The organism is Oribacterium sp. Sow4_G1_1, from assembly GCF_052116105.1.
Taxonomy (GTDB): domain Bacteria; phylum Bacillota; class Clostridia; order Lachnospirales; family Lachnospiraceae; genus Oribacterium.
The window spans coordinates 1-47,132 of sequence record NZ_JBQKLS010000018.1 but is presented as its reverse complement, the minus strand read 5'-3'; the positions used below and the strand labels follow the sequence as shown (position 1 = coordinate 47,132).

General features: G+C 49.6%; 54 protein-coding genes and 3 pseudogenes. 54 read left to right on the top strand and 3 right to left on the bottom strand.

Annotation, left to right across the window (positions count from 1 at the left end):
- From ACTQ52_RS10575 to ACTQ52_RS10565, 3 genes and pseudogenes are all read left to right on the top strand, one after another.
- Nucleotides 1-202, top strand: a pseudogene (locus tag ACTQ52_RS10575) (hypothetical protein); the annotation flags it as partial.
- Nucleotides 203-205: 3 nt separating this feature from the next.
- Complete coding sequence (locus tag ACTQ52_RS10570; RefSeq protein ID WP_441982612.1) at nt 206-475, top strand: phage holin family protein; 270 nt, start codon at nt 206-208, stop codon at nt 473-475.
- 107 nt (nt 476-582) lie between these two features.
- Nucleotides 583-1,539: a GH25 family lysozyme gene (locus tag ACTQ52_RS10565; RefSeq protein ID WP_441982611.1), complete on the top strand. Its 957-nt coding sequence runs from the start codon at nt 583-585 to the stop codon at nt 1,537-1,539.
- Nucleotides 1,540-1,663: 124 nt separating this feature from the next.
- Here ACTQ52_RS10565 and ACTQ52_RS10560 read toward each other — a convergent pair whose 3' ends face one another.
- Nucleotides 1,664-2,089, bottom strand: coding sequence for a TIGR04076 family protein (locus tag ACTQ52_RS10560; RefSeq protein WP_441982610.1), 426 nt, complete (start codon nt 2,087-2,089; stop codon nt 1,664-1,666).
- A 279-nt stretch (nt 2,090-2,368) separates the two neighbouring features.
- Nucleotides 2,369-3,409 (bottom strand): GGDEF domain-containing protein, encoded by a 1,041-nt coding sequence (locus ACTQ52_RS10555; RefSeq protein WP_441982609.1) that lies wholly within the window; start codon nt 3,407-3,409, stop codon nt 2,369-2,371.
- A 510-nt stretch (nt 3,410-3,919) separates the two neighbouring features.
- Here ACTQ52_RS10555 and ACTQ52_RS10550 point away from each other — a divergent pair.
- The 38 genes and pseudogenes from ACTQ52_RS10550 (at nt 3,920) to ACTQ52_RS10365 (ending at nt 36,329) form a co-directional block, all read left to right on the top strand.
- The gene (locus ACTQ52_RS10550; RefSeq protein WP_441982608.1) at nt 3,920-4,372 is read left to right on the top strand and encodes an RNA polymerase subunit sigma-70; all 453 of its coding nucleotides are present in this window, start codon (nt 3,920-3,922) and stop codon (nt 4,370-4,372) included.
- Nucleotides 4,373-4,426: 54 nt separating this feature from the next.
- Nucleotides 4,427-4,876 carry an RNA polymerase subunit sigma-70 gene (locus ACTQ52_RS10545; RefSeq protein WP_441982607.1) on the top strand — a complete coding sequence of 150 codons (450 nt, stop codon included), beginning with the start codon at nt 4,427-4,429 and terminating at the stop codon, nt 4,874-4,876.
- Nucleotides 4,877-4,892: 16 nt separating this feature from the next.
- The gene (locus ACTQ52_RS10540; protein WP_441982606.1) at nt 4,893-5,705 is read left to right on the top strand and encodes a hypothetical protein; all 813 of its coding nucleotides are present in this window, start codon (nt 4,893-4,895) and stop codon (nt 5,703-5,705) included.
- Nucleotides 5,665-7,188, top strand: coding sequence for a recombinase family protein (locus ACTQ52_RS10535; RefSeq protein ID WP_441982605.1), 1,524 nt, complete (start codon nt 5,665-5,667; stop codon nt 7,186-7,188). Before ACTQ52_RS10540 ends, ACTQ52_RS10535 begins: the two co-directional genes overlap by 41 nt.
- A complete protein-coding gene (locus tag ACTQ52_RS10530) occupies nt 7,136-8,515 on the top strand; it encodes a recombinase family protein (protein WP_441982604.1) in 1,380 nt (459 codons plus the stop codon). The genes ACTQ52_RS10535 and ACTQ52_RS10530 overlap by 53 nt, the downstream gene beginning before the upstream one ends.
- A 265-nt stretch (nt 8,516-8,780) precedes the next feature.
- Nucleotides 8,781-9,170 (top strand): hypothetical protein, encoded by a 390-nt coding sequence (locus ACTQ52_RS10525; protein ID WP_441956883.1) that lies wholly within the window; start codon nt 8,781-8,783, stop codon nt 9,168-9,170.
- 775 nt (nt 9,171-9,945) lie between these two features.
- Nucleotides 9,946-10,491, top strand: coding sequence for a hypothetical protein (locus ACTQ52_RS10520; protein ID WP_441956882.1), 546 nt, complete (start codon nt 9,946-9,948; stop codon nt 10,489-10,491).
- Nucleotides 10,492-10,698: 207 nt separating this feature from the next.
- Nucleotides 10,699-11,211 carry a type IV pilin protein gene (locus ACTQ52_RS10515; RefSeq protein ID WP_441956881.1) on the top strand — a complete coding sequence of 171 codons (513 nt, stop codon included), beginning with the start codon at nt 10,699-10,701 and terminating at the stop codon, nt 11,209-11,211.
- 67 nt (nt 11,212-11,278) lie between these two features.
- Nucleotides 11,279-11,590, top strand: coding sequence for a hypothetical protein (locus tag ACTQ52_RS10510; RefSeq protein WP_441956880.1), 312 nt, complete (start codon nt 11,279-11,281; stop codon nt 11,588-11,590).
- Nucleotides 11,591-11,615: 25 nt separating this feature from the next.
- A complete protein-coding gene (locus ACTQ52_RS10505; protein ID WP_441956885.1) occupies nt 11,616-12,095 on the top strand; it encodes a GNAT family N-acetyltransferase in 480 nt (159 codons plus the stop codon).
- Nucleotides 12,096-12,372: 277 nt separating this feature from the next.
- On the top strand, nt 12,373-13,269 hold the full coding sequence (locus ACTQ52_RS10500) for a type IV pilin protein (RefSeq protein WP_441956879.1): 897 nt from the start codon (nt 12,373-12,375) through the stop codon (nt 13,267-13,269).
- 171 nt (nt 13,270-13,440) lie between these two features.
- Complete coding sequence (locus ACTQ52_RS10495) at nt 13,441-13,599, top strand: hypothetical protein (RefSeq protein WP_441956886.1); 159 nt, start codon at nt 13,441-13,443, stop codon at nt 13,597-13,599.
- A pseudogene (tnpA, locus tag ACTQ52_RS10490) lies at nt 13,562-14,011 on the top strand (IS200/IS605 family transposase). The gene ACTQ52_RS10495 and the pseudogene tnpA overlap by 38 nt, the downstream one beginning before the upstream one ends.
- A gap of 176 nt (nt 14,012-14,187) precedes the next feature.
- Nucleotides 14,188-15,447: a GGDEF domain-containing protein gene (locus tag ACTQ52_RS10485; protein ID WP_441956878.1), complete on the top strand. Its 1,260-nt coding sequence runs from the start codon at nt 14,188-14,190 to the stop codon at nt 15,445-15,447.
- A gap of 162 nt (nt 15,448-15,609) precedes the next feature.
- Complete coding sequence (locus tag ACTQ52_RS10480) at nt 15,610-19,032, top strand: EAL domain-containing protein (RefSeq protein ID WP_441982603.1); 3,423 nt, start codon at nt 15,610-15,612, stop codon at nt 19,030-19,032.
- A gap of 269 nt (nt 19,033-19,301) precedes the next feature.
- Nucleotides 19,302-19,808, top strand: coding sequence for a restriction endonuclease (locus ACTQ52_RS10475; protein ID WP_441982602.1), 507 nt, complete (start codon nt 19,302-19,304; stop codon nt 19,806-19,808).
- 172 nt (nt 19,809-19,980) lie between these two features.
- Nucleotides 19,981-20,292 carry a hypothetical protein gene (locus ACTQ52_RS10470; RefSeq protein ID WP_441982601.1) on the top strand — a complete coding sequence of 104 codons (312 nt, stop codon included), beginning with the start codon at nt 19,981-19,983 and terminating at the stop codon, nt 20,290-20,292.
- Nucleotides 20,293-20,693: 401 nt separating this feature from the next.
- Nucleotides 20,694-21,062: a helix-turn-helix domain-containing protein gene (locus ACTQ52_RS10465; RefSeq protein WP_441982600.1), complete on the top strand. Its 369-nt coding sequence runs from the start codon at nt 20,694-20,696 to the stop codon at nt 21,060-21,062.
- Between the two features lie 10 nt (nt 21,063-21,072).
- Nucleotides 21,073-21,879, top strand: a complete 807-nt coding sequence (locus ACTQ52_RS10460) for an ImmA/IrrE family metallo-endopeptidase (protein ID WP_441982599.1) — start codon at nt 21,073-21,075, stop codon at nt 21,877-21,879.
- A 157-nt stretch (nt 21,880-22,036) separates the two neighbouring features.
- Complete coding sequence (locus tag ACTQ52_RS10455) at nt 22,037-22,996, top strand: helix-turn-helix domain-containing protein (protein WP_441982598.1); 960 nt, start codon at nt 22,037-22,039, stop codon at nt 22,994-22,996.
- Nucleotides 22,997-23,009: 13 nt separating this feature from the next.
- Nucleotides 23,010-23,225 (top strand): hypothetical protein, encoded by a 216-nt coding sequence (locus ACTQ52_RS10450; RefSeq protein WP_441982597.1) that lies wholly within the window; start codon nt 23,010-23,012, stop codon nt 23,223-23,225.
- 735 nt (nt 23,226-23,960) lie between these two features.
- On the top strand, nt 23,961-24,443 hold the full coding sequence (locus ACTQ52_RS10445) for an RNA polymerase sigma factor (protein ID WP_441982596.1): 483 nt from the start codon (nt 23,961-23,963) through the stop codon (nt 24,441-24,443).
- Nucleotides 24,444-24,639: 196 nt separating this feature from the next.
- A complete protein-coding gene (locus ACTQ52_RS10440) occupies nt 24,640-24,972 on the top strand; it encodes a hypothetical protein (RefSeq protein ID WP_441982595.1) in 333 nt (110 codons plus the stop codon).
- Nucleotides 24,965-26,086: a DUF2800 domain-containing protein gene (locus ACTQ52_RS10435; protein ID WP_441982594.1), complete on the top strand. Its 1,122-nt coding sequence runs from the start codon at nt 24,965-24,967 to the stop codon at nt 26,084-26,086. Before ACTQ52_RS10440 ends, ACTQ52_RS10435 begins: the two co-directional genes overlap by 8 nt.
- 40 nt (nt 26,087-26,126) lie before the next feature.
- Complete coding sequence (locus ACTQ52_RS10430; RefSeq protein ID WP_441982593.1) at nt 26,127-26,702, top strand: DUF2815 family protein; 576 nt, start codon at nt 26,127-26,129, stop codon at nt 26,700-26,702.
- A 75-nt stretch (nt 26,703-26,777) separates the two neighbouring features.
- On the top strand, nt 26,778-26,930 hold the full coding sequence (locus ACTQ52_RS10425) for a hypothetical protein (RefSeq protein ID WP_441982592.1): 153 nt from the start codon (nt 26,778-26,780) through the stop codon (nt 26,928-26,930).
- A 57-nt stretch (nt 26,931-26,987) separates the two neighbouring features.
- Nucleotides 26,988-28,970, top strand: a complete 1,983-nt coding sequence (locus tag ACTQ52_RS10420; protein WP_441982591.1) for a DNA polymerase — start codon at nt 26,988-26,990, stop codon at nt 28,968-28,970.
- A 144-nt stretch (nt 28,971-29,114) separates the two neighbouring features.
- Nucleotides 29,115-29,453 carry a DUF7768 domain-containing protein gene (locus ACTQ52_RS10415; protein WP_441981726.1) on the top strand — a complete coding sequence of 113 codons (339 nt, stop codon included), beginning with the start codon at nt 29,115-29,117 and terminating at the stop codon, nt 29,451-29,453.
- Nucleotides 29,441-29,773, top strand: a complete 333-nt coding sequence (locus ACTQ52_RS10410; protein WP_441982590.1) for a hypothetical protein — start codon at nt 29,441-29,443, stop codon at nt 29,771-29,773. The genes ACTQ52_RS10415 and ACTQ52_RS10410 overlap by 13 nt, the downstream gene beginning before the upstream one ends.
- An 18-nt stretch (nt 29,774-29,791) precedes the next feature.
- The gene (locus ACTQ52_RS10405; RefSeq protein WP_441982589.1) at nt 29,792-32,230 is read left to right on the top strand and encodes a VapE domain-containing protein; all 2,439 of its coding nucleotides are present in this window, start codon (nt 29,792-29,794) and stop codon (nt 32,228-32,230) included.
- A gap of 268 nt (nt 32,231-32,498) precedes the next feature.
- Nucleotides 32,499-32,831 (top strand): hypothetical protein, encoded by a 333-nt coding sequence (locus ACTQ52_RS10400; RefSeq protein ID WP_441982588.1) that lies wholly within the window; start codon nt 32,499-32,501, stop codon nt 32,829-32,831.
- A gap of 17 nt (nt 32,832-32,848) precedes the next feature.
- Nucleotides 32,849-33,070, top strand: coding sequence for a hypothetical protein (locus tag ACTQ52_RS10395; protein WP_441982587.1), 222 nt, complete (start codon nt 32,849-32,851; stop codon nt 33,068-33,070).
- A gap of 10 nt (nt 33,071-33,080) precedes the next feature.
- Nucleotides 33,081-33,371, top strand: a complete 291-nt coding sequence (locus tag ACTQ52_RS10390; RefSeq protein ID WP_441982613.1) for a VRR-NUC domain-containing protein — start codon at nt 33,081-33,083, stop codon at nt 33,369-33,371.
- The gene (locus ACTQ52_RS10385; RefSeq protein WP_441982586.1) at nt 33,368-33,718 is read left to right on the top strand and encodes a hypothetical protein; all 351 of its coding nucleotides are present in this window, start codon (nt 33,368-33,370) and stop codon (nt 33,716-33,718) included. The genes ACTQ52_RS10390 and ACTQ52_RS10385 overlap by 4 nt, the downstream gene beginning before the upstream one ends.
- Nucleotides 33,712-35,094, top strand: a complete 1,383-nt coding sequence (locus ACTQ52_RS10380) for an SNF2-related protein (RefSeq protein ID WP_441982585.1) — start codon at nt 33,712-33,714, stop codon at nt 35,092-35,094. The genes ACTQ52_RS10385 and ACTQ52_RS10380 overlap by 7 nt, the downstream gene beginning before the upstream one ends.
- A gap of 77 nt (nt 35,095-35,171) precedes the next feature.
- Nucleotides 35,172-35,408 (top strand): hypothetical protein, encoded by a 237-nt coding sequence (locus tag ACTQ52_RS10375; RefSeq protein WP_441982584.1) that lies wholly within the window; start codon nt 35,172-35,174, stop codon nt 35,406-35,408.
- The gene (locus tag ACTQ52_RS10370; RefSeq protein WP_441982583.1) at nt 35,405-35,830 is read left to right on the top strand and encodes a sigma factor-like helix-turn-helix DNA-binding protein; all 426 of its coding nucleotides are present in this window, start codon (nt 35,405-35,407) and stop codon (nt 35,828-35,830) included. The genes ACTQ52_RS10375 and ACTQ52_RS10370 overlap by 4 nt, the downstream gene beginning before the upstream one ends.
- A 145-nt stretch (nt 35,831-35,975) precedes the next feature.
- Nucleotides 35,976-36,329, top strand: a complete 354-nt coding sequence (locus tag ACTQ52_RS10365) for an HNH endonuclease (RefSeq protein WP_441982582.1) — start codon at nt 35,976-35,978, stop codon at nt 36,327-36,329.
- Here the strand turns inward: ACTQ52_RS10365 and ACTQ52_RS10360 are convergent.
- Entirely contained in the window at nt 36,320-36,646 is a 327-nt protein-coding gene (locus ACTQ52_RS10360) for a hypothetical protein (protein WP_441982581.1), read from the bottom strand. The two genes, ACTQ52_RS10365 and ACTQ52_RS10360, sit on opposite strands and share 10 nt — an antisense overlap.
- A 667-nt stretch (nt 36,647-37,313) precedes the next feature.
- Between ACTQ52_RS10360 and ACTQ52_RS10355 the strand changes: the two genes are divergently transcribed.
- The 13 genes and pseudogenes from ACTQ52_RS10355 to ACTQ52_RS10295 all read left to right on the top strand — a co-directional run.
- A complete protein-coding gene (locus ACTQ52_RS10355) occupies nt 37,314-38,573 on the top strand; it encodes a site-specific DNA-methyltransferase (protein ID WP_441982580.1) in 1,260 nt (419 codons plus the stop codon).
- The gene (locus tag ACTQ52_RS10350) at nt 38,570-38,857 is read left to right on the top strand and encodes a hypothetical protein (RefSeq protein WP_441982579.1); all 288 of its coding nucleotides are present in this window, start codon (nt 38,570-38,572) and stop codon (nt 38,855-38,857) included. The genes ACTQ52_RS10355 and ACTQ52_RS10350 overlap by 4 nt, the downstream gene beginning before the upstream one ends.
- Nucleotides 38,858-38,914: 57 nt before the next feature.
- On the top strand, nt 38,915-39,643 hold the full coding sequence (locus ACTQ52_RS10345) for a virulence protein (RefSeq protein WP_441982578.1): 729 nt from the start codon (nt 38,915-38,917) through the stop codon (nt 39,641-39,643).
- 126 nt (nt 39,644-39,769) lie between these two features.
- On the top strand, nt 39,770-40,717 hold the full coding sequence (locus ACTQ52_RS10340; protein WP_441982577.1) for an amidoligase family protein: 948 nt from the start codon (nt 39,770-39,772) through the stop codon (nt 40,715-40,717).
- Between the two features lie 89 nt (nt 40,718-40,806).
- Nucleotides 40,807-41,208 carry a DUF4314 domain-containing protein gene (locus ACTQ52_RS10335; protein ID WP_441476011.1) on the top strand — a complete coding sequence of 134 codons (402 nt, stop codon included), beginning with the start codon at nt 40,807-40,809 and terminating at the stop codon, nt 41,206-41,208.
- Between the two features lie 131 nt (nt 41,209-41,339).
- The gene (locus ACTQ52_RS10330; protein WP_441476010.1) at nt 41,340-41,774 is read left to right on the top strand and encodes a DUF7698 family protein; all 435 of its coding nucleotides are present in this window, start codon (nt 41,340-41,342) and stop codon (nt 41,772-41,774) included.
- A gap of 15 nt (nt 41,775-41,789) precedes the next feature.
- On the top strand, nt 41,790-42,032 hold the full coding sequence (locus ACTQ52_RS10325; protein ID WP_441982576.1) for a DUF7678 domain-containing protein: 243 nt from the start codon (nt 41,790-41,792) through the stop codon (nt 42,030-42,032).
- Nucleotides 42,033-42,193: 161 nt separating this feature from the next.
- Complete coding sequence (locus ACTQ52_RS10320; RefSeq protein WP_441982575.1) at nt 42,194-42,667, top strand: phage terminase small subunit P27 family; 474 nt, start codon at nt 42,194-42,196, stop codon at nt 42,665-42,667.
- Nucleotides 42,667-44,289, top strand: a complete 1,623-nt coding sequence (locus ACTQ52_RS10315; protein ID WP_441982574.1) for a terminase large subunit — start codon at nt 42,667-42,669, stop codon at nt 44,287-44,289. The genes ACTQ52_RS10320 and ACTQ52_RS10315 overlap by 1 nt, the downstream gene beginning before the upstream one ends.
- A gap of 132 nt (nt 44,290-44,421) precedes the next feature.
- Nucleotides 44,422-44,598 carry a hypothetical protein gene (locus tag ACTQ52_RS10310; protein ID WP_441982573.1) on the top strand — a complete coding sequence of 59 codons (177 nt, stop codon included), beginning with the start codon at nt 44,422-44,424 and terminating at the stop codon, nt 44,596-44,598.
- A gap of 102 nt (nt 44,599-44,700) precedes the next feature.
- A complete protein-coding gene (locus ACTQ52_RS10305) occupies nt 44,701-46,041 on the top strand; it encodes a phage portal protein (RefSeq protein WP_441956853.1) in 1,341 nt (446 codons plus the stop codon).
- On the top strand, nt 46,038-46,907 hold the full coding sequence (locus ACTQ52_RS10300) for a head maturation protease, ClpP-related (RefSeq protein ID WP_441982572.1): 870 nt from the start codon (nt 46,038-46,040) through the stop codon (nt 46,905-46,907). Before ACTQ52_RS10305 ends, ACTQ52_RS10300 begins: the two co-directional genes overlap by 4 nt.
- A 13-nt stretch (nt 46,908-46,920) precedes the next feature.
- A pseudogene (locus ACTQ52_RS10295) lies at nt 46,921-47,132 on the top strand (phage major capsid protein); the annotation flags it as partial.

Here is a 47,132-nt window from a genome sequence, read left to right as displayed (position 1 = left end):
GGCACTGCTGCATGACCGTATTTATCAGGCCTGCAGCTTTTTTATTGCCCGGGGATGGTGTTCTCCGGAGGATCGGAGCAACCTTGAGTACCTGTACAAGCCATACAAGGCCCTTGGCGGGAATGGTACCGGAGAGTCCCTGTACAAGAAGTGTCTGGAACTGCCGCTTACGGCAGACAGAAATAAAAAGAAGGAGGAATGACTTATGGACTTTGGAATTGCAAGTGTGGCGGCAATCACCGTGATTGCGTACCTCGTCGGCATTGGATGTAAGGCGTCCGGCTCTGTGAAGGATGAGCTGATCCCCGTGATTTGCGGAGGTGTCGGTGCAGTGCTCGGAATCGCCGGGTTGTATCTGATGCCTGACTTCCCGGCGACAGATGCGATCAACGCACTGGCTGTCGGTATCGTGTCGGGTCTTGCAGCGACTGGTGTAAACCAGATCTACAAGCAGCTCACAAAGACAGGTGAGTGAGAGGAGGTGATCCTCAGATCTCGGCCGTCCCTTCCGTCAATGGGACTTGACTGGCTCTTCGGGTGTCACAGCCCGGAGGGCTTTTTTATTCATAGGAGGGAAAGATCATGAATGAATACAAAGGAATTGATGTCAGTCACTGGCAGGGAGCCATTGACTGGGCAAAGGTAAAGGCAGCCGGCATTCAGTTTGCCATCATTAAATCGGGTGGATCCGATGCCGGTTTTTATGCGGATCCCCGGTGGGAGGAAAACTACAAAGGAGCGAAGGCTAACGGCATCGCGGTCGGAGCCTATTACTTCGTTGGTCCGGGCTGCACTTCTGCGGAAGCTGGAAAGGCCGAAGCTCAGCGTTTCCTTGCACAGCTCAAAGGGAAGCAGTTCGAGTATCCGGTCTTCATGGATGTCGAGGCAACACCTGCATCTGCAAAGGCTGGTGCTACGGAGGCAGCGATCGCTTTCTGCAGGGCACTGGAAGCCGCAGGCTACTACACAGGCATTTACAGCTCCACCTATTCCGGATTTCGGGACAGACTGGACGATTCGAAGCTCACGCCATTCACTCATTGGGTAGCACAGTATGCTTCGAAATGTTCCTATGGCGGTGCTTTCGGAATCTGGCAGTATTCGTCTACCGGGAGAGTGGACGGAATTAGCGGCAACGTGGATATGGATATCTCGTATCAGGACTATCCGAGCATCATCAAGAACGGCGGATTCAACGGATACGCCAAGCAGGGCAGTACGCAGGAGACTACTCCGGTTCAACCGCACAAGACGGTTGATGAACTGGCGTGGGAGGTGCTCTCCGGGAAGTGGGGCAACGGTGATGATCGGAAAAAACGCATCACGACTGCTGGTTACGATTACGCTGCCGTGCAGGCAAAGGTGAATGAGCTGCTCGGTGCATCAGCGGCAGCCTATTATACTGTTCGGAGCGGCGACACGCTGTCTGCGATCGCCCGGAAGTACGGAACGACGGTATCCGCAATCCAGAAGCTCAATCTTGCTCTGATCCGGAATGTGAATCAGATCCAGGTGGGATGGAAGATCAGAGTGAAGTAAGAAATACGGCCACTGGGTAACTCTTGTGAGCTGACCTGCTGGCCGTTATTTTTGTTTCGATAAGTTGGAATTTGTACATTCATAAAAGGTTCCTGAAATCCTGCTTCTTCAGACGAACTTACTCTTATGCGTTCTCAGGAACATCAATCCGCTCAATCTTGAATATTACCGGCCTCGTCCCGTCATTGCAACAGGCAATCATGATGTGGTCGTCATTTGTCCATCCGTGCATAATTGCTCCGCCTTGAAGTGCTGAATAAATATACCTGCTGATGGCATCCCATGCTTCTGAACAGAATGGAACTCCATCCGTTCCACAGTGCATGGTTCCCGGAGAAATTAATACCCCTTCATCCGGTTTTCCGCTTTTTATCAGTGTGCCTGCTCCCATATGCCAATAGTCATCGCGTTCATCATTGCGATAAAACATAAATTCATCGCCAACATTATAGCAAGGGCATTTTCCACTATCTGGTACCGCACAATATTGTTCCTGCAATTCCGGAAATAATTTTTTATCCAAAACAGTAACCTTCACTCTATGTTCCATCTCGTATCACTCCTTACAATTCTGATTTTGAATGTCATCCGGCGCTATTTCCTGGTAGTGTTCTTCTCCCCACTAACAGACTGAATGCAGGATTGGCATAAGGCTGAGCCCTAAAGGAGAAAGTCTGGGAGGACCACTTCACTGTGGAGCTTAAATCCGGGCTTAAAATTGAAATTGAAGGATAATCCCGTAGACGCACGAAAACCTCTCGACCATGATGGCCGGGAGGGTCCTCCTTGCTCACAACACACAAAAAAGCTGACAATGTGGCTTGCGCAACTATATTCTTGCTCTTCTATCTATGCCACTATTCTGATAATACAATCGTTTAGCTTCATACATTCGTTTTTCTGCTTCAGCAATCACGGATGATATATTTTTATCTGATGTGTTTCCAACAGAACATCCTATAGCAATGTGATAAGATTCTTTTTCAACCTGTTTTCTTATTTGCTCAATTTTTACCCTTATCCTATCCTCCGATTCATCGGTAAGCAAAGCGACAAACTCATCACCGCCTATGCGATATGAATTCATTTCACCGAATTCATTCTGTATGGTTTTTCCTACATAGCGGAGCATCTGATCTCCCGCGGCATGTCCTTTTGTATTATTGATTTCATGAAGTCCATTCACATCTACATAAACACTTGCGATTTCACAATTTTCCAGTGATGCATAATCGTGTAACCTTTGCTCATAGGCTTTACGATTTCTAAGACCTGTTAACATATCTGTTTCGCTTAATATCACAACCTTGCGGGCAAACAGTAATCTCTGGCATTTCACTTTCATTGCATAGTTGCCCAGGAAGGCTCCTAAAATACCAAACACTACAACATTAACAATGTCAACAAAAAGCACGGACTCGTCTTTGACCTTTATCGCTATGAGGATAAAAAGAACAACACCAAAGCCACTACTACAAATCATTCGAAGAGGCTTGTCTGTAAAAAGAAACGGCACCGTAAGCAAAAAAGCAATCATAGAAACCGCTTGTTCCTGTGGCTGAGCGACCGCACCTATGATGACGGCAAATACATACAGCATGATTTCAAAAGCATACATATCGAAAAGCAATATTGCCGGATTCTTATTTTTGCTTATATACAAACCTGCCAATATGAGCACATCTACAAGCATCAGTAGTATGTAAGCTGATCGAAATCTTACTAACAAAGGAGAACAAAAAGAAATGAAAAGCATAACAAACAGAAACAAAATCGTGATCACGGAATAGAGCAACAAACTGTTTCTGTTCTCCTCCTGCATATCTTTTTGAATCATATCATATTCCTTATCCGAAATATGATATTTCATGAATCTGCCCTTCATCCAATCCCTAAGTTTATTCATCGGAAATGTCCTTCTTCCTTTATAGCATTTGTATTTTTCGCGAGGCTTTACTCATCATCACAATCTTCACTAATTCTGATTTGAATCTCTGATTTAACCTTACATGACTAATTCCGGTCGTTCAACCACTTTCTGTACCATTCCGGCAAGAAATTTTTTATTTCATTTCCGAATCGTCTCCGAAAGTTCCGTTTATATGTGACGGGATGAAAAAATCCCTTGGGCCATTTCCGATTTGCCCTCGAATGGTCCGCATACATTTGCGAGGAAGAAATTCTCATGGACCGTTCAAAATCGCGTGCGAATGGTCCGCATATACCTGCAGGAAAATTTCACGTCCCGTCACAAAAACGCCCGGGAAGTGTCCGCTGATAGGTGAAAGCAAAGATTTCTTTGCTCAATCTTGCGGAAAATGTCCTGTGAGTAGTGAAGGGATTTCTATATCGACAACCTCAGCGCAAAAGGAGAACAACCATGACGGAAGAAGAAATGCAGCAGGCAATCCTGCTGAGACAGAACGGAATGAGCAATCGGAAGATCGCGGAGTATACGGGTCTTCCTTACGAGAAGATCCGGTATCAGTGCAAGAAGCAGGGATACGACAAAGCACCAGTAGACGAGAGCCTGCTCACCAAAATCCAGAACCGGGAGGCCTGCGCTTACTGCGGGAAGCCCATCACGCAGAATGACTCGCCGGGACGGAAGCGCCGGTTCTGCTCAGATGAGTGCCGCAGGGCATTCTGGCACCTGCATCGCGCCGAGGAGAAACAGAGCCCCAAGGCGATCTATACCAGGGTGTGCGCGTATTGCGGTAAAACCTTCGAGGTTTACGGCGATAAAGACCGGAAATATTGTTCGCGCGCTCATTATCTGGAGGCGCATTCCGGCCACGCATATATTAGGAAGAATGCCAAAGAAATAGCTTGATACTATCGCATACAAGAGTGATGTATGGACTACCGAAAAAGGAGGTGTGGTCAGATGCAAATAAAGGATGATGCCTTACAGCAGGCGATTTTGCTCCGGAAGAGCGGGATGAGCAATCGAAAGATCGCGGAATATACCGGCATTCCTTATGAGAAGGTCCGGTATCAGTGCAAGAAGCAGGATTGCGACAGTGTCTTGGTTGATGAAGAGCTGCCAGCAAAGATCAAGAGCCGGGAGGCCTGTGCTTATTGCGGTAAGCCCGTCACACAAAATGAGCATAGCGCAGGGCGGAAGAAGCGGTTCTGCTGCGACGAGTGTCGACGTAAGTATTGGAAGATCCACCGGCCGGATCAGAAAAGGAATCCGAAGGCGATCTACACCAAGGTGTGTGCCTATTGCGGAAAGACCTTCGAGGTCTACGGCAATAAGAACCGGAAATACTGCTGCCATGAGCACTATGTGGCAGACTACTTCGGAGATGGCAAGTACAGCAGGGTTTCCTGAAAAAGGGGAGAAATGCATGGAGATCAAAACGATCATTGAGGACCGGGCGGCCATTGTGCGGTTCCTTGAAAATGAAACAGGCGAGAAGATGGATTATGCGGGAGCACCGACATTTAACTATCGGATCGGCCCATACACGGTTCTTCGGAACGGTAACATCCGCGTGAGTGATGAGAAAGCAGATCAAACGCTCATCCAGAAGCTGATCGGGGCCGGATATGCGGTGGACGAGACAAAGCGCTCTGCCATCGAGGCGGAGCTTTCCGATCGCGTTACCACGCGGGTAAACCTCATCAACATGCTTGCCTCGAAGGGAGAGCTGATCAATAAGGCCATCGACAAGCCAAATGCTTTCTACATTTCCAAGGCGCTGGTCAAAAGGCTGAAAAATGCCTGCCCTACGGACCTGACGGACTTTAACGAAGCACTGGTCCGCTCAGGAGGTGCAAGAGCCACCAGAGGGATTGAGTTCCTTTCCGATAAGGTGCTGTTCACAGGATTCCCGGAAGGAAGAACTGAGGCAGAATTTGCCGCCTTTCAGGATCTTGCGAACGGGATGGCCGCATCCTGCGAGACTGCCGCATGGGTGAAGGCAGATCCGGTGCAGACCATCAATGAACGGTACACCTTCCGGGGCTGGATGAACAGCATTGGCATGGGTGGTTCCGAGCATCGGGAAACAAGACGCATTCTGATGCAGCATCTGAATGGGAACGCGGCTTTCCGGACAGAAGCGCAGCAGGAGAAAGCGCGAAGTCATCGCAGGAAAAGGAAGGAGGAAGAACAGCATGAGTACACAGCAGAGTCAGACTTCATCGTCCTCGGGTAACGTGATCCTGATCCCGCATATCGAGAGATCACGGGATCGGCGGATCCGGGCAGCGGTCTACTGCCGGGTATCCAGCAAGCACGAAGATCAGGAATATTCACTGGAAAACCAGATCAAGCACTACAGCGAGACGATCGGAGCAGATCCACGCTATGAGCTTATCGAGATCTACTATGACTTCGGCATCTCGGGATTCAAGGAAGCAAGACCTGGATTCCAGCGGATGCTCGAAGAATCGAAAGACGGGAAGTTCGAGCTGGTCATCACAAAGTCCATCACAAGGTTTGCCCGGAACACCGGCACGGTGCTCGATGCTACCAGACTTCTCCGGCGCAGGGGCATTGGCGTGTACTTCGAGCTGCAGCAGATCAATACGCTCGGCGAAGGCGGGGAGCTGCTCATGACACTGTTTGCCGCCTTCGGGCAGGCGGAGAGTGAAGCCAACCGGCTCGGTTCCAAAATGACGATCAAGCGGAAGGCAGATCGGCAGGAACCGATCCAGCAGATCCAGCGGGTGTTCGGATACACGAAGAATGCAGACGGAGAGATCGTTCCTGATGAGAATGCAGACCGCGTGCTGGAAATCTTCGAGATGGCAGCCGATGGATTCACCGTCGGGCAGATCACAAACTACCTGAACTGCGAGGGCGTTACAACGCAGACCGGGGCAAAGTTCTACCGGACCACGGTGACGAGGATCCTGAAGAATGAGGAATACAAAGGGGACTTTGTTCAGTTCAAACATTACGTCGATGAACACCGGAAGCTCCGGAAGAATTGTGGCGAGATATCGATGCTCTACTACGCAGAAAATCATGTACCGATCGTGACGAATGAGCTCTGGGAGAAAGCGCAGAGGGCACTCGGTGTCAGGCAGAAATCGAAACCGGAACCGGAGGAGAAGGCACCTCTCGACAATTTTCCCTATAAGGATCAGCTCTACTGCGCAAAGTGTGGCCACAGGCTGATGCGTTCCTACACCGGAGGGAAGAACCGCTGGATATGCTCTGGAAAAGAGAAGTTCACCGGTTCCTTCTGCTCCGGTGTTTCTATCCCCGATGAGGTGGTAAGAAGCTGGGGAGCATTCAGCGAGGATCGGTACATCACCGAAACCACCGACCGGGGCAGGGTGACCGGTTTCACCTATGAGGACAGCATCAGCTGGCACAGAAACCACACAGAGAAGCGGCATAGCCATAATGCCCCGGCGCTGTCTGAAGAGAACTACCCATACAAGGACCGGATTTTCTGCAAATACTGCGGTGGGAAGCTGCGGCGCATCATCGCTAACAATGGAAGCGTGAAATGGATCTGCAACAACAGCAGCCGGTACGGTAAGGCGATCTGCAAGGGAGTCCGGGTGCCAGATGAGATGCTGCAATCCCTGCGTGATTATCCCGGCATTGTCTACATTGGAAAGGAGATCATCGATGGCAAAGAATGTTACGGTTATTCCCGCAAGCCCGATCAGAAAGTCGGCTGAGGGAGTCAAGAAAAAGATCCGGGTAGCAGCATACTGCCGAGTCTCGACGGAGCAGGAGGAACAGCTCGGTTCCTTCGAAAATCAGGTCAATTACTACACAGAACTCATCAACAACAATCCAGAATGGGTGATGGCAGGAATCTTCTCAGATGAGGGGATTTCTGGCACCGGAACAAAGAAGAGAGCAGGCTTCCAGAAAATGATGCGGGCATGCCGCGAGGGGAAGGTCGATCGTGTGATTACGAAGTCAATTTCCCGATTCGCTCGTAACACCGCTGACTGCCTGCACTACTCCCGGGAGCTCAAGGACCTCGGTATTCCGATCTACTTCCAGAAGGAGAACATCGATACGATGGCGGCATCCGGAGAGCTCCTCTTCACGATCCTCTCCTCCCTTGCACAGGAGGAGAGCCGGAACATCTCGGAAAATACGACCTGGGGCATCCGCTCGAAATTCAAAAGAGGTCAGCCGATGATCAACACCGAGCGTTTCATGGGATACGACAAGGATGAGGACGGCAACCTTGTCATCAACCCGGAGCAGGGCGAGGTAGTGAAGCGCATCTACCGGGATTTCCTTGAGGGCTGGTCGCTCGAAGGCATCGCGCAGCAGCTGAAAGCAGAGCAGGTGCCGGGTGTCACCGGAAAGGCCAGATGGAACGCGAAAACAATTCAGCGTATGCTGCAGAACGAGAAGTACAAAGGAGATCTTCTCATGCAGAAGACCTACACGGTCGATTTCCTGACGAAGAAGATGGTCGAGAATAAAGGCGAGAAAGACCAGTACTATGTGCAGGGAGATCATGAGGCACTGGTCACTCCGGAAGTCTGGAAAGCAGCACAATATGAGCTGAAACGCAGAGAGGGCTTCATGGAGAGTCATGGGATCTGCAAGATCGTCAGTCAGGCGGGGAGCGGTTTCTCCGGGAAGGTCTATTGTGGACTTTGCGGCAGCAGCTATCATCGCCTCAATCCCAATGGGAACACTCCATATTGGAAGTGCCTGAATGCGGAGAAGGCTCAGGGAAAGATCTGTACGAATGGGAATGTGAAGGAGAAAGAACTGCGCAGAGCTTTCACGATCGCATGGAACAGCATCGTGGAGAATCGTGAGTCCTTCATGGGCCACTGGAAGACCATGCAGAAATCGGAAAATGCACTGGAGAGAATCCGGGGAAAACAGATGATTGAACTCACCGCCGAGGGCAGATTGGAATTTGAGATTCCGGAACTCACCCGGATGGTGCTTGAGGAAGTGCGGGTCCATAACTCTACCACCTTCACCATCACCTTCCTCGACGGTACAGTGAAGAACGTAAAGCTATGAGAGAGCATGCGGAGGCCTTGCCGTTGATGGCAGGGCCTTTTTAAGTATGAGGAAACATATCAATTATGCCCGGTCGCAAAACACCATAAGAACGAAAGAATATTATGCCTGCTACAGAATGCCATGAGAACGGAAGTGGATTATGCCCGCTTACAGAAGGATTTGTGAACTAAGGAAATTCTGCCCAGCCACAGAAATGCAATATATAGTATATTAATAAGGAAAGACATCAATATTTGGTATTGCCTATTCGGCGGGTGTTCTGGTGGCGATCTCGATTCCGATCTTTACAGCACAGCTCGAGAAGAGCCGTGATGCAGTCACCGAATCTAACGTAAGAGCCGCGTATGCAGAGGCCCAGGCTGCATGGCTGACGGGTGATAGTGATACAGCTAACGGTGTTACGGTAAGCAAAACGAATGATGCTGGCACTGTTGTAGTTACTGGTGTAAAGATCATGGGCCAACGGGCAAACGGGGCTTTCCAAACTTGGCCATTTAGCTTTAAAGCAGGAAATGGTGCCGCTGCTGCACTTGATAACCAGACTGATCATAATGGAACGACCCTTACATTTACTTATACTGCTGATAACGCACAGCCTACGTTAACGGTTGGAGCATCCAGTCCTTCTGACGACAAGAAACCAGGTGATTAAATTTTATAGTATTTAGACTTGCATCTTTGAGTGCCCTCCGGAGCAATCCGGAGGGTTTTATCATATGGAAAATCCCTCATCACGAGGATGAGGGATTCCTTGACTCTTGGTATAGTAGCAATTATTTATTTGTAAGACTTGTCAAAGTACAAGCACCATCATCGTAAAACGTGAATACCAATTCATAAGTTCCTGCCGTCCCACCAATTGTATCTGTCATAGATGTGTGTGTGAAAGGAAGTTGAGAATCAAGATTGCTCCACACAGACTGCGTTCCCTTTAATACGACTTCTGAAACAGTAGCAGTCTTTGCAGTAAGATCAACTTTTGCATTTCCGCCATCAGACTCTGACAGATATGTCGATGAAGCTTCGGCATATGCTGCTCTGATGTTAGCGATTGAAACCGCATCACGGCTCTTCTCGAGCTGCGATGTAAAGATCAGAATCGAGATGGATACCAGAACACCCCTGAGGCATGTATTCGTGACCTGCTCTGCACTATTACGCGCGCCTGTCCATCGCTTGTAGTGACCCTAGACTATTGCGCAGAATAAGGCCATTTTCCGCAGATTTCAGAACCTGCGGGCGTAATATAAGAATGTGGTTCATCGGCCCATAGGGAGACGACCGGGATGGACCACCTGACCAGCAATTTTCAACGTGCACATTTGCGCATAATGAGGTCGTTTTCCGCAATTTTAAGAACCTGTGGGCGTAATTTAATTTACGGAAAGTATTATCTGATTCTTTTGAGATTATGATGGGGGAGTAATGTGGGTATCCAAGAACGGGACTGGTATCAAAGAGACCAGCGCGCAAAAGAATATAAGGCGGCAGGCGTAAAATATAAAAACTCACAGGACTGGTACTACAGATTGAATGGATATGATTTCGGTCCGTGTGATAAAGACAATATCTGCCGGTTGATGCGAGAGCACAGACTTGATGACAGCAGCCTGGTGAAACATGGGTCAGGCGAGTGGATGCAAATTTCAAAGCTTCGGAAGGAGTTTCCGAAGGGTGGGTATGTTTATTCACAGAATAGAACTGCCGTAGTGAGCGGAAATGCAAAGGGCAGATTTTCCTTAAGCATAGCTGGCATCATTCTTGGCGCGGCTTCACTTTTGCTTGGCGCAAAATGTCAATGGAATATCGTTAACATGATCATCATTATCGCACTGAGTGTTCTGACACCATCTATCCTAAAGACGGAGTGGAAAAGGAAAAGATCATTTTCTGCGATAGGAATGATAGCTGCGATTGTGCTCGTACTTTTGGCTATTTATCTGATCTTCCAGTTATATGGGGCGTTATTATAATTATGAGAGGGGGTGATGCTCTATGAAAAAGAATAAGAAGGGCTTTACATTAGCGAGGCTCCTGATCGTGGTTGCCATCAATTGAGCGCTTGTTGTCACCAGCATTTAAATCATCAGTTTAGGAAAGCAAGAAAAAAATAGGGGGAGCAAGATTATAGCAGCAAGATTATAGAACCGAGCTTAATAGCGACAGGAGGTGAACACAACATGAGGAGAGAAGACAACAAAGGATTCACTCTTGCGGAACTTTTAATCGTAGTAGCCATAATCGGAGTGCTCGTTGCAATATCCATCCCGATCTTCAGTAAGCAGCTGGAGAAAAGCAGAGATGCAGTTACTATTGCCAACATTAGATCGGCATACACTGAGGCGATGACAGAGTACATTAGCCCTGATCCAATTGACAAGAATAAGGAAGGTAATGCTTATCCTTCTGGATGGGTCGGATCAGGCTATCACTTGTGGCTGAATTACAAGGGCGGAAAAATCAACTTCATTGATGTGGTGATTCGGATTGAAAACACAAAGGCATCACATGAACTAAAGAAAATGCTTCAAGATTCTAAACTTCCATTTAAAGTGAATACTAGTGGTTCACAGTTTCCTTCCGGATTGTATATTTTAACCTTCGGCTTCTCTGACGACGGTTTCAGCGGTACGGCTACACTGATGACGATCCCAGATAATAACTGGAAAAATCTTGATCTTTCTGCTCAATGAAATCGTTACAGAACATACAGTACAACAGAATTGATACCTTTGAAGATATGACTAAAAGGAGCACATCATGAACTTAGAAGAATTCACAGATAAAGAACAGAAACAAATCAACGCCGGCCTTTCCACCGCTGAGATCAGTGATAAAGAGACCGCTGACAAGATCCTTGCTCTCGTCCCACAGGAGTGGATCAAGAAGATCCCCTTCTTCGTGAGAAAGCACGCAACGACAAAAACCATCGAGCGGATCGCCAATCAGTATCCTGAGCTGTATGCAGTCGCAAAGAACCCGGGAGAACTGCCGGAAAAAGAGCGTGAAGAGCTTCGAACGATCATCACGGATATCTTCAAAGAGAAGATGAACAAGCACAATATCAAGTAATAATCCTGATTTCAACCCGGACTGCATACACATATGGAGGGAACTTACGATTTCTGCTCAAATTAATGGCTTCCATGTTCGTTCATTCGATGCATTAACGACGCATGAGCTTTATGAAATACTAAGAGCAAGGGCTGATGTGTTTGTGGGAGAGGAGAAGATCCTTTATCCGGATGCGGATGGACTTGACTACAAAAGCCTTCATGTGTTTTGTACCGATCCCACGGGCAAGGTCACAGCATACCTGCGCATGTTTCCGAAGGAAGATGAGCCAGGAACGGTTCAGATGGGACGAGTGCTGACAAGGGTCCATGGAACAGGAGCCGGAAGAAAACTTCTGAATGCCGGGATTCAGGCGGCAAGGGAATGCCTGGATGCACGAGAAATATACGTCGAGTCGCAGAAACATGCAGAAGGGTTTTATGCGAAGGCAGGCTTTGAGGTAACTTCTGAAGATTTCATCGAGGCAGGAATCCCACATGTTCAGATGCGCCTGATGATTTGAATGCTTGCCCTCCCATTAAGAAGATGAGCAGGACAACGTAAAGCACGACATAAACGCCAACATCAGTATCAATATAAAGCGCAACATAAGGACCAACGTCAGCTATAATATAAAACACAACATTAACCAACACATCAAATAACGGATGTCGTATCACGATACTGAATGAGCGGTGTAGAGACTCTGCCTGTATCAATGACACCGATGAGACCCGGAATAAACGGACAATCCAGCCCGCTTGTTTCGGCTTTTCAGTAATCATAGGAGGTGTGATCTCATGTGGACAAAGAACAAAAAAGGCTTCACACTAGCGGAACTTTTGATCGTTGTTGCCATCATTGCTGTGCTCGTTGCGATATCCATCCCAATCTTTACCAGTCAGCTGGAGAAATCACGATTTGCAGTAGACCAGTCTAATGTCAGAAATGCGAAAGCCGCTGCGGCAGCGGAATATTTGAGCACGGGAGCCAGTGGAAAAGTAGAGTATTATTATGACGCATCCAGCGGCAAGGTTACGTCGGATTTTGCAGCAGCAAAGCAGATACCTGTCTACGGCAAATCTACGATGAAGGAAGAAGGTGTAGAAGGCACCGGTAAAAGCAATGGGATGGCAGGCATTGTTATGGTTACCATTGGTACCACGGGGATAGGAGAGGTGCGCTGGACAAAGAATGATATTGAATACGTTAAAGACAATGCTAGATCCTATCTGTCCGAAGATGGAAAGAGCCTGATCTTTAAACCAACGGGCCTGAAAATATTGTCTTTTAAGGATTCGGTTACACCGCTGCAGCAGTTATCAGAAGATGAAAAAAGTAAGGTGACCACCATTTCTTTTGAAGCAAACAATGAATATCCTGATGACCTCAGTCGGAACGGAGAGGGGAGGGGTATGAATTTTGAGGGGCAGTTCAATGGATATTCCAATGTGACGAGACTTGATTTATCCGGCATCAGTATTTCACAAATCAAATTGGAAGACTGGAACGCTTTACCCAGCCTGAACACCATTGTTCTTCCTACAGCGACAATTAAAGATCCCTTCAATATCCCTGGAAAATGGTACTATATGGATGGTGGAAAGAAGGTATACCTTCCGAAGAATAAAGACGGTTCAAGAGTGAATAAGGAAACGAGTGGATTGGAAGGAAAGACGATATATAAAGGAACATAAGGTTGAGAGCTTTTTGAATTTTTATAGACGGCGGTGCGGGGATCATTCCTGCATCGCTTTTTCGTCCTCATCAGTTTTGATTACACATGTTCATTTTTCAGAGCTCAATGACCGGCGTTCATGGTATACTGATTTTATCCAATCATTTTTTACACGCGGGGGACTGCTGCTATGATTCTTGATAAAAAGCAGATGACCGAGGAGGATATCAAGCTCAATTACATCACGCCTGCCATCAACCGGAGCGGGTGGGTGAATGGCGACAACATCACCATGGAGACTAAGATCACGGATGGACGGATCAATCTCCGCGGCAACATGGAATTGTAAGTACCATGTTGTCTTCGCACCGAAATATAGAAGAAAGATATTCTATGAGGAAAAGAGAGTGGAAATTGGATCAATAATAAGGCCGCTATGTAAGCGGAAGGGAGTGAATATATTGGAAGCCGAAGTGTGCCCAGACCATGTGCATATGTTGATAGAAATTCCACCAAAATAAAGCGTTTCTCAATTCATGGGATACCTGAAAGGGAAAAGCAGTCTCATGATATATGAGAAGTGGGGGAACATGAAGTACAAGTATCGGAATCGAGAATTCTGGTGCCGCGGCTATGATGTTGATACAGTTGGAAAAAACACAAAGAAGATACAGGAAAATATTGCGCATCAGCTGGATGAAGACAGAGCTGCGGACCAACTGACGTTAGATCTGGGAGATCCGTTAGACGGGAAGAAGTGATGGTTTGCAAGTGGCGTATCGCACATGCGCTTCTGAGTGCTGCCAGTATTATGAGGGCTTAAGAGCCCGTGTTGTGAAAAACCATCAGCTCAGCTGGTAGATGTTTATTTTTGAACACAGTTATACAATATCAGTGGTATATTGATTTTGATCGTTAGGGTGTCAGTGGGGGGCCTATGGTTGGAAAGTGTATACGTCGATTCAATTGCTATGGATTTGAGTCAGATCAGTATGACTCCTGCAAAGAACAGATTGCGGCGGAGAACTGGAAATCGGCGCGGATTCTTAATCATATTCTGATGGTCATGATGTTTGTTTATGCCATTCTGTCTTTGTCTGGCGTGATCAATCGTTCTTTTGCGCCTTGCTATGAGCTCTACCTGGTCTATACAATCCTTGTGGAGGTACAGTTCGCGATGCCGCATCACAGGAAGGCTGGCAATGTCCGGGCAGCGCGTATCGATATTGGTTCTGCCTGTGCCGGCCTGATGTTTTTCGGGATTGTTGCGTCCATTGTGGATCCTCATCAGATAGCAACATCCTTCCTGGTAATGCAGGCCCTGGTAGCTCTGTTTCTGAATTATTCACTCGGTTATCTGATGCTCTTTGAGCTTGGCTGCATGCTGATTTTTGATATCAGCTCTTATCTTGTCAAGGCTCCTGCCATTGCTTCCGGGGATGTGCTCAATGCCTTTTCCTTCTTCCTGGTTTGCGGTTTTATTGCCTATTTCTTTCACAGGGAGAGGATTCATCACTATCTCATCAGTAATCACTATCACTTCATGGCAAATATTGACAGCCTGACCGGTCTGCTAAATCATCAGTATTTCTTTGCCGAAGCGGATCGGATTCTTTCCGGCATGCCTGATGCGGAGTATGTCTTTGCGGTGATCGACATTGATCACTTCAAGGAAATCAATGACCGGTTCGGGCATCAGGTTGGCGATTATTGTATTCGTGCGGTTGCTACAAATATGCTGTGGTCTTTGCTGCAGAGTGCTCCGGAATCGTGCACGGATGTTGTCAATGATTTATTCCCGGCAGGAAAACAGGCATTTATTGATAATCCCGGTGCTTCCTATGAGTGCGATTATAAATGGACAAATAAGGGTTTTGATAAAGCTAAGGTTGCGACAGGACGGATTGGCGGCGATGAGTTTGCCATTCTTCTGTCAGGCCGTGATCCGATGGCGAGAGTGAGGCTTGCCGCCGAAGCGATTCGTACGGTCAGGCTTCCTGACGGCAGAGGGATTACCTGTTCGATTGGATGTGTGCAGATCAGGGAAAGCGAAAGCGCGGGGGCAATCTATAAATGTGCGGATGATGCGTTGTATGCGGCAAAGAAAAACGGAAGAAATCAGATCTTTGCCGTGGATGGCCAGATCAGTCAGAGTGCGGAAGAACATTGTGATGAAAAGGATCAGACAAGGGTGTAAATGATGTGCGCAAGGAGGCGTTTTACAGTGACTGGTACGGTGTTGAAAATTTGCGGGGGGGGGGTAGAGTCCCTGTATTCCTTATGATGTTGTATTCTGAAAAAGAAGTGTGTCAGTTATCAGTCTGCCGGAAAGCAGGAAATGAGAAGGGAGGAAGAGGTTATGAAAGCCTATGCGTTTTCTGATGATACACGTGCATTTATTGAGAATGTACCGATTCCGATTGCGGTGTATCAGTACATTGATGAACAGATCAGGCCTCTTCTTGTTTCCAGGGCATATCTAGATCTTTTTGGATACAGCAGCAGTGAGGAAGCGGTGTATGGTCTTGGCAGAGATCTCTACCGGGATGTGCATCCGGATGATATTGCACGGATGGAGAAGTGTGCTTACGACTTTGCCATGCATAAGCATGACTATGATGTTGTGTTCAGAAACCGCCGCCAGGATCAGGAGGACTATCATCTGATTCATGCGACAGGCAGACATATTACGGTAGATGGTGCTGATATTGCTTTTATCACGTATGCAGATGAGACGGCAGATACGGGCAGTGATCAGTTGCTTACGGCAGTGCTGACATCTCTGTCTGACAAGTATACGCCTTTTGAAAGTACAGAATTTGCAAAGCATTATGACAGTCTGACCGGACTGCAGAATATGACGCATTTTTTCGATGATGCCGTATCCGGCATTGCGAAGATCCGGGCAAAGAATCAGGTACCTGTCATCATGTATTTTGATCTGAGTGGATTGAAGGAATATAACAGCAGGTATGGCCTTGAGGTTGGGGACCGGCAGATCAGGGCTCTTGGTGAACTGATCAAAACGTATTTTGGCAGGGAGAGGGCTTCTCGGTTTGAAAGTGACCACTTTGCCGTCTATGCAGAAAATGACCGGATTGAAGAAAAGCTGCATGACTTGTTTGCCAGGATGAATGAGCTTGGTGATGGCAATAATCTGACGGTGAAGACCGGCATCTTTAAGTATGATAATCCTGATACCAGACTGACAGATGCCTGTGACAAAGCCAGACTGGCCTGTGAATCCCTTTCCCGGACAACGGTCTCTGCATATGCATGGTTTGATGCCGATATTCAGAAAAACAATGCGATGAAATTCCATATTATGCGGAATTTTGACAAGGCATTGGAAAATGGCTGGATTCATATCTATTATCAGCCGATCATTCGCACCATGACCAGAACAGTATGCAATTGTGAGGCACTGACACGGTGGATTGATCCTGTTTATGGCATGATTTCTCCGGCTCAGTTTATTCCGATTCTGGAGGAAAGCGGTCAGATCTGTCAGCTGGATCTTTATGTGTTTGAACAGGTTTGCAAAGACTATGCAGAGGCTATGAAAGAAGGAATCATTCCGATTCCGGCATCTGTGAATCTGTCCAGAAATGACTTTCTGCATGATGACCTTCCGGATGTGATTGACCGGATTTCAAAGAAGTATGGGGTGCCCAGAGAGTTCACCAATCTGGAAGTTACAGAAAGCTTTTTTATCAAAAATGTTGATAAAGTGGACCGGTTCATTCAGCGCTTTCATCAGATGGGCTACAAGGTGTGGATGGATGATTTTGGATCCGGATACTCATCGCTGGGGGTATTGAAAAACTATTCTTTTGACAAGCTGAAGCTTGATATGTCTTTCCTGCGGGATTTTGATGAGAAGTCCCGGAAGATTATTACGGCTATTGTGCGCATGGCAAAGAAGCTGGATATTTCTACTCTGGCCGAAGGAGTTGAAACAGAAGAGCAGTTTCTCTTTTTGCGGGAAATCGGATGCGAAAACATACAGGGGTATTTCTTTGCGCCTCCGATGCCGGCAGAAAATCTGAAATCGTATTTTCAGCAGCGCGGTCTGGAGCCTGAAGAGGCGCTCTGGAGATCATATCTGACCAGACTGAGCCGCATTGACTATCTTACGGATGCGTCTTTGTGTGTTGTGGACGATGATGGTGAAACACTGAAGATTCTCTTTGCAAATAAGGCTTACAAAGAGATCCTGGCAAAGGATAATGTTCTTAATCTGCAGGAATGGGAGCACAGGATCAATGCGCCCGGTGATCCGGTTCATATCTTTCACCGGCAGTATGCGGATCAGCAGCTCAGAAGAAAAGAAGGACTGCAGACAGCAGCCTATCCTTCCGGTGATCACTATATGCAATTGACAGCATCTGTGGTGGCCAGACAGGGTAGTCATTATCTGTATACCGTTCATATACAGTATGTGAAGGTAAATGTTGCGGATCTCCAGCAGGCATCGCTTGGCGCGATGAGTGATCTGTACTATTTGTGCAATGATATTGCAGTCTATGATCTTAAAAATGATACGGTTCTGGGCATTAAATCTTCTCTGTCGGATCAGCCGATGGGGGTTGGCACAGAGCTGCATCATATTGATGCGGTGATTCATGCCTGGAGGATGAATTACTGCTATCTGCCTGATCAGGAGCGGCTGGCAGATTTTCTGGATGTCACTACTATGAAAGCACGTCTGGAGAAAAGCAGAAATTATGTACTGATGGATTTTTTCCGGAGTATGACGGCATCGGGAGAATATCAATGGTTTCTGCATATCCTGATTCCCGTGCAGAGATCAGATTTCAATAAAGTATTGCACGTGACGGTAAATGCCGTCCTGCCAGAGGCAGATATTCAGGAGATTGCGGCTTTGTATCACCAGGAATACAAGGATCATACGCATGTGGAGATGAGCGGGGATATTCTCTGGAAGAATATGATCATGAATGCAAAACGCATGTATTTCTGGAAGGATGACAGGCGCAGGTTCGTTGGGGCAAGCAAGAGCTTTCTTCAATATTTTGGCCTTCAGTCTGAAAAAGAGATCATTGGCAAAACCGATGAGGATATGGGATGGAATATTCATCCGGGGCCATTCAGAAGGGATGAGGAAGAAGTTCTCAGGAAGGGCAGGAAGTTTTATCTGTGCACTGGGGACTATATTATCAATGGCTCTAATCAGCATGTTGTTGTCAGTAAGATTCCGGTCTATCGTGATGGCAGAATCATAGGAATTCTGGGAACGGTGATTGATTCTGCGGAAGAGCAGCAGGCCATTGCAGAAGGCAGGAGGCTTTCATCTGTTGATCCAGTGACCGGACTTGCCAATGCCCGTGGTGTTTCGGATGGTGTCTATTCCTTCCTTATTGAGTGCTGGCGGACAGGCATGAATTTTGCGATGATCGAGGTATATGTGCCGGAATACCGGGAGGTAATAAGGCTTTATGGAGACAGCTCTGGCGATCGTCTTCTGCAGAAAGTTGGCTGTATTCTGAAAGACTGCGCTGGCAGGAATTGTATCATTGGCAGAACCCAGGAAAGCTATTTTAACCTGATCATGAGATTTACCAGCAAGGAAGAAGTCAGAAACGTTGCCAGAAAGATCCGGACAGCCATAGAGTCTGTGCGGCAGGCAGGTCAGTGGAGCGGCAATTGCAGCGTTGTCATCAGGGCTTCCTATACGGATCCGTCCAGCCGTGAGCCAAATGCCTATCTGAGACGTTTGTCCGGCCTCATTCTCAATAATGAAGATACGGAAGAACTGTGACAGAGCAAAGCTGATGATCCGGTACATCCGGTGATTACATGCAGAAATGCATGGGAAAAGGAATATTGGTGTATGAATAAATAGGATATGGATCAGTATATTGTTTCACATTTTGATCAGGCGCTGAAGGAGGGCTGGATAAGATCGACATTGCGTATCTGGATCGGTTTCCCACATTTCATAACTATGTTTCCAGCCCAGTTTCAGATGCAGCTTCAGATGTAGCTGAAGTAACAGCGTCGAGCAACGACGATCTCACGCCGGACGATATGCTGGAAAACGCATACCAGAAAATCAATGACAGTCTCGCGAGCGATTTACTCGATGAAGTAATGAAAATCAAGCCGTACACATTTGAAAAGCTGGTTGTAGACCTTCTTTCCAAGATGGGATATGGGGCTTTGGAATACGGAAGCCATGCAACAGTTGCCAGCGGTGATGACGGAATTGATGGCGTCATCATGGAAGACAAGCTTGGCTTCAGCCTGATCTATATGCAGGCGAAGGAATGGGCCCTGGATCGAGTTGTAGGGCAGCCGGAGATCCAGAGCTTCGTCGGAGCAATTGCCGGAAAGCATGGAGATGGGTTATTTGTAACGACAGCACGCTATTCACAGAAAGCTGTGGATTACGCAGCGCAGCATCATATTATTTTGATTGACGGTCAGAAGCTGGCAAAGTTGATGATTGAATACAACTTCTGCGTATCTGTGAAGAAGACGTTTGAAGTGAAATCAATTGACACGGATGTCTTGAGTGATTATATGGACGACTGATGAAGTTGATTCAAGTGACAAGATGAAGGTAACGGATGAAAGAAGAAAAATTGATAGAAAAACTCTCATTGTTTCTCAGAGTGGTACTTTGAGCAAATGTCGAAGCAGTCATTTGAATACGTGATATGTCAAAAGGTGTTCGAATTCGAGCCGTTGTTTGATGACATACATTTTGAGCCAGGTACAGATACTGCAAAATTCCTCTCAGTACTATATTAATATGGATAGGCAGAGGAAGAAGAGCACGCCAGACCAGCCAGAACAGATCAGTATTTGTGATGCGGAGCACTTCAGATATGAAGTGTCTGATCTGGAAGAAGGTAAGGAAGGCATATTTGATCAAGAAACATTGACAATAATAATCCCTGAGAAAAACCTGAATAACGACTCCACAATATTACATAAAATGATACACTTGTACGAGTACGCTTATTCTGATCTACCAGTATATTTCCACGATGCTCTTTTGTGGGGGCCTGTATGAGAGCATAAAGAATAGAATTCCTGAATTGGATAGTATTGTTCAGAACCACGGACATATACTTGAGCAGGAAGATTTTTCAGGAGTCGGTGGAATTCACGACATACCGATTTTACAAAAAGTTTTGATTTGGATCTAAAGAAATATATGTTGGGAACAGTTTTCGGATATGGACTGTCCGATGAGCTTAGCAATTTTAGAACATAGTAGATCTGAAGTATACTGCGTGTCCGAGTTAAGGAAGATTTTCAGAATCTGGTGGAAGGAAATTATCAACTGAGGAAAGAGGTGGCAAAACGACTATTGACATCCACCTCATTTTCTTATATTATTGATGATAACAAGATAGCTAACAAGCATTTGTGCTATCACCTGCAAAACGAAGAATAGGGAAGGTGAGTAGGATGACATATGCAAATTTTGGAGATTTCATAGCGAAAAAGCGGGTAGAACGGAAGATAACAGTCAGGAAGATGGCGGAGATGCTTGGCGTGTCAGCTCCATTTCTTACGGATGTTGAGAAAGACAGGAGAAACCCTTTCGATTATGAAAAGCTGGTGAAACTTGCTGATATATTACAGCTTTCGGATGAAGAACGCGACTTAATGTTCGACCTCGCAGGGAAGAAGCGGGATACCGTTGCGCCGGATCTGCCTGACTACATCATGGACCATGACTATGTTAGCGCAGCATTGCGGACAGCCAGGGATCTTGGGGCTGGTGAGGAGGAATGGAATAAGTTCGTCGAAGATCTGAAGAAACGTGAGGGGTGATTGCTAACATATGATTTATCCGAATGTACGAAGAAAAAGATCTGGAGCACCTATCCTCAGTAGGAATGAGATTGACGAAATCGGAGAAGCCATTGTAGGCGATTTTGATCCATCCCTGTTGCAGAAACCGCAAGAGGTTGATATTGATCTGTTAGTACAGGACTACTTCGGTCTGTCGCAGGATTTCCAATATCTGTCGCACTGTGGCCTGTATTTAGGAATGACTGTCTTTAACGATACAGATAAGGTGATCGTTTACAATCCTGAAACAGCAAGGGCAGAGTATATCAGTGAGAGAGCGGATACGGTGATTATTGACAATTCCTTACTCGCTAACAATCAAGAGCATCGTTATCGATTCACTATGGGGCACGAAGGGGCACATGGGTTTCTGCATAAGCCGTACTTTGCCTATGACCCGAATCAGTTAACTTTATTTGATTTCGGACTGGGTGACAGACCGCGAGAGCCAATGGTTCAATGCCGAATTGACTCAAAACAGTATAGCAATAAGTCAACAAAGAACTGGGATGACCGGGACTGGATGGAGTGGCAGGCGAACGCACTCTCATCATCCATGCTTATGCCTAAGTCGATGGTAATAAAAGCAGTCCAAGATATGGAATGCGAGCTTCCTGACGAAAAGAATTCTAGAATAAGATGGTGGATGATGGCATCGAACATTTCTGAGCTGTTCAACGTGTCTTTTGAATCAGCGACCATAAGACTTAAAGATTTCGGATTCATCCCTAAAAACGAAAATATTGAAGAGGATAGCGAAGAGCTCTTACTGCTTGATTGGGATAGCGTAATCTGAGATTTTGGCGGATTTCCATGGTGAAATCCGTATTATTTTGCAGATGATGTTAACATGATAGCTAACGCATGACGAACCAACAAAACGACAAAATTGATCTATTGACGCTTAATGGTTCAAATGATATGATGTTGGTACAAATAAATGGAGGGGAATTATGTCAAGACAATACGATGAATACATGGAAGGAAAATTCGAATCTCGTGGGGAACAATATGAGATTGTCGAGCCAACTAACATAGAAGAGCTGATGAAGGCGTTTGAAACGAAAGACGTCATTGAGTATGAGCTCAGTTGCCTGATGCATGATGAAGACTCAAGCGGCTGGTCAGAGCTCCTTCAGGAACAAGAAGATGCCATTCAGGAATACTATAGTTCCATCCCGGATTTCGATAACAGCCTGCTGATCAGAAACATCAACTATCTTGCGAAGAAGTACAGCATTCGCATTGGAGATCTGGAGAAGATGCTCGGGATCAGTGCGGGATATATTTCCAGAACCGCTAAGGAAGGCACTGCCAAGAAAATGAGCATTGATGTTGTTTGGAAGATAGCACGCTTTTTCCAGACGGATCTCCGGGATCTTGTTGACCGGGATCTTGAGATGCCGAGTGATGAAAATGAGCTGCTTTGCAGATTTATCCAAAAGCTACGGCAACAGACAGAGGAACACAAAATCACATGGAAATGCCTCGGTGGGGTTATGTTTGAGTCAGACAGAGTACTTGAGGAGTCAGGGCTCATAACAGATGAAGGAGTGGATACAGACGCGATTTATCACCCGCATGACCAGAAAGCTGAGGGAAAGCTACTACTAACTGATGACGTTGTGGCCTGCGAGGACATTCGAGAGGACATGTCACTTGTTATTGTGCCATACCATATGGAAAAGAGCGGGAACACTTATTATGATTTCTTTTTCATGGAGGAGATCCCGGATCGCGGGGATCCAGAACTGGCATCTTATAACTTCGAGAAAATATTCAGAACCGTCGACGTTCCATTTGGTGGATTGGCGTCCTACGCAGAAAGCCTGTATCTGACCATCCGCAATCAGGAATTCAGCGCGGACATGAGTTCTGATGTTAGAAAGTTTATCACGGATTATCTGAAATAAGGGAGGGCAATGCATGGAGAACACATCCAGCGCCGAAAAACTGAAAGGGTATATTTCTTATCCCTGTTGTGAAAAGGAAAAGATTATGGTGTGGGAATCATGCCACGGGAAGGTTTCTTCCAAATGTCCACGATGTGGAAAATTCGCCATCTTCGATTTTGACAAGATGGTGTCTTATCCGGGACATGCCGCAAAAGGGGTTGTCCACAAATTCAAAATAAATAAATAACTTGTTGTATCGACTGAGCCGATAGGGATTCAAAGTAAGTCACCGCTGTGCCAGGGTACGGAATCATTCGCAGGATAACTGCAATGGTGCCGCTACCCTGGCTTTTTTAATGTCCATTTTTGCAATGTATTAACAAGGATGGAATTCCATTGACTGGGACATGAAGAAGCACAACCGTAAAGCATCTCGGGCCGGTTAATTTCTATGGCTAATAAATGAAGGAGGGTTCTTCCTCTACCCCGGTCCATTCTGAACAGAAATCGTGAGGCTGTTTCCGATTTTGCTCTGAAAGTTCCGTTTATAGGCGAAAGAAAAGTTTCGCTTTGACTTGCTCAATTCGCGCAGAAGTGTCCTGTGAGTGATGAAGGAGAAAATTCTCAAGAAGCATTTCCGAAATTGCTTCAAATGGTCCGCATATAGGTGAATGCAAAAGGAGGCAAAGATGAGAGACCCACCATGACAATCAGCAATACAGGTAGTAACCCGTCGTCTCTGACTGCAACTCTGTAGTCAGCAACTCAAACATACAAATTCGAATATCGAGCCAGCGTGCGCACAAAGGCAGGATGTCGACATACAGATCCTTATCTCTTACGGGATAGGTGAATCTGGAATGCCGGGAGCCTTACTTTTGTGCGCCTTTTTGTGCCTATGCGTACTGGCTCCGATGGTCCTCCGATCGTTCTGATCAGACCTTTCTTCCTGCCTTCTGTGCCTCCGGCTCAGGAGGCAATCATGGAAGAAAAGAAATTCTATCTCAATATCACAACCCAGAACGAGGAAGGAAAAAAAGAGACCAAGACCGTTTATGTATCGGAAGAAGTATACCGCGCGTACAAGCAGCCGTACTGGAAAGCAAAGCAGCAGGAAAGAAGAGCATCCCGCTGCAACATTGATGGTCATCGCTGCACGGGAGACTGCACCCAGTGCGACCGGCTCCGCGACGGCGCACCGCTTTCCCTTGAGCAGATGGCAGAGGACGGCATTGAGGTTCCGGCTTCTTATGAAACACCGGAGGACGCAATGATCCGGAAAGAGGAATATGAGCAGCTGTATTCGGCAATGAATACTCTCTCCGATCAGGACCAGAAGATTCTCTGGATGTCCACAGATGGAAAATCCGATCATGCGATTGCTGCCATGCTTGGCATGGCACAGACCACCGTTTCTTATCGCCGGAGAGCAGCCCTCAAGAACCTGAAAAAACTTCTCAGCTGAGTTTGTTCAAAATGTCCGGAACTGTCCTGTGAGTTACGGAGGGGTTAAGAACAAAAACCAATCACCCTCTAGAAAGGACAGACAAGCAATATGACAAACAAATCATTTGATCACGACGATGTAGTCGCGTTCCTGCGGGTGGTCTCGATCCTTACCGATCGGATCGCTTGCTGGATCGAGAAGGGAGGTATAAGCCATGTCAAAGATGAGCGAGCTGGATCTGACACTGAATGAACTGAAGGAATGCGGGGAGAAGCTGATTGCTGTTTCCGATTCCCTGCGACAGCTCTTTTCAGAGCCGGCGCAGAAACCGGAACCGGAGAAGCTGGAGCCTAAGGCGGATCCGCCAAAGCAGATCTCGTTCGAGGAGCTACGGGGCATCATGGCAAAGAAGACAAGAGTCTCCAAGGCCAATACGGATGCGATCCGGGAGCTTCTCACCAAGTATGGTGTGCATAAGCTCTCAGAGCTGAAGCCGGAGCAGTACGCAGGATTTCTGAAAGAGGCGGAGGTGATCCCCGATGCCTGATCAGCACGCATTCCTGTCGGCATCGTCCAGTAACCGCTGGATCGCCTGTCCGCCTTCCGCAAAGCTCAACACAGGTACCGGAGGGAGAACTTCCGAGTATGCCGTTCAGGGCACCTGCGCACACAGCCTTGCCGAGTACAAGCTGAAGAAGGCGCTCGGCATGAAGGCCGGGGATCCTACTGAGGATCTGGATTGCTTCGATCAGGAGATGGATTCCGCAACGGATGACTATGCCACCTATGTGATGGAGCAGATTCAGAAAGAAAAGGAAACCTGCCGGGATCCTACCGTATTGGTAGAGCAGAGGCTGGACCTTTCCCGCTGGATTCCGGAATCCTTCGGAACCGCTGACTGCCTGATTGCCGGCGATGAAACCTTGACGATCATCGATCTGAAGTACGGAACCGGAATCAAGATACCGAGCACTTCTTCCCAGCTTAAGTGCTATGCCCTTGGCTGCGTGGATATGTTCGATGGCATCTACGACATCAAGAACGTCCGGATGGTGATCTTCCAGCCGCGTCTCTCCCATATCAGCGAGACTGTGATGAGTAAAGAAGATCTCCTGAAGTGGGCAGATGAGATTTTGGTACCGGCAGCAAAGCTCGCTTTTGTGGGCGAGGGCCAATTCCGTGCTGGCGACCACTGCCAGTTCTGTGCGGTGAAGGCAAATTGCCGGAAGCGGGCCGAAATGAATCTGGAACTTGCAAAGTACGACTTTGCCATGCCGGCGACGCTGGAAGATGCCGAGATCGAGGCAATTCTGCCAATGGTCGATCAGTTGACCGCGTGGGGCAATGACATCAAGGACTATGCCCTTCAGAAAGCTTTGTCTGGGAAAAAGTGGCAGGGCTTCAAGCTTGTTGAGGGCAGAGCCAACCGTAGATACATCAATGATGCTGCTGTTGCAGAGGCTGTTACGGCAGCAGGCTTTGATCCTTATGAGAAGAAGCTCAAAGGGATCACGGCAATGACGTCCTTGCTCGGCAGAAAGAAGTTCGATGAATTGCTGGGAGGTCTTGTGGAACGGCCTTCCGGAAAACCGACCTTAGTTCCACAAAGTGACAAGCGACCGGAGATGAATTCGGCTGCAGATGATTTCAAAGATGAGTAACAAGGACAAGAGCCCGGACAGGGCAGAAGGAGAAAAGATTATGTCTACAAAATTCGTAAATCCGACAAAGGTTGTAACTGGTAAGGATACCCGCTGGAGCTATGCAAATGTGTGGCAGGCAAAGAGTATCAATGGCGGCACGCCGAAATACAGCGTGAGCCTGATCATTCCGAAGAGCGACACGGTGACCGTGAAGAAGATCAAGGCCGCCATTCAGGCCGCTTATGAGGAGGGCGAAGGTAAGCTCAAGGGCAATGGCCGTTCGGTACCTCCACTTTCCGCAATTAAGACTCCGCTGAGGGATGGCGATACGGAGCGTCCGGATGATGAAGCATACAAGGGATGCTACTTCGTTAATGCAAACTCTACGACCGCTCCCGGCATCGTGGATGCGGACCGTCAGGAAATCCTGGACCATTCCGAGGTCTACAGCGGTGTATATGGTAGGGCGAGCATTTCGTTCTATGCCTTCAACAGTTCCGGTAATCGCGGTATCGCCTGTGGTCTCAACAACCTCCAGAAGATCCGCGATGGAGAACCGCTCGGCAGCCGCAGCAGCGCACAGGATGACTTCGCTGATGTGGACGATGACGACGATGATGGCTTTCTCGACTGAGCAAATAAATCGATCCGGGACAGCAGGCGTGATCCTGCTGTCCAAGGATCCTGACAATCCAAGGAGGAAATTTCAATGTACGAATTTATGATTCACATGATCATTGTATGCGTGTTTGGTGTTTGCATGGGAGGCTGCATTGTCGGCTGGGTGAGCATCATCAAGAACCTGATCAGGTTGTTCCGAAAACTGGGACACTGGATCAAGGCAAAGATGGTCAGAGAATAATGACGACGGGGCTGGGCGGGAGAGATCCTGCCCGGCTTCTTTTCTATGGAGGAAGGTATGAAAAACTTATCTATCGACATTGAGACGTTTTCCAGCGTCGACCTGAATAAATGCGGTGTATATCGATACTGCTCATCCCCGGATTTTGAGATTCTACTGTTTGGCTATTCCATCGACCACGGTCCTGTAAGAACGATTGACGTTGAATCCGGAGAGAAGATCCCGGAAGAGATTCTGAAGGTGCTGACGGATCCGTCTGTCACAAAATGGGCATTCAACTGCAACTTTGAACGCGTGTGTCTTTCCACTTACCTGCGTCGCAAATACCCTCAGTACTTTAAGAGTTATGGCTCTCCGGAGGACTCAGTTGGAGATTACCTTGATCCGACCTCATGGCATTGCTCCATGGTCTGGTCTGCCTATCTGGGGCTTCCGATGTCCTTGGCGCAGGTTGGAACGGTATTAAAGCTCGAGGATCAGAAGATGACCGAGGGCAAGGATCTCATCCGGTACTTTTGCATGCCCTGCAAGCCGACCGCATCGAATGGCGGCAGAACAAGAAACAGGTCCTCCGATGCTGCGGATAAGTGGGCTGTATTCAAGTCTTACAACATCCGCGATGTGGAGGTGGAAGTCGCCATTCAAGAACGGCTGAAGAAATACCCGGTGCCGGATTCCGTCTGGGATGAATACCGGATCGACCAGATGATTAACGACCGGGGCACCAGAATTGACATGCAGCTTGTGAAGAATGCGATTGCCATCGATGCAAAAACGCACGATGCCTACATGGAGGAGATGACAGAACTCACTGGTCTTGAGAATCCTGGTTCCGTGCAGCAGCTGAAAGGATACCTGGCGGAGCAGGGCGTTGAGACGGATACACTTGGGAAGAAGCAGGTGGCAGCCCTGATCAATGAAGCGCCAGACCATGTAAAGCAGGTTCTGGAACTCCGCCAGCAGACAGCCAAGTCATCCACCAAGAAATATCAGACGATGGAGAGAGCTGTCTGCCCGGACGGAAGAATTCGTGGCATGTTCCAGTTCATGGGTGCGCCGAGGACCGGGCGGTTTGCTGGGAGACTTGTCCAGCTCCAAAACCTCAAAAGGAACAGCATGCCGGATCTGGCAGAGGCGAGAGAGCTCGTCCGGACGGGAAACTATGCTGCTCTAGAGATACTCTATGACTCTGTTCCAGAAGTTCTCTCAGAGCTCATCCGAACTGCACTTGTTCCGAAGTCCGGGTACAAATTCTACGTGGCGGACTACAGCAGCGTCGAAGCAAGGACGCTTGCGTATCTCGCAGGAGAGCAGCATACCATGGATTCCTTTGCCCGGGGCGAGGACATCTACTGCGCGACCGCATCGGCAATGTTCCATAAGCCGGTCGTGAAGCATGGCATCAACGGCGAACTCAGACAAAAGGGCAAAATTGCGACTTTGGCCTGTGGCTATGGCGGCTCTGTGGGTGCTCTGAAGGCGATGGGCGCTTTAGACATGGGACTTAAGGAAGAAGAACTGCAGCCGATTGTCACGGCATGGAGAAAGGCAAATCCACATATTGTCCGCTTCTGGTGGGACGTTGATAAAGCAGCTATGAAAGCTGTCCGAGAGCACACCACCACAGAGGTGCGGGGGTTCCGCTTTATCTGCAAGTCCGGGATGCTTTTCATTACGTTGCCGTCTGGGCGGATGCTGTCTTACGTGCAGCCCCGGATCGGGATCAATCAATTTGGCAGTGATTGCATCACCTACATGGGTCTTGATTCCACAAGGCACTGGAATCGTGTCCAGACCTATGGCCCAAAGCTCGTCGAGAACATCACACAGGCGGTCTGCCGGGATATTCTCTGCAATGCCATGAAGAATCTGCAGGAGACTTTCATCTGCGCACACATTCATGACGAGCTGGTGATTGAGTGCAAAGAGTCGGTGTCTCTCGATGAGATCTGTGACCGCATGGGACAAACGCCGGACTGGATTCCGGGACTTCTCCTTCGGGCAGATGGTTACACCTGCGATTTCTACATGAAAGACTGAGGGACCCGGGACAAGTTCCAGCGGGACAGCGATTTTTTCTAAAAAAAATATCATCAGATTTTGTTCAAATAGGCTCCTTCTGTCCTGTGGGTATTGGAGGGACAGATAAGAGCCTTTTTGTTACTCCGGAAAGGAGGCACTCATGTGCGTGAGAAAAAGATTGTCTACGTCTGCTCGCCATATTCAGGAAACATCTCCCTGAATACGGAACGGGCAAAGATCTACAGCCGGATGGTTGTGGACAGGGGAGCAATCCCAGTAACACCGCATCTCTACCTGCCGCTTTTTCTCGATGAAGAGACGGAAAGAGATGCCGCAATCGAAATGGATCTCGCCCTCTTAAAGAGGTGCGACGAGCTCTGGGCTTTCGGAGATGCGATCTCCTCAGGAATGAAGCGGGAGATGAAGGAAGCAGAAAATCTCGGAATACCGGTCCGCAGAATAACGCCCACAGGGCAGGAGGAATGGATATGTACGAAGTAATCAGCGGAGAAAGAGACGTCAATCGTGTGGCGGTTGATACATTCAAGAGGCAGGTTGCCTCTGGCGAAAACATCCTCGAGGTCGAGGCAGGCACGAATGGATATAAGGGAGACAACTTTGGACACGCTTCCCGGACCTACATTCGCCTGCAGAACATCATGGATACCGACATGAGAGTGAAGGAGACCCATGACAGTGATGGCAACGTGGATGGATTTGTACTGGAGATGGCAGGAGATTCGGAGCTTACCACGATCATCAATGCTCTGAAGTTTGTAGTGAAGGTACTCGACGAGCAGAGACGGGAAATAGTCGGTTGACAACAAGGAGGATTGAGCATGGAAGTTTTGATGGAAGAAAAGCAGCGGACAGATTCAGATTCCGGTCGGGACAGTCCCGATCCAAAGGACCTCATGCTGAAGATTACCGTGGGAAACAGCCGGATGGCCGGAATCTGGAATCCGATGGAGATCAGCTTTGGAGATCTCTGCGAAAAGCTGAAGGAGCCGATCCGCACGGCTGAGACCGTTGCCGAGTATAAGAAGATGACGCGCAAAGAGCGCGATGAGGCTAAGGATAAAGGTGGCTTTGTCGCAGGTGTCTTCAAAGGGAAGCGAAGAAAGAAGGACGAGGTTCTTTATCGTACAGCTATCACACTGGATGAAGACAAGATGCATGCGGACTTTTTTGACTGGTACCGGGAAAATCACAAATATGCATCCGTGATCTATACCACCCACAGCCATACACCGGAAAAGCCGAGAGGCAGGATTGTCATTCCAACCACGCGTCCCATCACACCGGATGAGACGAATGCCATCGCCCGGTATCTGGCGGATGCGTTCGGTATGGATCAGGTGGATATCTGCTCGTTCGAGATCAACCAGCTGATGTTCTGGCCGACGTGTCCCTCGGATGGGGAATACCGCTGCGAGGTATTTGACGGAGACCTTCTTGATCCGGACACGTTCCTTGCCGCACGCCCGGACTGGCAGGATGTCACAACCCTGCCGGTATCTCAGGATGAAAAGAAGGAACTGGCAAGACAGCAGAAAAAGCAGGAAGACCCGCTTACCAAGACAGGCATTGTTGGAAACTTCTGCCGGGCGCATTCCATTACGGATGTGATGGAGAATATCCTCCCGAACATCTATGAACCCGGTGACCGGGAGGACCGGTGGCACTACATTGGGGCTTCCAGTTCTGCCGGTGTGGTGGTCTATGATGACAAGTTTGCCTACAGCCACCACGCTTCGGATCCTGCCTGCAGCCAGCTTCTCAATGCGTTTGACCTTGTGCGGGTGCATCTCTTTGGCGATGACGATCCGAAGAAGTCCCTTCAGAAAATGTCGGAGTATGCGGCAAACGATGAAGCGACACAGGATGAGGCAATGCGCTGGCGACAGAAAGAGGCAGTTACAGACTTCTCGGAAGAGGCAACTGCCGATTCTGGAAGCGACAACAGCTGGATGAAGAAACTCCAGCGGAACCCGAAGTCTGGTGAGCTTATCGGAAACCTGCACAACTTGCTTCTTATCATGAAGAACGACCCATATATGAAGAATATCGTCTTCAACCAGCTGGCAGACGGCATGGAGATTGCCGGCGATGTTCCGTGGAAACATCCAGGTCGCTACTGGCGGGACGCGGATGATGCGCAGCTTATCTGTTACATCGATGAGCACTATGGGACTTTTTCCCAGCGGAACTTTGATCTTGCAGTCACCAAGGCGGCAGATGACAGGAGCTATCACCCGATTCGGGACTACTTCTATAAGCTCCCGGCATGGGATGGGATTCCGAGGGTGGAAACCCTCCTGATCGATTACCTCGGGGCTGAGGATAACGCATATGTTCAAGCTGTCACGAGAAAAGAACTCTGTGCAGCACTTCGGAGAATCAAGGACCCTGGTGCGAAGTTCGACAATATGATCGTCCTGAATGGACCGCAGGGAATTGGCAAGAGCACCCTCATCTCGAAGCTCGGGATGGAGTGGTTCTCGGATTCTCTCAGTATGTCGGACATGAACGACAAGACGGCTGCTGAGAAGCTGCAGGGCTATTGGATCCATGAGATCGGAGAGCTCGCTGGTATGCGGAAGGCGGACCTTGATAAGGTGAAGTCCTTTGTCAGCAGACGTGACGATAAGTACCGTGCGAGTTTCGGTCGCAGGGTCGAGCCTCATCCGAGGCAGTGTGTCTTTTTCGGAACGACGAATGCAGAGAAGGGGTATCTGAGGGATATTACCGGTAACCGCCGCTACTGGAACGTGAAAGTCACCGGAAAGGGCAAGTACCATCCGTGGGATCTGGAACAGGAGACCGTCGACCAGATCTGGGCCGAGGTGAAAGTGCTGGAGCCGGAAGAAAAGCTGTACCTCTCTCCGGATCTTGAGGGCTATGCCGAGGGCGAGCAGAAGGAAGCCATGGAGCAGGATGACCGCGAAGGGATGGTCCGGGAGTATCTGGATGCCCTTCTTCCTGAGAACTGGGAGGAGATGACCGTCGACGAGAGAAGGAATTACTTCCTCTATGGCGATGATCCGCTTCGGGCTCAGGGAAAGGTTCAGCGCAAGGTCGTGAGCAACATTGAAATCTGGTGCGAGTGCTTTGGAAAAAAGCAGGCCGACATCGAATCCAAAGACAGTTATGCCATTGCTGCAATCATGGAGCGAATGGAGAACTGGGAGAAGAAGGGCGAGAGGAGATCCAATCCTGCTTATGGTCGTCAGCGGGTTTATGTCCGCAAGACAGGAGAGGAGTCGGACGATGAGTGACCTTTCATGGGACGAGCTCCCCTTGGACGGGGCAAATGGGACAAGCCGGGATCCACCTTGTCCCGAATGGGCTGTCCAGCAGAAAAGCCTTTGTTTATGGGCCTTTCTTGGATGAACTGGCACAACCTTATTTCTTTTCTATATAGCACAAAATAATAAGAATTTTAGTAATAAAAGCATGGGCGCATGTGGGCGCATACGCGTATACGCGCGTAAGGGGAATTTGAGCCAGTCGTCCATCCATTTGTCCAGAGAGGAGATTGAAACGATGCTGAGTCGTAAAGATAGAACGGTTGAAAAGTATATGAGAGCGGGAGCTGCGATGCGGCTTTTCAAGACAGCATACAGCGAGGTGATCACCACTTTGTCAGAGGTGATGCCGAGTCAGGATTACGAGAAGGTTATGCGTGCGATGTATAAGGTTGATCAGGTCTGTTCCGATACGGAGGATCGCATGTTCCGGGAACATCCGGATCTCGATAACGAATACATCGACGTATTCTATGGCGATCTGAAGAATAACACGAGAAACGACGTCGATCGGAAAGTGGTGCAGATGGCGCATGAGATGTCAGATCGCCTGTTTGGCGAAAAACAGTAATGGAGGAGGATAGAGCAATGTTTGTTTATACACCGATGGGAACAATGGTAAATCTTGACCGGTTTGACGGAGTGATCACCAGCAAAATGAAATGCGGCAGGGCATGCGTGTATGCAGTCCGGGGAGCCGGAAAGGAACAGGTCCGGATGCCGCTTGGCATTTATAAGAATCTGGCCGATGCCGATTATGCCATCTACCGCATGGCCGAGGCCATGAACGCGGATGAACCGGAGGAATAAGATGAGCAGCATGAGTGAGAAGGAAGTCGAGCAGCGCCTTGTTGCAGCAGTGAAGGCAGCAGGCGGCTGGTGTCCGAAGTTTATCTCTCCGGGCACCAATGGCATGCCGGATCGGATCATCCTGATGCCGGGAGGGTGCATCGCCTTTGTTGAGGTGAAGGCACCGGGCCAGAAACCAAGAAAGCTGCAGATCCGGAGGCACCTCCGTCTTCGCCATCTTGGTTTTCAGGTATTCGTTCTGGACGATCCGGACGAGATCCCCGGCATCCTTGCGGCAGTCACACAGGAAGGAAACAGATGATGGGAACCATTATCAAATTGAAAGATGGATCTTTGGAGACCGTTCTTTCCGGAGAGGATCTGATCCGCCTTATTGATAAACACATGGGGCAGGAGATGAAGGAGGCCGTCGTCGAGTGGATGAATGAACTCGACCTTGAGCATGCTGACGACGAGGAATGCATCCATGAATTGAATGAGCTGATCAGCGAGGACCACAAACGGTACAAAGAGACCATGGAGCAGATTCGCACGGAGGCGGAAAAGCTGAATGGTCTGATCGCGGTAAAGGACCTGGACCGGGAAGCAATATCGAACACAGCCGGAGCAATTTGTGTGATGGCTCACAGGGAGGCATGCCGATGTTGAAACGGGAACAGATGCATGAATATCAGAACTACTGCGTGAGGTTTATCGAGGAGCACCCGGAGGCACTTCTGATCTTGGAGATGGGCCTTGGGAAAACAGTCATCAGCCTCACTGCCATAGAGGATCTGATGTACGACTCTTTCGAAGTGAATAAAACTTTGGTAATTGCGCCTCTCCGTGTAGCGAGGGACGTATGGTCGCAGGAGAAAGATCTCTGGTCCCACACACGGCATCTTCGGATGTCGGTGATGATTGGCAGTGTGAAGGAACGTGTAATAGCTCTAAAGGCAGAGGCCGATATTTACGTGATCAATCGGGAGAACGTGAAATGGCTGGTAGACTTCTTTGAGCAGCATCACACCCCGTGGCCGTTCGATTGTGTGGTGGTGGATGAGCTCAGCTCTTTCAAGAATTACAAGAGCCAGCGCTACAAGGCACTCCGGAAAGCCCGCCCGTACATTAAGCGGATCTGGGGGCTTACCGGGACACCGGCGAGTAACGGACTTCTGGACCTCTGGGGTGAGGTTGCCATTATCGATCAGGGTAAGCGCCTCGGAAGATTTATCGGCAGATACCGCGAAGCCTACTTCCGGCCCGGTGGCATGAATCCGTACACCGGAGTGGTTTACAACTACGTGCCGCTGCCGGGTGCAGAGGAAGCAATTTACAAGAAGATCAGCGACATCTCAGTTTCCATGAAGGCAAAGGACTTCCTGCCGGATCTTCCGAAGTGCGTGACGGTCAACCATATGGTAGAGATGAGCCCGGCGGAGAAGAAGCTGTACGAGAGTCTTCGGAAGGATCTGGTCCTTACGGTAGATGGTGACGAGATTGATGCCGCCAATGCAGCAGTCCTTTCTGGGCGGCTTCTTGAGATGGCAAATGGTGCGGTTTACAACGAGGACCACGAGGTGATCCGGATTCATGACCGGAAGCTGGAAATGCTGTCCGATCTGATTGAGGAAGCAGTTGGTCAGAACGTTCTGATTGCCTACTGGTACCAGCATGACCGGAGCCGGATCAAAGAATACCTGAAGGAGCAGGGAATCGCTGTCCGGGACCTAAAGTCCTCTGAGGATGTTGCTGACTGGAATGCAGGCAGGATCCCAGTAGCCCTGATCTCTCCCGCATCTGCCGGGCATGGACTGAACCTGCAGCATGGCGGCCATATCCTGATATGGGTATCCCTCTGTTGGAGCCTTGAGATGCGACTTCAGATGGACTGTAGATTGAACCGTCAGGGACAGACCGAACCCGTCACCATTCATAACATCGTGACGAAGGACACGATTGATGAGGATGTATTGAAGGCACTGGATGGGAAGAACACCACACAGGAGAACCTGATCCGGGCTGTGAGAGCACGACTCTCTTAATGACAATCAGAGTCAATCTATGACAAACATATGCCAATCCGAGGAGCGAGAAACTAAGCATTTCAAGGAGGCTGCATATGAACAAGAATTACGGCTGCGATCCGTATGAGAACCTTGCCAATGCGATCGTAGAACAGGCAGCAAAAGATTACCTGTCAGCACTGAAGAGGCTGAAGAAGAATCCGGCAAACAGGATGGCGATGGATGAAGCCATGCGGCTTGAGAAGTTCTTTCATTCCGGCTGGTACGGAATCCTTACCAATGTGGATCCGGATTATCTGATCCGGAAGCTGAGAGAGAAGGTGGCGGCATGACACCAAAGGCATATCTCAATCAGGCTTACCGTCTGGAACAGCGGATCCGGCTGCATCAGGAAGAACTGGAGAACTTAAGAATGCTGGCTGCCTCTGTTGGCAGTCCCGGCTTCGAGGAGCACTACAATCCGAATCATCCGACGGATGCGCCCTTCGTAAAAACGCTGGATCGGATCTGGGAGAAGGAAAAGAAAGTGAATGAAGAGCTTTGTCTTCTCCTACAGCTGAAAGATGAGATCCAGTCCGTGATCGATCAGGTCGACAACATGGATGAGCGACTGATTCTCACGTATCGGTATCTCAAGAATTATACCTGGATGCGAATTGGCGATGAGCTCGCCGCTGATGAGCGCACCATCCGCCGATGGCATAGCAGAGCGCTGTCTCATGTGAAGGTGCCGGAAAGTCCTACGATCATCTGAATGCGCCGAAAATGTCCGCAAATGTCCGGGTGCCATATGTGATATGGTATAGTCAGCGAAGAAAGATAGGATGAAGCCTCGAAGGATAAAACCTCCGGGGCTTTTTACGTGGGAGAAATCAGGAAAGGAGGTGCCGGACATGCCGATGAAACCAAAAGTACCCTGCAGGCACCCCGGCTGTCCGAACCTCGTGCCGGTAGGGCAGAAGTACTGCGAGGAACACAAGAGGATGCATCCGGAAGAAATACGGTCAGCTGCGGCAAGAGGATACAACAGCCGATGGAGACGGGAGAGCAAGAAGTTCTTAGCACTTCATCCTCTCTGTGAGGAGTGTCTGGGACATGGCATCGCTACACCGGCGACGGTTGTGGATCACATCGTTCCGCACCGAGGAGATCAGAAGCTCTTCTGGGACAGATCGAACTGGCAGGCGCTGTGTAAGAAATGCCACGATAAGAAGACCGGAAGAGAGGACAGCCATCCGGTGTATCATTTCTGACGTCGCCTTTGCCTTGGCATGATAACACCTGTTCTTGTGTACACGGGAAAAACAGGACGCCGTCCGTTCAGCTGGAATGCATCGTGGTTTTTGATTTCCAGGACGGCGTCTTCTACGCTGATGCAGGCGGTGTGGAAGTGAAATGGATGGGAGTCCTTGTGCTTGTGAAAGACAACAATGAGGTCTTCTGTCTGGGAGCAGACAAGTCGCCAGGTATGATGGGTGTTCCTTGAGGTGATGGTAATTTCATCCGGGTTGAGATTCAGAACCTTGAAGTAGTCCTCGTTGAAAAGATGAAGATGGGGATAGATACGCATAAGTAGACCTCCATAGATATGAAATGAAAGAAAAGGTTGGAAAGTTTGCCGGAACCGGCAGAGACGGTGCCAAAATGCACCAGTCAGATATTTCTAATTATTATAACTGACTGCTTCTGCCTGCGGCAATTCGCATACAAGACAAATAAATGCAGGGAAAGTTGTGCAGAGTAACGAGAAAGGCGGGGGAGGTCATAATCCTGAAAACCAGAGGCACAGAAGACCGGCGCTCCCTCTTCCGTTGAAATCCGCGAAATTGATACCCCGGGGGTTAAGGCCCGCCCGGGCAGATACAAATTTACATACCAAAACCGCAGAAAAGCGTGGAAACAAGCGCCTTCTCTGCGGTTTTTTCGTGCGCAGAATGACGCGGCAGTAGCTTGGAATTTCGCGCAGAAATTTCCATTCCACGCTCGGCAGACTTTCGAGTACGTTCTGACTTTCGAGTACGGAGAATCCGGCGGTGCCGGGGAGGGCGTGATGGATGAGAACTTTGAAACACCTGACCTCTCGGAATTCCTCGCGTCCTGTGCAAAGCAGTTCTGCCCGTGGTGCGGGAAGCCGATGGGACGGAATCCGATGGGCAGGCCACGGGTGTTTTGCTCAGACAGATGTCGCTGGGCTTACAACAGCTGGCGGCACAGAAAACGAATGAAGGAGGAAGAGAATGGAAACACCAATCCTAAAGAACATACCGGTGACGGAACTGAAACCGGCAGCATACAACCCGAGAAAAAAGCTGAAACCGGGTGATAAGGAATATGAGAAGATCAAGAACTCCATCAAGGAGTTCGGCTTTGCTGATCCGCTGGTCGTGAATTCCGATATGACGATCATCGGCGGACATCAGAGACTGACCGTAGCGATGGACCTTGGCTATACTGAGGTTCCGTGCGCTGTCGTCAATACTGATAAGACCCGCGAGAAGGCACTGAACATTGCCCTCAATAAGATCACCGGCGCATGGGACGAAGACCTGCTCGCCGATCTCTTGAAGGACCTCGAAGCGTCCGACTTCAATACAGCGCTCACCGGTTTCGAGCCGCCTGAGATGGAGGCGCTGTTCAACAAGGTCTGCGATAAAGAAGTGACGGAAGACAGCTTTGATGTCGATGAGGAACTGAAGAAGCCTACCATGAGCAAACTCGGTGATATGTGGTTCCTTGGAAAACACAAAGTGTTCTGTGGGGATTCTACCAATGAGGAGAACTATGTTGCTCTGATGGATGGAGCCAAGGCGAATCTTGTACTGACCGATCCTCCGTACAACGTTGATGTCGAAGAGACCGCAGGTAAGATCATGAACGACAACATGGCAGATGACGATTTCTACAAGTTCCTGCTGGCTGCCTATCAGGCGATGTACTCGAATCTTGCCGATGATGGGTCTATCTACGTCTGGCATGCAGATACCGAAGGACTGAACTTCCGGAAGGCATTCAAGGACGCCGGATTCTATCTTTCCGGCTGCTGCATCTGGAAAAAGAACAGTCTGGTGCTGGGACGCAGCCCTTACCAGTGGATTCATGAACCGTGCCTTTATGGCTGGAAGCAGAAGGGAACTCATAAGTGGTACTCCGATCGCAAGCAGACAACGGTCTGGGAATACGATAAGCCGCGATCCTCCAAGGACCATCCGACGATGAAACCGGTGGTGCTCATGAGTTATCCGATTCGGAACAGTTCCGCGACAAATGGTATCGTGCTGGATCCGTTTCTTGGTTCCGGCAGTACGCTGATCGCTTGTTGTGAAACCGACCGGATCTGTAGAGGCATTGAGCTGGATCCGAAATTCGTCGACGTGATCGTCAAGAGATATATCGAGCACGAAGGTGGCAAGACATCGGATGTGTATGTGATGCGTGATGGCCAGAAGCTCACGTTTGAGGAGGCGGCAGCAGATATGCCGCAGGAGGAATCCGCATGAATGCCGAGGAGCGACTGTTGGAGAATGGCTATGACGGAGTCAAGTATCTCACGAACTACAGCTACGACGATGCTCTGATCGGTGTGACCGATGATGGCAGAGCTGTCTATGACTATGAGCTCATGGTTGAGTGGCTGATGGAGACGGAGGGCTGGTCCTATGAGGATGCTGCCGAATGGGTGAATTACAACACGATCCGTGCTCTTCCCTACATGGGAGAGGATGCTCCGATTATCCTGAACTGCCTCGAAGACGTATACATTCGCGTCGATAAGGACGACTAAATTTTGTGCAATCTTATTACAGAAATGAGTTGATATGTGCCGCCGAAAGAGTGATCTATGTACGTACCAAAGGAGGTACATACCATGAGAGCAAACTACAACATGAAAGGAAAAGAAAGAAAGGCGCTGGTGGATGCCATTGCCGCGATCACCGGAGAGGCAGCCGAGTATCAGTTCGTACCGACCTGCGCTTACAAGATCGGAAACATCACGGTTGATAAGGAAGGCGCAGTCATCTGCGAGGATGAAGAGAAGCTTGGTAGGGTGATGGTTCGACTTGGCCAGATGGGTTATTACCCGGATGCGGAGCAGCCGGCAGACCCGGAGCCCGGGCAGGAAACCGTACAGGAAGCCATAGAGCCGGCACAGGAGCCCGAGGGAGAAACGACCGGGCTCACGATCAGCCTGCCGCTTTCAGCTGCGAACGTCGGAACGCTTACCAACCTGATCAGCGCCAAGGACAGCCTCATCAAGAAGGCGCTCGGAATCACCGACACAAGGATCCAGGTGACAGAAAACAAGATCGAGTTTCCTTGGTTTACCCGGGAGCTCACCGCCGATGAGGCAAAGGCCTACACGCTTTTCATCAGCCAGCTCTGCAAGCTATCAAAGGAACTGAAGCATGCGAGCAGCAGGCCGATAGAGACAGACAACGAGAAGTACGCCTTCCGCACATGGCTTCTCCGGATGGCCTTTATCGGACCGCAATACAAGCCGGCGAGGAAGATCCTGCTTCAGAATCTTACCGGCAGTTCCGCCTTCCGGAACGGCAGCAAGCCGGAATAAATACACGATTTCTTCTCCGGAATTTTGTGAGATATACACCTCCGAATTGACTGGATATAAGTGCCCTTCAGAGTGATTAATACACATGCAAAAGGGAAAACACATAAGCCAACAAGGAGGCAAACCATGAAGGATACAGAGAAGAGAATCGAAGCCATGAAGCAGCAGACGATCGGAGTTGAGGTCGAGATGTACGGGATCGCAAGAAGCAGGGCAGCTGAGGTTGCCGCCACCTTCTTCGGAACCGGAAGACACGAGGATACCTCAAGACGAAACGGATACAGAGCATGGAGCGCTTGGGACGCACAGGGCCGGGAATGGAAATTCCAGCGGGACGCCAGCATCCGGGCAGCAAGGGATGAAGAATCCTGCGAGATGGTGACGCCGATCCTCACCTGGGACGATATCGAGAGCCTGCAGGAACTGGTACGGCAGCTTCGCCACGCAGGAGCCAAGAGCGACCCGAGCCACATGTGCGGAGTTCACATTCACATCGGTGCGAACGGCCACAACGCAAAGACGCTCCGGACACTGGCAAACCTGATGGCAAGCCACGAGAGCCTCCTGATCAGCGCCCTCCGGCTGGACAGAAGCCGCATCGACCGCTACTGCCAGACGGTAGACAAGGGATTCCTGAACCGCCTCAACAAGAAGAAGCCGGAAACCATGCAGCAGCTTGCAGACATCTGGTACGAAGAGAACCACGCAAGCTACGGAAGAAGGGAGCACTACAATGCCAGCCGCTATCACATGCTGAACCTCCACGCGACCTTCACAAAGGGCACGATCGAATTCCGCCTCTTCCAGTTTGCAGACGCCGGAAACGGCAAGCGCGGAGGCCTGCACGCCGGAGAATTAAAGAGCTACATCCAGCTTTGCCTCGCCCTTTCCGCAGCGGCGAAGATCCAGAAGAGCGCAAGCCCAAAAGAGCCGCAGCACGAAAATCCGAAATACGCGATGCGCACCTGGCTCCTTCGGATGGGCTTCATCGGGGACGAGTTCGAAACCGCAAGGGAGATCCTCACAAGGAACCTTGCAGGCGACACTTCCTTCCGAAACGGAAGAGTTGCATAAACCGAAGAGACAGCCTTCGGCTACCTTACCCGCGAGAGTCGCGGGCTTAAGGTGGTAGAAGGGTATCCCTTCGGAAAGGAGAAACCACAATGAGATTTCCAAGTGAGAAAGAACTGAAAGAGCTGCGGGAGCACTACCCAGCAGGAGCAAGGGTTGAGATGATCCAGATGGAGGATCCACAGGCACCGCCTGTAGGGACCAAGGGAACAGTCATCGGGGTAGACGATGCCGGATCGATAATGGTCCGCTGGGACAACGGGTCTTCCTTGAACGTCGCCTACGGAGCAGACCGTTGTCGGTTGCTGGTCGGGGAGTTCACGAAGACTGTCCGGGACCAGATCCTTGCAATCCGGGATACCGGAGAGACGAACATGTTCGATGTGCCGATGGTACAGAGCATTGCTAACCGCCTTGGCTACTATGAGCTGGTGATCTTCCTCATGGATCATGCGAAGGAATACGCGAACTTCATCATGAAGGGCGAGGTCTAAGATACACAGTTTTCGCACAAGAATCTTGTGCAGATTATGATCTACATTTCCTTGCTATAAAAGGGATTCAGAGTGATATATGTACATGCCAAAGGAAAAGGCAACAAGCACATAGCAAGGAGGACAAAACCATGATGAACATTTTCGAAGAAACCTACGAGGCGATGGAAGCAGCAAGGAAGGCATACGCGGAGGCCACAACCGACGAGGGGCAGGATGCCGCAGAGAAGGCTTACGGCGAAGCCAAGGACCGGATGGCAGCGAAGGGCGACATCGCCTGCAAGATCTGGAGGGCTTACGAGAAATCAAGAGACAACGAGAACGAGATCCTCGACTTCAACGACATCATCTGGGACCGGGATGTCGAAGCCCTGACCACCTGCATGAGAGAGAACGGCATCAAGGCCTTCACCTACTCCTGCCAGGCAACCGACGCCATTGAAACCTTATGGCTTTTCAAGCAGGCCGGCTGCATCATCGGCGAGATGGTCGAGATCAACCTCCGGAAAGACCTCTGGGGCAAGGGCTACGAAAAGGGACACGCCTTCAAGATGAGCATTGCCTGAAGGAAGGAGACAGCCATGTGGAGTGAGGGAAGCATTGCAGAACCGAGCGGAGATGGAACCTACACCGTCTGCAAATACAGAGTGAAGCACTTTGATGAGCCAAGCGAGGCTTACGGGATCGACGGCGGTAGGATCAGCAAGCTGACGATTACGGTAAACGGAGAAATGACACTGAACTATGACAGGGGCTGGGATATCGAGCCCGAGGATGAAGCAAGTCAGTTGGCCTACGCCATCCTGCTGAAGGAATTCAACTAACACCGGCACTGCCGGAAACACTACAAAGTAGCACTACATTTTAGAATGAAAATTCCGAGAGAGGGCCGCATGCCTCTTTCTCTCGTACAGATACAGACCACATGGAACGGGATCGCTTCGGCGGTCCTTTTGTTTTGCACGCAGGAAGGAGGTGTGTTCCTATGGCGACGAGAGGTCGAAAGCCGACTCCGACAGCAATCAAGGAGCTGGAAGGAAATCCCGGAAAACGGAAATTGAATGAAAACGAACCAAGGCCAGAGCGGAAAGCACCATCCTGTCCGAAGTGGCTCGACAAGGATGCAAGAAAGGAGTGGCACAGGCTCGCAAAGAAGATGGAAGCCCTCGGCATCCTCACCGAGGTTGATATGGCTGCCTTCGCTGCTTACTGCCAGTCCTATGCGAGATGGAAGGAAGCCGAGGAATTCATCAGCCAGCACGGATCCATCGTCCGGACGCCTTCCGGATACTGGCAACAGGTGCCACAGGTATCCATTGCACAGACCTATATGAAGCAGATGGGAAAGTTCGCTGCAGAGTTCGGTCTTACGCCTGCTTCCCGGTCCCGCCTCATAGCGGATGCGGGGAATACCGCACCGACTGATGAGATGGAAAATCTGCTGGGAGGTGATTCGTAATGGCAAGCGAGGAACGTCCCGCAGATATGCCAAAGCTCACAGACTATCATCCGACCCAGTACATGCTTCCGACTTCACATTACGATCCGACCAAGGCAGATCGGGCTGTGAAGTTTATCGAGATGCTCCGTCATACCAAAGGCAAGTGGGCTGGGAAGCGGTTCTGGCTTCTCCCGTGGCAGGAGCAGATTATCCGTGACCTGTTCGGCATCGTGAAGGAGAACGGCAAACGTCAGTTCCGGACCGCTTACATCGAGATCGGGAAGAAGAACGGAAAGAGTGAGCTTGCTGCAGCGGTAGCGCTGTATCTCTTGTACGCAGACAACGAGCCGTCTGCCGAGGTCTATGGCGCTGCCGCAGACCGGCAGCAGGCCAGTATCGTTTTCGATGTTGCTCATCAGATGGTTTCCATGACACCTGCGCTTCTGAAACGATCAAAGATCATGGCGGCAACGAAACGAATTGTGAATTACAGCAACGCTGGATTTTATCAGGTCCTTTCTGCAGAGGTGGGAACCAAGCACGGCCTGAACGTTTCCGGTCTGGTCTTCGATGAGGTCCACGCCCAGCCGACCAGAAAGCTTTATGATGTTTTGACGCAGGGCTCCGGTGATGCCCGTGAGCAGCCACTGTTCTTTCTGATCACGACGGCTGGAACCGACAAGAACTCGATCTGCTACGAGCTGCATCAGAAGGCAAAGGATATCCTCTCCGGGCAGCGCGTGGATCATACCTTTTACCCGGTTGTCTATGGACTGGAAGACGATGAGGACTGGCACGATGAGAAGAACTGGTATAAAGCAAATCCAAGCCTCGGACAGACGATCGACATCGAGCGTGTCAGGGAGCACTACCATGAGGCGCTGGAAAATCCCGCCGAGGAAGCAGTGTTCAAGCAGCTGAGACTCAACATGTGGGTATCTAGTACGACCGCCTTCATTCCGGAGCAGGTCTTTGATCAGGGCAATGAGCCGATTGATCTGGACAGTCTCCGGGGAAGGGAATGTTACGGTGGACTCGATCTTTCCAGCACCGGCGACATCACCGCACTGGTTCTGATGTTCCCGCCTCGGGATGAGACGGAGAAATACATCTGCCTGCCGTTCTTCTGGGTGCCGGAAGATACGATTCCGATACGCGTGAGACGTGCATCGGTTCCGTACGACGTTTGGGTGAAGCAAGGATACATGAAAGCGACCGAAGGGAATGTGATCGACTACAACTTCATCGAGAAGTTCATACTCGATCTCTACAAGATTTACAACATCAAGGAGATCGCGGTCGACCGCTGGAACGCCACTCAGCTCATCATCAACCTACAGGATGACGGCATGACGATGGTGCCGTTCGGGCAAGGGTACAAAGATATGTCGCCTCCCACCAAGGAGTTCTATAAGCTCATGATGGAGGGCCAGATCATTCACGGCGGCAATCCGGTTCTGAAATGGATGGCACTAAACGTGGTGGTGGACCGCGACGCTGCGGATAACATCAAGCCGACGAAGGCAAAGTCCCCAGAGAAGATCGATGGTATCGTCGCTGCGATCATGGCACTGGATCGCTGTATCCGGCAGGAAAATACAGAGAGTGTCTACGACAGCCGAGGCCTTGTGGTGTTCTGATAATGTGCTTCATTTCTCCTCCCGATATTTGTGCAAGATATGTGTCGAAATAAGTTGATGTATTTCTGGCGCAGAGTGATATATGTACATGCCAAAGGAAAAGGGCACACAAACAAAACGGAGGACAAGGCCATGACGAAAGCAAGCTACAGATTCATTAAAGACGGAAACACCTACACCACAGCACAGGGAAACAACCGGTTCGAAGCACAGCTGAAACTTGAACTTCAATTCCAGACAGATCTCACGGGAGCAACCTTCGAGGAGCTTTGGAAGGGCAAGGTCGAGAGAATCGGGATCGTAAAATAAACCAGAAACAAACAGGAACGAACAGGGCATTCACCAAGACGGTGGGTGCCTTTTTCCGTGGAAGAACTGCTGCGGACAGCGGCAGAGATAGGAGTATGACACATGGGATTTCGGGATTTATTTCACAGAAGGAAGGCAAGAGCAGATCCGCAGGATTCGACATCCGGCAGTGTGTACCGTGCCTATTACGGCCACACCTCATCCGGAAAGACCGTAACAGAACGGAGCTCCATGCAGGTGACCGCTGTGTATGCCTGCGTCCGAGTGCTGGCAGAAGCGGTGGCAAGCCTGCCGCTGCATTTGTACCGGGAGGAGAACGGCAGCAAGGTGAAGGCGACAGACCACCCACTGTACTTCTTGCTCCATAGTGAACCGAATGAAGAGATGACAGCCTACTCGTTCTGGGAGACGCTCATGACTCATCTATTACTGTGGGGGAACGCATACGTCCAAGTGATCCGGAACGGCAAGGGTGAAGTCACAGCACTGTATCCATTGATGCCGAATCGCATGACGGTAGACCGAGACGAGAACGGCCACATCTACTACCAGTACCTGTGGTCCAAGGGTGACGATGCACCGACCATGAAGGAGACGATCGTAAAGCTGTCACCCCATGAGGTGATGCAGATCCCGGGGCTCGGCTTTGATGGACTGGTCGGATACAGCCCGATCGCGATGGCGAAGAACTCGATCGGTCTTTCGATGGCCTGCGAGGAGTATGGCTCTAAGTTCTTTGCAAACGGCGCAGCACCTTCCGGTGTGCTGGAACACCCCGGCATTCTGAAGGATCCGGAAAAGGTCCGGGACAGCTGGCAGGCAGCCTTCGGTGGCAGCCAGAACGCCGGGAAGGTCGCAGTTCTGGAAGAGGGGATGAAATATTCGCCGATCTCCATCAACCCGCAGGAAGCACAGTTCTTGGACACTCGGAAATTTCAGATCGATGAGATTGCGCGGATCTTCCGGGTGCCTCCGCACATGATCGGAGACCTGGAACATGCGACATTCAGCAATATCGAAGAGCAGAGTCTGGAATTCGTGACCTACAGCTTACAGCCTTGGCTCACCCGGATCGAGTCGTCAATCTCCAGGTCCCTTCTCTCGAAGGATGAGAAGATGATCTACTACGCCCGGTTCAACGTGGACGGGCTTCTTCGCGGTAACTACGCATCCCGCATGCAGGGCTATGCGACCGGTATCAGTAACGGTTTTTTGTGTGTGAACGATGTCCGGCGCTTAGAGAACATGGACCTCGTGCCCGAGGAGGAGGGAGGAAACCTGTTTCTTGTAAACGGATCGATGACGCCCCTCCGAAGTGCAGGCGCTGCTTATCAGAGCGGTTCTGGAGGTAGTGATCCTCCGGAGCAGGATGAGCCCCATGAAGAACCTGAGGAAGATACAGATAACAAAAAGCCCCACAGAAGGGGAAGGAGGAACACATGAACAAGTTTTGGAAGTGGGTGCGGAACAAGGCACCGGATGGAGAAGATCCGGATCTTGCCGCACGCACGCTGTTTTTAAACGGAACCATTGCTTCGGAGAGTTGGTTTGACGATGACGTCACGCCAGCTCTTTTTAAGTCTGACCTTGATTCCGGGAAAGGACCGATCACGGTCTGGATCAACTCTCCGGGCGGTGATGTCTGGGCGGCGGCACAGATCTACAACATGCTTCTGTCCTATGACGGAAAGGTCACCGTGAAGATCGACGGCCTTGCAGCATCGGCAGCATCGGTCATTGCGATGGCAGGAGATGAGGTTCTTGTAAGCCCGGTCTCCATGCTGATGATCCACAACCCGTCCACGATGGCAATGGGGGATAAGGACGATCTTGCGCAGGCCATCTCGATGCTCGATTCCGTGAAGGATTCGATCCTGAATGCCTACGTCAAGAAGACCGGACTTTCCAAGAACAAGCTTAGTAAGCTCATGGACGATGAGACCTGGATGGATGCGAGCAAGGCAGTGGAGCTTCATTTTGCAGACCGTGTGATGGAGAGACCGGATCTCTATCGCAGTGAGCAGGAAGAGAAACCGGAAGAGGACGATCCAGCCAAGGAGAATCCGGAGGAATCTGAAGACAAGCCCGAGCAAGCACCAAATGATCCTGAGAAGAACGAGGATCTGCTTGCTGCGGGTTTTCTTTATTCCAGTCGTCAGATGGCGGCTGCCTTCACCAACAAGGTGAAGGAACACTACAAGGTTAGAAACAAGGCACAGGATGGTCCTGATGCCGAAAGCAAAGTAGAGGAAGGCCGGAGCGTGGATGCTCTGATGGATCGCCTGAATCTGCTGCACACGATGATGTGAGGAGGAGAACACAATGAACGTACAGGATTTGATTGCAAAGAGAGCAAGAGCATGGGAGGCAGCAAAGGCCTTCCTCGAAGCACACAGGGGAGAGAACGGGATTCTTTCTAGCGAAGATGGAGAAACGTATGACCGCATGGAAAAGGAGATCACGGATCTCACGAAGGAGATCGATCGTCTGAATCGTCAGGCTGCCATTGAGGCACAGCTGAGTCAGCCGACCTC

Bases quoted from the DNA above. Each gene is read 5' to 3' on its own strand.
- ACTQ52_RS10570 (WP_441982612.1), top strand. From the start codon at position 206: ATGGACTTTGGAATTGCAAGTGTGGCGGCAATCACCGTGATTGCGTAC.
- ACTQ52_RS10565 (WP_441982611.1), top strand. From the start codon at position 583: ATGAATGAATACAAAGGAATTGATGTCAGTCACTGGCAGGGAGCCATT.
- ACTQ52_RS10560 (WP_441982610.1), bottom strand. From the start codon at position 2,089: ATGGAACATAGAGTGAAGGTTACTGTTTTGGATAAAAAATTATTTCCG.
- ACTQ52_RS10555 (WP_441982609.1), bottom strand. From the start codon at position 3,409: ATGAAATATCATATTTCGGATAAGGAATATGATATGATTCAAAAAGAT.
- ACTQ52_RS10550 (WP_441982608.1), top strand. From the start codon at position 3,920: ATGACGGAAGAAGAAATGCAGCAGGCAATCCTGCTGAGACAGAACGGA.
- ACTQ52_RS10545 (WP_441982607.1), top strand. From the start codon at position 4,427: ATGCAAATAAAGGATGATGCCTTACAGCAGGCGATTTTGCTCCGGAAG.
- ACTQ52_RS10540 (WP_441982606.1), top strand. From the start codon at position 4,893: ATGGAGATCAAAACGATCATTGAGGACCGGGCGGCCATTGTGCGGTTC.
- ACTQ52_RS10535 (WP_441982605.1), top strand. From the start codon at position 5,665: ATGAGTACACAGCAGAGTCAGACTTCATCGTCCTCGGGTAACGTGATC.
- ACTQ52_RS10530 (WP_441982604.1), top strand. From the start codon at position 7,136: ATGGCAAAGAATGTTACGGTTATTCCCGCAAGCCCGATCAGAAAGTCG.
- ACTQ52_RS10515 (WP_441956881.1), top strand. From the start codon at position 10,699: ATGAGGAGAGAAGACAACAAAGGATTCACTCTTGCGGAACTTTTAATC.
- ACTQ52_RS10510 (WP_441956880.1), top strand. From the start codon at position 11,279: ATGAACTTAGAAGAATTCACAGATAAAGAACAGAAACAAATCAACGCC.
- ACTQ52_RS10500 (WP_441956879.1), top strand. From the start codon at position 12,373: ATGTGGACAAAGAACAAAAAAGGCTTCACACTAGCGGAACTTTTGATC.
- ACTQ52_RS10495 (WP_441956886.1), top strand. From the start codon at position 13,441: ATGATTCTTGATAAAAAGCAGATGACCGAGGAGGATATCAAGCTCAAT.
- ACTQ52_RS10485 (WP_441956878.1), top strand. From the start codon at position 14,188: ATGGTTGGAAAGTGTATACGTCGATTCAATTGCTATGGATTTGAGTCA.
- ACTQ52_RS10480 (WP_441982603.1), top strand. From the start codon at position 15,610: ATGAAAGCCTATGCGTTTTCTGATGATACACGTGCATTTATTGAGAAT.
- ACTQ52_RS10475 (WP_441982602.1), top strand. From the start codon at position 19,302: ATGCTGGAAAACGCATACCAGAAAATCAATGACAGTCTCGCGAGCGAT.
- ACTQ52_RS10465 (WP_441982600.1), top strand. From the start codon at position 20,694: ATGACATATGCAAATTTTGGAGATTTCATAGCGAAAAAGCGGGTAGAA.
- ACTQ52_RS10460 (WP_441982599.1), top strand. From the start codon at position 21,073: ATGATTTATCCGAATGTACGAAGAAAAAGATCTGGAGCACCTATCCTC.
- ACTQ52_RS10455 (WP_441982598.1), top strand. From the start codon at position 22,037: ATGTCAAGACAATACGATGAATACATGGAAGGAAAATTCGAATCTCGT.
- ACTQ52_RS10450 (WP_441982597.1), top strand. From the start codon at position 23,010: ATGGAGAACACATCCAGCGCCGAAAAACTGAAAGGGTATATTTCTTAT.
- ACTQ52_RS10445 (WP_441982596.1), top strand. From the start codon at position 23,961: ATGGAAGAAAAGAAATTCTATCTCAATATCACAACCCAGAACGAGGAA.
- ACTQ52_RS10440 (WP_441982595.1), top strand. From the start codon at position 24,640: ATGTCAAAGATGAGCGAGCTGGATCTGACACTGAATGAACTGAAGGAA.
- ACTQ52_RS10435 (WP_441982594.1), top strand. From the start codon at position 24,965: ATGCCTGATCAGCACGCATTCCTGTCGGCATCGTCCAGTAACCGCTGG.
- ACTQ52_RS10430 (WP_441982593.1), top strand. From the start codon at position 26,127: ATGTCTACAAAATTCGTAAATCCGACAAAGGTTGTAACTGGTAAGGAT.
- ACTQ52_RS10425 (WP_441982592.1), top strand. From the start codon at position 26,778: ATGTACGAATTTATGATTCACATGATCATTGTATGCGTGTTTGGTGTT.
- ACTQ52_RS10420 (WP_441982591.1), top strand. From the start codon at position 26,988: ATGAAAAACTTATCTATCGACATTGAGACGTTTTCCAGCGTCGACCTG.
- ACTQ52_RS10410 (WP_441982590.1), top strand. From the start codon at position 29,441: ATGTACGAAGTAATCAGCGGAGAAAGAGACGTCAATCGTGTGGCGGTT.
- ACTQ52_RS10405 (WP_441982589.1), top strand. From the start codon at position 29,792: ATGGAAGTTTTGATGGAAGAAAAGCAGCGGACAGATTCAGATTCCGGT.
- ACTQ52_RS10400 (WP_441982588.1), top strand. From the start codon at position 32,499: ATGCTGAGTCGTAAAGATAGAACGGTTGAAAAGTATATGAGAGCGGGA.
- ACTQ52_RS10395 (WP_441982587.1), top strand. From the start codon at position 32,849: ATGTTTGTTTATACACCGATGGGAACAATGGTAAATCTTGACCGGTTT.
- ACTQ52_RS10390 (WP_441982613.1), top strand. From the start codon at position 33,081: ATGAGTGAGAAGGAAGTCGAGCAGCGCCTTGTTGCAGCAGTGAAGGCA.
- ACTQ52_RS10385 (WP_441982586.1), top strand. From the start codon at position 33,368: ATGATGGGAACCATTATCAAATTGAAAGATGGATCTTTGGAGACCGTT.
- ACTQ52_RS10380 (WP_441982585.1), top strand. From the start codon at position 33,712: ATGTTGAAACGGGAACAGATGCATGAATATCAGAACTACTGCGTGAGG.
- ACTQ52_RS10375 (WP_441982584.1), top strand. From the start codon at position 35,172: ATGAACAAGAATTACGGCTGCGATCCGTATGAGAACCTTGCCAATGCG.
- ACTQ52_RS10370 (WP_441982583.1), top strand. From the start codon at position 35,405: ATGACACCAAAGGCATATCTCAATCAGGCTTACCGTCTGGAACAGCGG.
- ACTQ52_RS10365 (WP_441982582.1), top strand. From the start codon at position 35,976: ATGAAACCAAAAGTACCCTGCAGGCACCCCGGCTGTCCGAACCTCGTG.
- ACTQ52_RS10360 (WP_441982581.1), bottom strand. From the start codon at position 36,646: ATGCGTATCTATCCCCATCTTCATCTTTTCAACGAGGACTACTTCAAG.
- ACTQ52_RS10355 (WP_441982580.1), top strand. From the start codon at position 37,314: ATGGAAACACCAATCCTAAAGAACATACCGGTGACGGAACTGAAACCG.
- ACTQ52_RS10350 (WP_441982579.1), top strand. From the start codon at position 38,570: ATGAATGCCGAGGAGCGACTGTTGGAGAATGGCTATGACGGAGTCAAG.
- ACTQ52_RS10345 (WP_441982578.1), top strand. From the start codon at position 38,915: ATGTACGTACCAAAGGAGGTACATACCATGAGAGCAAACTACAACATG.
- ACTQ52_RS10340 (WP_441982577.1), top strand. From the start codon at position 39,770: ATGAAGGATACAGAGAAGAGAATCGAAGCCATGAAGCAGCAGACGATC.
- ACTQ52_RS10335 (WP_441476011.1), top strand. From the start codon at position 40,807: ATGAGATTTCCAAGTGAGAAAGAACTGAAAGAGCTGCGGGAGCACTAC.
- ACTQ52_RS10330 (WP_441476010.1), top strand. From the start codon at position 41,340: ATGATGAACATTTTCGAAGAAACCTACGAGGCGATGGAAGCAGCAAGG.
- ACTQ52_RS10325 (WP_441982576.1), top strand. From the start codon at position 41,790: ATGTGGAGTGAGGGAAGCATTGCAGAACCGAGCGGAGATGGAACCTAC.
- ACTQ52_RS10320 (WP_441982575.1), top strand. From the start codon at position 42,194: ATGGCGACGAGAGGTCGAAAGCCGACTCCGACAGCAATCAAGGAGCTG.
- ACTQ52_RS10315 (WP_441982574.1), top strand. From the start codon at position 42,667: ATGGCAAGCGAGGAACGTCCCGCAGATATGCCAAAGCTCACAGACTAT.
- ACTQ52_RS10310 (WP_441982573.1), top strand. From the start codon at position 44,422: ATGACGAAAGCAAGCTACAGATTCATTAAAGACGGAAACACCTACACC.
- ACTQ52_RS10305 (WP_441956853.1), top strand. From the start codon at position 44,701: ATGGGATTTCGGGATTTATTTCACAGAAGGAAGGCAAGAGCAGATCCG.
- ACTQ52_RS10300 (WP_441982572.1), top strand. From the start codon at position 46,038: ATGAACAAGTTTTGGAAGTGGGTGCGGAACAAGGCACCGGATGGAGAA.